This window comes from Paenibacillus ilasis, from assembly GCF_043195395.1.
Classification (GTDB): domain Bacteria; phylum Bacillota; class Bacilli; order Paenibacillales; family Paenibacillaceae; genus Paenibacillus_AQ; species Paenibacillus_AQ lautus.
The window spans coordinates 3,503,114-3,560,784 of the sequence record NZ_JBHDJG010000001.1 but is presented as its reverse complement, the minus strand read 5'-3'; the positions used below and the strand labels follow the sequence as shown (position 1 = coordinate 3,560,784).

50 protein-coding genes (2 of these 50 running past the window's edge) are annotated in these 57,671 nt (G+C 49.2%); 42 read left to right on the top strand and 8 right to left on the bottom strand.

All coding sequences use genetic code 11. From position 1 onward, the window contains the following. The 22 genes from metH to ACETK5_RS15850 all read left to right on the top strand — a co-directional run. Positions 1–1,520, top strand: the final stretch of a protein-coding gene (gene metH / locus ACETK5_RS15955; protein ID WP_394056700.1) for a methionine synthase. It extends 1,921 nt beyond the left edge of the window; the window shows 1,520 of its 3,441 coding nt (coding positions 1,922–3,441); its start codon lies beyond the left edge, outside the window; the stop codon is at positions 1,518–1,520. An 86-nt stretch (positions 1,521–1,606) separates the two neighbouring features. After that, positions 1,607–2,536 carry a ribonuclease Z gene (rnz, locus tag ACETK5_RS15950; protein ID WP_394056698.1) on the top strand — a complete coding sequence of 310 codons (930 nt, stop codon included), beginning with the start codon at positions 1,607–1,609 and terminating at the stop codon, positions 2,534–2,536. Positions 2,537–2,905: 369 nt separating this feature from the next. Then, positions 2,906–3,700: a TIGR01457 family HAD-type hydrolase gene (locus ACETK5_RS15945; RefSeq protein ID WP_394056696.1), complete on the top strand. Its 795-nt coding sequence runs from the start codon at positions 2,906–2,908 to the stop codon at positions 3,698–3,700. A 51-nt stretch (positions 3,701–3,751) separates the two neighbouring features. After that, positions 3,752–4,570 carry a DNA-formamidopyrimidine glycosylase gene (gene mutM / locus ACETK5_RS15940; protein ID WP_100536464.1) on the top strand — a complete coding sequence of 273 codons (819 nt, stop codon included), beginning with the start codon at positions 3,752–3,754 and terminating at the stop codon, positions 4,568–4,570. Next, the gene (locus ACETK5_RS15935) at positions 4,560–5,408 is read left to right on the top strand and encodes a deoxyribonuclease IV (RefSeq protein ID WP_100536465.1); all 849 of its coding nucleotides are present in this window, start codon (positions 4,560–4,562) and stop codon (positions 5,406–5,408) included. Before mutM ends, ACETK5_RS15935 begins: the two co-directional genes overlap by 11 nt. A 17-nt stretch (positions 5,409–5,425) precedes the next feature. Then, complete coding sequence (locus ACETK5_RS15930; RefSeq protein WP_100536466.1) at positions 5,426–5,764, top strand: cyclic-phosphate processing receiver domain-containing protein; 339 nt, start codon at positions 5,426–5,428, stop codon at positions 5,762–5,764. Then, positions 5,761–6,108, top strand: a complete 348-nt coding sequence (locus ACETK5_RS15925) for a thioredoxin family protein (RefSeq protein WP_394056693.1) — start codon at positions 5,761–5,763, stop codon at positions 6,106–6,108. Before ACETK5_RS15930 ends, ACETK5_RS15925 begins: the two co-directional genes overlap by 4 nt. Further along, positions 6,105–6,878 carry an ABC transporter ATP-binding protein gene (locus ACETK5_RS15920; RefSeq protein WP_326112816.1) on the top strand — a complete coding sequence of 258 codons (774 nt, stop codon included), beginning with the start codon at positions 6,105–6,107 and terminating at the stop codon, positions 6,876–6,878. Before ACETK5_RS15925 ends, ACETK5_RS15920 begins: the two co-directional genes overlap by 4 nt. A gap of 5 nt (positions 6,879–6,883) precedes the next feature. Then, a complete protein-coding gene (locus ACETK5_RS15915) occupies positions 6,884–7,960 on the top strand; it encodes an SAM-dependent methyltransferase (RefSeq protein ID WP_394056691.1) in 1,077 nt (358 codons plus the stop codon). Positions 7,961–8,119: 159 nt separating this feature from the next. Next, positions 8,120–9,586 carry a serine/threonine protein kinase gene (locus tag ACETK5_RS15910; protein ID WP_100536470.1) on the top strand — a complete coding sequence of 489 codons (1,467 nt, stop codon included), beginning with the start codon at positions 8,120–8,122 and terminating at the stop codon, positions 9,584–9,586. 28 nt (positions 9,587–9,614) lie between these two features. Continuing rightward, on the top strand, positions 9,615–10,739 hold the full coding sequence (locus ACETK5_RS15905) for an SAF domain-containing protein (protein ID WP_394056688.1): 1,125 nt from the start codon (positions 9,615–9,617) through the stop codon (positions 10,737–10,739). A gap of 54 nt (positions 10,740–10,793) precedes the next feature. Further along, the gene (locus ACETK5_RS15900; protein ID WP_394056686.1) at positions 10,794–11,501 is read left to right on the top strand and encodes a hypothetical protein; all 708 of its coding nucleotides are present in this window, start codon (positions 10,794–10,796) and stop codon (positions 11,499–11,501) included. After that, positions 11,498–12,367, top strand: coding sequence for a hypothetical protein (locus tag ACETK5_RS15895; RefSeq protein ID WP_394056684.1), 870 nt, complete (start codon positions 11,498–11,500; stop codon positions 12,365–12,367). The genes ACETK5_RS15900 and ACETK5_RS15895 overlap by 4 nt, the downstream gene beginning before the upstream one ends. After that, positions 12,354–14,264 (top strand): ATPase, T2SS/T4P/T4SS family, encoded by a 1,911-nt coding sequence (locus tag ACETK5_RS15890; RefSeq protein ID WP_394057449.1) that lies wholly within the window; start codon positions 12,354–12,356, stop codon positions 14,262–14,264. Before ACETK5_RS15895 ends, ACETK5_RS15890 begins: the two co-directional genes overlap by 14 nt. Further along, positions 14,254–16,326, top strand: coding sequence for a hypothetical protein (locus ACETK5_RS15885; protein WP_394056682.1), 2,073 nt, complete (start codon positions 14,254–14,256; stop codon positions 16,324–16,326). The genes ACETK5_RS15890 and ACETK5_RS15885 overlap by 11 nt, the downstream gene beginning before the upstream one ends. A gap of 73 nt (positions 16,327–16,399) precedes the next feature. Continuing rightward, entirely contained in the window at positions 16,400–16,858 is a 459-nt protein-coding gene (locus tag ACETK5_RS15880; protein ID WP_394056680.1) for an ABC transporter permease, read from the top strand. Between the two features lie 24 nt (positions 16,859–16,882). Next, complete coding sequence (locus ACETK5_RS15875) at positions 16,883–17,278, top strand: hypothetical protein (protein ID WP_394056678.1); 396 nt, start codon at positions 16,883–16,885, stop codon at positions 17,276–17,278. A gap of 5 nt (positions 17,279–17,283) precedes the next feature. Further along, the gene (locus ACETK5_RS15870) at positions 17,284–17,838 is read left to right on the top strand and encodes a hypothetical protein (RefSeq protein ID WP_394056676.1); all 555 of its coding nucleotides are present in this window, start codon (positions 17,284–17,286) and stop codon (positions 17,836–17,838) included. Next, positions 17,825–18,820 carry a hypothetical protein gene (locus ACETK5_RS15865; protein ID WP_394056674.1) on the top strand — a complete coding sequence of 332 codons (996 nt, stop codon included), beginning with the start codon at positions 17,825–17,827 and terminating at the stop codon, positions 18,818–18,820. The genes ACETK5_RS15870 and ACETK5_RS15865 overlap by 14 nt, the downstream gene beginning before the upstream one ends. 122 nt (positions 18,821–18,942) lie before the next feature. Then, on the top strand, positions 18,943–20,496 hold the full coding sequence (locus tag ACETK5_RS15860) for an ABC-F family ATP-binding cassette domain-containing protein (protein WP_100536479.1): 1,554 nt from the start codon (positions 18,943–18,945) through the stop codon (positions 20,494–20,496). Positions 20,497–20,791: 295 nt separating this feature from the next. Further along, on the top strand, positions 20,792–21,601 hold the full coding sequence (locus ACETK5_RS15855; protein WP_394056671.1) for an aminoglycoside phosphotransferase family protein: 810 nt from the start codon (positions 20,792–20,794) through the stop codon (positions 21,599–21,601). Between the two features lie 182 nt (positions 21,602–21,783). Beyond that, entirely contained in the window at positions 21,784–22,857 is a 1,074-nt protein-coding gene (locus ACETK5_RS15850; protein ID WP_326118165.1) for a ThiF family adenylyltransferase, read from the top strand. 90 nt (positions 22,858–22,947) lie between these two features. On the opposite strand, the gene ACETK5_RS15845 is transcribed toward ACETK5_RS15850, so the two are convergent. Then, positions 22,948–26,298 carry a discoidin domain-containing protein gene (locus tag ACETK5_RS15845; RefSeq protein ID WP_394056669.1) on the bottom strand — a complete coding sequence of 1,117 codons (3,351 nt, stop codon included), beginning with the start codon at positions 26,296–26,298 and terminating at the stop codon, positions 22,948–22,950. Positions 26,299–26,532: 234 nt separating this feature from the next. Between ACETK5_RS15845 and ACETK5_RS15840 the strand changes: the two genes are divergently transcribed. Further along, on the top strand, positions 26,533–27,255 hold the full coding sequence (locus ACETK5_RS15840; RefSeq protein ID WP_394056667.1) for a response regulator transcription factor: 723 nt from the start codon (positions 26,533–26,535) through the stop codon (positions 27,253–27,255). Positions 27,256–27,303: 48 nt separating this feature from the next. Here the strand turns inward: ACETK5_RS15840 and ACETK5_RS15835 are convergent, their stop codons facing one another. Both ACETK5_RS15835 and ACETK5_RS15830 read right to left on the bottom strand, forming a co-directional pair. After that, a complete protein-coding gene (locus ACETK5_RS15835) occupies positions 27,304–27,798 on the bottom strand; it encodes a C40 family peptidase (protein WP_100536484.1) in 495 nt (164 codons plus the stop codon). Positions 27,799–28,065: 267 nt separating this feature from the next. Further along, entirely contained in the window at positions 28,066–28,710 is a 645-nt protein-coding gene (locus tag ACETK5_RS15830) for a thiamine diphosphokinase (protein WP_326112802.1), read from the bottom strand. A gap of 136 nt (positions 28,711–28,846) precedes the next feature. Here ACETK5_RS15830 and ACETK5_RS15825 point away from each other — a divergent pair, with 136 nt between their 5' ends. Further along, complete coding sequence (locus ACETK5_RS15825) at positions 28,847–29,494, top strand: trimeric intracellular cation channel family protein (protein WP_100539321.1); 648 nt, start codon at positions 28,847–28,849, stop codon at positions 29,492–29,494. Positions 29,495–29,574: 80 nt separating this feature from the next. Next, positions 29,575–30,039 carry a low molecular weight protein-tyrosine-phosphatase gene (locus ACETK5_RS15820; RefSeq protein ID WP_100536486.1) on the top strand — a complete coding sequence of 155 codons (465 nt, stop codon included), beginning with the start codon at positions 29,575–29,577 and terminating at the stop codon, positions 30,037–30,039. A 301-nt stretch (positions 30,040–30,340) separates the two neighbouring features. Here ACETK5_RS15820 and ACETK5_RS15815 read toward each other — a convergent pair whose 3' ends face one another. Continuing rightward, positions 30,341–31,069 carry an alpha/beta hydrolase gene (locus ACETK5_RS15815; RefSeq protein WP_326096845.1) on the bottom strand — a complete coding sequence of 243 codons (729 nt, stop codon included), beginning with the start codon at positions 31,067–31,069 and terminating at the stop codon, positions 30,341–30,343. Between the two features lie 256 nt (positions 31,070–31,325). Between ACETK5_RS15815 and pdhA the strand changes: the two genes are divergently transcribed. The 8 genes from pdhA to ACETK5_RS15775 all read left to right on the top strand — a co-directional run bounded on the left by pdhA (position 31,326) and on the right by ACETK5_RS15775 (position 42,032). Continuing rightward, on the top strand, positions 31,326–32,393 hold the full coding sequence (pdhA, locus tag ACETK5_RS15810) for a pyruvate dehydrogenase (acetyl-transferring) E1 component subunit alpha (protein ID WP_100539322.1): 1,068 nt from the start codon (positions 31,326–31,328) through the stop codon (positions 32,391–32,393). Positions 32,394–32,558: 165 nt separating this feature from the next. Next, on the top strand, positions 32,559–33,536 hold the full coding sequence (locus ACETK5_RS15805; RefSeq protein WP_009589183.1) for an alpha-ketoacid dehydrogenase subunit beta: 978 nt from the start codon (positions 32,559–32,561) through the stop codon (positions 33,534–33,536). 29 nt (positions 33,537–33,565) lie between these two features. Further along, a complete protein-coding gene (locus ACETK5_RS15800) occupies positions 33,566–34,885 on the top strand; it encodes a dihydrolipoamide acetyltransferase family protein (RefSeq protein WP_326112797.1) in 1,320 nt (439 codons plus the stop codon). Positions 34,886–34,888: 3 nt separating this feature from the next. Then, entirely contained in the window at positions 34,889–36,304 is a 1,416-nt protein-coding gene (gene lpdA, locus ACETK5_RS15795; protein WP_009589200.1) for a dihydrolipoyl dehydrogenase, read from the top strand. A gap of 145 nt (positions 36,305–36,449) precedes the next feature. Beyond that, positions 36,450–37,244: a thymidylate synthase gene (thyA, locus tag ACETK5_RS15790; protein ID WP_100536490.1), complete on the top strand. Its 795-nt coding sequence runs from the start codon at positions 36,450–36,452 to the stop codon at positions 37,242–37,244. A gap of 61 nt (positions 37,245–37,305) precedes the next feature. Further along, positions 37,306–37,794, top strand: coding sequence for a dihydrofolate reductase (locus tag ACETK5_RS15785; protein WP_326112795.1), 489 nt, complete (start codon positions 37,306–37,308; stop codon positions 37,792–37,794). Between the two features lie 342 nt (positions 37,795–38,136). Next, positions 38,137–39,624, top strand: a complete 1,488-nt coding sequence (locus ACETK5_RS15780) for a glutamate synthase subunit beta (protein ID WP_394056662.1) — start codon at positions 38,137–38,139, stop codon at positions 39,622–39,624. A 116-nt stretch (positions 39,625–39,740) separates the two neighbouring features. Continuing rightward, complete coding sequence (locus tag ACETK5_RS15775) at positions 39,741–42,032, top strand: type IA DNA topoisomerase (RefSeq protein WP_394056660.1); 2,292 nt, start codon at positions 39,741–39,743, stop codon at positions 42,030–42,032. Between the two features lie 71 nt (positions 42,033–42,103). On the opposite strand, the gene ACETK5_RS15770 is transcribed toward ACETK5_RS15775, so the two are convergent. Together ACETK5_RS15770 and ACETK5_RS15765 are read right to left on the bottom strand one after the other, a co-directional pair. After that, complete coding sequence (locus tag ACETK5_RS15770) at positions 42,104–42,841, bottom strand: HAD family hydrolase (RefSeq protein WP_100536494.1); 738 nt, start codon at positions 42,839–42,841, stop codon at positions 42,104–42,106. 16 nt (positions 42,842–42,857) lie between these two features. Next, positions 42,858–43,775 carry an ArsR/SmtB family transcription factor gene (locus ACETK5_RS15765; protein WP_100536495.1) on the bottom strand — a complete coding sequence of 306 codons (918 nt, stop codon included), beginning with the start codon at positions 43,773–43,775 and terminating at the stop codon, positions 42,858–42,860. A 129-nt stretch (positions 43,776–43,904) separates the two neighbouring features. Between ACETK5_RS15765 and ACETK5_RS15760 the strand changes: the two genes are divergently transcribed. The 6 genes from ACETK5_RS15760 (at position 43,905) to ACETK5_RS15735 (ending at position 50,153) form a co-directional block, all read left to right on the top strand. Then, positions 43,905–45,086 (top strand): MFS transporter, encoded by a 1,182-nt coding sequence (locus tag ACETK5_RS15760; protein WP_100536496.1) that lies wholly within the window; start codon positions 43,905–43,907, stop codon positions 45,084–45,086. Between the two features lie 83 nt (positions 45,087–45,169). Next, positions 45,170–45,889, top strand: coding sequence for a phosphonate ABC transporter ATP-binding protein (locus ACETK5_RS15755; RefSeq protein ID WP_100536497.1), 720 nt, complete (start codon positions 45,170–45,172; stop codon positions 45,887–45,889). Between the two features lie 67 nt (positions 45,890–45,956). Then, a complete protein-coding gene (locus tag ACETK5_RS15750) occupies positions 45,957–47,276 on the top strand; it encodes an FG-GAP repeat domain-containing protein (protein ID WP_100539323.1) in 1,320 nt (439 codons plus the stop codon). A 3-nt stretch (positions 47,277–47,279) separates the two neighbouring features. Beyond that, positions 47,280–47,978 carry a response regulator transcription factor gene (locus tag ACETK5_RS15745; RefSeq protein WP_100536498.1) on the top strand — a complete coding sequence of 233 codons (699 nt, stop codon included), beginning with the start codon at positions 47,280–47,282 and terminating at the stop codon, positions 47,976–47,978. After that, positions 47,975–49,429, top strand: coding sequence for a sensor histidine kinase (locus tag ACETK5_RS15740; RefSeq protein WP_100536499.1), 1,455 nt, complete (start codon positions 47,975–47,977; stop codon positions 49,427–49,429). Before ACETK5_RS15745 ends, ACETK5_RS15740 begins: the two co-directional genes overlap by 4 nt. 193 nt (positions 49,430–49,622) lie before the next feature. Next, positions 49,623–50,153: a GNAT family N-acetyltransferase gene (locus ACETK5_RS15735; RefSeq protein WP_100536500.1), complete on the top strand. Its 531-nt coding sequence runs from the start codon at positions 49,623–49,625 to the stop codon at positions 50,151–50,153. Positions 50,154–50,305: 152 nt separating this feature from the next. On the opposite strand, the gene ACETK5_RS15730 is transcribed toward ACETK5_RS15735, so the two are convergent. Further along, positions 50,306–51,520, bottom strand: coding sequence for a glucose-1-phosphate adenylyltransferase (locus ACETK5_RS15730; protein ID WP_100536501.1), 1,215 nt, complete (start codon positions 51,518–51,520; stop codon positions 50,306–50,308). Between the two features lie 222 nt (positions 51,521–51,742). On the opposite strand from ACETK5_RS15730, the gene glgB reads away from it, so the two are divergent. Then, positions 51,743–53,719, top strand: a complete 1,977-nt coding sequence (gene glgB, locus ACETK5_RS15725) for a 1,4-alpha-glucan branching protein GlgB (protein ID WP_100536502.1) — start codon at positions 51,743–51,745, stop codon at positions 53,717–53,719. After that, entirely contained in the window at positions 53,716–55,155 is a 1,440-nt protein-coding gene (gene glgA, locus ACETK5_RS15720) for a glycogen synthase GlgA (RefSeq protein ID WP_100536503.1), read from the top strand. Before glgB ends, glgA begins: the two co-directional genes overlap by 4 nt. 158 nt (positions 55,156–55,313) lie before the next feature. Here glgA and ACETK5_RS15715 read toward each other — a convergent pair whose 3' ends face one another. Continuing rightward, positions 55,314–57,062, bottom strand: a complete 1,749-nt coding sequence (locus ACETK5_RS15715) for an alpha-glycosidase (protein WP_394056653.1) — start codon at positions 57,060–57,062, stop codon at positions 55,314–55,316. A 558-nt stretch (positions 57,063–57,620) separates the two neighbouring features. Between ACETK5_RS15715 and ACETK5_RS15710 the strand changes: the two genes are divergently transcribed. After that, on the top strand, positions 57,621–57,671 hold the beginning of the coding sequence (locus tag ACETK5_RS15710) for an ABC transporter substrate-binding protein/permease (protein ID WP_098743311.1). 1,392 nt of this gene lie beyond the right edge of the window; only the first 51 of its 1,443 coding nucleotides appear in the window; it begins with the start codon at positions 57,621–57,623; its stop codon lies beyond the right edge, outside the window.

Here is a 57,671-nt window from a genome sequence, read left to right as displayed (position 1 = left end):
TCATTCCGGACTTAGATGAAGCATTAACCAAATACGGCGCGCTGGAGATCATTAATGGCCCGCTGATGGCCGGGATGACCGAGGTTGGACGCTTGTTTAACAACAACGAACTCATTGTGGCTGAGGTGCTTCAAAGTGCCGAAGTGATGAAAGCCTCCGTGGCGTATCTGGAATCCTTTATGGAGAAAAACGAATCGTCGGTCAAAGGGAAAATCATGCTGGCCACTGTGAAAGGGGACGTGCATGATATCGGTAAAAACCTGGTGGAGATCATCCTGTCCAACAATGGTTATCAAATCATTAATTTGGGTATAAAAGTACCACCGGAGCAAATTATCGAGGCATACCGTCGTGAGCAGCCTGATGCGATCGGGTTGTCTGGTTTGTTGGTCAAATCAGCGCAGCAGATGGTATCCACCGCACAGGATTTGAAAAACGCGGGCATTAGCGTTCCCATTATGGTAGGCGGGGCCGCTCTGACGCGGAAATTCACGAAGACGCGCATTCGCCCCGAGTATGACGGGATGGTGCTCTACGCGAAGGACGCGATGGATGGGCTCGCATTGGCCAACCAGCTGAGCGATCCGGTGCTGCGGACCCAAATGGCGGAAGAGATTAAGGCGGAGCAAGAAGCGGATGCCGCGGCACCTCAGGTAGTAAAAGTAATGCCGAAGCTGTCTGAAGGACTGCGTTCCAAAATATCGACCGATGCTCCCGTCTATATACCGCCGGATATGGAGCGGCATGTGCTCCGGAATTACCCGATTTCGCATATCCTGCCTTATATCAACATGCAGATGCTGTTGGGACATCATTTAGGCCTGAAAGGTTCAGTGGAACAGCTGCTGAAAGCCAATGACCCGAAGGCGGTATCGCTTAAGGAAACCGTTGATGGTATTCTGGAAGAGGCCGTTCAATCGGGGATCATACAGGCGCATGCGATGTACCGTTTCTTCCCGGCACAGTCGAGAGGAAATGATGTTCTCATATACGATCCGAAAGATACAACAAAAGTATTGCATACCTTTACGTTTCCAAGACAGCAGGTTGAGCCGTACCTGTGCTTGGCGGATTTCCTGAAATCCGTAGACAGCGGGGTAATGGATTACGTTGGATTCCTTGTCGTTACTGCCGGACATGGCGTCGGAAAATTGTCCGGGGAATGGAAGGATAAGGGTGACTATTTGCGCTCCCATGCGCTTCAATCCGTCGCACTGGAAACGGCAGAAGGGCTGGCGGAGCGGATTCACCATATGATGCGGGATACGTGGGGATACCCCGATCCGGCTGACATGACGATGAAGCAGCGCTTGGGTGCGAGATACCAAGGCATTCGCGTATCCTTCGGGTATCCGGCCTGTCCGGATCTGGAGGATCAGGAACCGTTATTTAAATTGATGCAGCCAGAAGATATCGGCGTTCATCTTACCGAAGGTTTCATGATGGAACCGGAGGCATCAGTATCCGCCATGGTGTTCAGCCATCCGGAGGCTCATTATTTTAACGTGGATAAAGCTTAACATTTGAATACCGGTACAGCCGGTTTGAAATCCTCCGAATGTTTCGGGGGATTTCTCCGGTTTACAACCGAAAGGGGAGAAGAGGGATGGAACTCTATTTTTTAGGAACAAACGCGGGGGTTCCTACGCTGCAGCGTAACGTGACCTCGATTGCACTGCGTATGCTGGAAGAACGAAGAAGTCTGTGGCTGTTTGATTGTGGAGAAGGCACGCAGCATCAAATATTGAAGTCCCCGCTCAAGCTGTCCAAGCTTGAAAAGGTATTCATTACCCATATGCACGGTGATCATGTATTCGGTTTGCCAGGTTTGCTATCCAGCCGAGGTGCCCAAGGGGTAACTTCACCCCTGACGATATATGGTCCCCCAGGTATTAAGGTTTTCATTGAAACTACGCTGAGCATCAGCCAATCACGTGTCCCATATACGATGGAGGTTATTGAGCACACCGGTGGCATATTGTTTGAGGATGATAACTTCCTCGTGGAATCGGCAAAGCTGGATCACAGGGCCGAGAGTTATGGCTACCGTATCGTGGAGAAGGATCTCCCCGGCAGTCTGGACCTGAAACGGTTGGCGGATTATGGACTCAAGCCAGGGCCGCTTTATGGCAAGCTAAAAAGAGGGGAGAGCGTGGAACTCGGCGACGGGCGATGGATTCACGCCTCTGATGTGCTCCTGACACCGAAAAAAGGGAGAGTGGTCACGATTCTCGGGGATACAAGGCCATGCCCTGGAGTGGAGGCTCTGGCCAAAGGTGCCGATCTTCTGGTTCATGAAGCCACTTTTATGGAGGATCTGTCGGAACTAGCGCACGAATACTATCACAGTACGGCTAAACAGGCAGCGGAAGCAGCCAAACGGGCTGAAGTACGATCGCTGTTCCTGACCCACTTCAGCTCCCGGTATAAGGATATTGAACACTTGCAGCCGCTGCTCAAGGAAGCGCAGGAGATTTTTGAAAATACACGCCTGGCAGAGGATTTCGGATTGTACCCAATCCAGCGCAGATCATAAGTGGACAAAGCTGCTGTTTACAGGGAAATATCGAGTGATGGAGTGAATTATTTTCCGGGAAAGCGCAGGAAATGACAAACCGGTTTATAATCACTAACGCTTGGACAGTCTTCGATCTCTTTCGACTGATTTGCCGCCGGGCTGCGATACTCGCCATGAACCTTGCAACCGGAAGTAGCCTTCTTTACAATAATACTAACTGGGGTTTCAGCGTAAGCAAACTTCAGCGCAGTGTATGAACCATGGTTATACATATTTATACCGATATATGCGATGATTGACATCACGGCGATGCCGAGAAAGCTCATACTTTAGCCGATGAATCATTTATGGCGTGAAGGAAAGAAATAAAGAAGGTGCTATCAACTTATGGAAAAACCAAAACCCAAAGGATTACTAATTGATCTGGATGGAACGTTGTATCATGGCCGGCATCGAATTGAGGGGGCAGACCTTCTCATCGAGCGGCTGAAGGAATTGCAGATTCCGTTTCTGTATGTAACGAATAATTCATCAAGGACACCCGAACAGGTTGCGGCGCATCTGATGGAGATGGGGATCCCTGCCTTACCGGATGAAGTATGCACCTCCTCCCTGGCTGCAGCTAAATATATCGCTGAGAAGTCGCCGGGTGCCAAAGTGGCGATGCTCGGAGAAGAGGGGCTCCGTGAAGCGCTTTTGTCTGCAGGTCTGAACATCGTGGAGCAGTCCCCTGACTATGTGATTCAAGGAATCGACCGCTCGTTCCATTACGAGAAGTTAACACGTGCCGTTCGCTGGATTCAGGAGGGAGCCGTGTCGATATTGACCAATCCGGATTTGCAGCTTCCATCGGATACCGGCTTGATGCCCGGTGCAGGTTCGCTGGGTGCTGCGATCGAAGCCGCATCCGGAGTGAAACCGACGGTCATCGGAAAGCCGTCCTCGATTTTAATGAAGTTTGCTTCGGATCGCCTCGGTCTGGCCCCGGAGGAAACTTATGTAATCGGAGATAATATACGTACGGACATCGCGGCTGGCGCGCATGCAGGCTGTAAGACGGTGCTCGTTATGACCGGAATCACGACCGATCACAATATGGAGGCGCATATGGAAGCCACGGGGGTTACACCGGACTTTATCTGCCGGGATTTGAGCGAAGTGAAAAATCTGCTGTGTTCATAATGATCGAGAGTGTACATAAACTTTTGTGATTGACGAAAGGGAAGATGAATCATGCCGGAACTGCCGGAAATGGAAAATTACCGAAGATTGTTATCACAGAGCATTTTGAATGTGCCAATCACGAATGTCGTCGTGAACCGTGAAAAATCACTAAATGTGACGGTTGAAGACTTTACTTCCGTGCTAAAGGGAAGCAAGGTCATTTTTGTGGAACGTCGAGGCAAGCATCTCATATTCCATCTGCATAACGGAGGCAGATTGCTGCTTCACCTCATGCTGGGCGGCATTTTGTATTTAGGGCATAGGGATGAGGAGCGTCCCTCAAGGTCGACCCAGGTCGAGATCACATTTGGTGATCAGGTGCTGTATTTTATCGGTCTGCGTCTGGGTTACTTGCACTTCCTAACGGCCCGAGAAACGGAAAATGCGCTTAAAGAGCTTGGACCTGAACTTCTGGATCGGCGAATGACCAAAGCGCGCTTTGTCGAACTGATCGGAAAACGGCGGGGCGCTTTAAAAACAACGCTGGTCAATCAGCAGGTTGTCGCCGGAATCGGCAACTGTTACGCGGATGAGATTGCCTTCGATGCCCAAATCCACCCGCTGTCCAAAATTCAGGATCTATCGGAGCAGTCTTTAGAGCAGTTATACGAGAGTACCGTTAAAGTGATGCACGAGGCAACGGATGGCGGCGGATATATGGAAATGCCGTTTCAGGAAGGGGACACCCTGACGGGGGCTTATAACGACGAGTGCAAAGTTTATGATCGCGAAGGAGAGCCCTGTGTTCGCTGCGGCACGCCGATCGTGAAGGCGGAGCATACCTCGCGCAAAGTGTTCTTTTGTCCGAACTGTCAGCATGAAGTCTAAAGTCCGGATTGGAAGCCATGTCAGCACACGCGGCGGATTTCTCGCAGCAGCTCAGCATGCAGCCGGCATCGGTTCACTCGCGTATCAGTATTTCCCGAAAAATCCACGCAGTCTTCACTTGAAGACGCCGGACGTCCGCAATGCCGCCGCATGCTCAACGTTTTGTCAGGAACAAGGACTCGTTTCGATCGCGCACACACCGTATCCGACGAATATGGCGGTTGGCTTAACCCGGGGAGAAGCGTTTTACCAATTGACCGTAGATTCCCTAAAGAACGATCTCATGATTGCGGAGGCTTGCGGATCGCTGGGTATCGTGGTTCATTTTGGGCATCTCAAGAGTCAGAATGTTCTTGAAGGATATCAGAATATTATTCGCTGCATGAATGATGTGTTGTCTTCTTGGACGGGCAGGGCCAAGCTGCTGATCGAGAATCAGGCGGGCGACCATGGGTCCATGGGGATGACGCTAGAAGAGAGCGTGAAGGTTAGACAGCTTGCCGATTATCCGGAAAAAATAGGCTTTTGCCTGGATACCTGCCACTTGTTTGCCGCCGGAGGATGGGACATTTCGAATACGGATGAGCTCCTTGCCAGGGGCAAGTCGCTAGCTTATTGGGAATCTACCGTTGCCGTTCATTTGAACGATTCGAAATATGGGGCCGGCTCAAGAAAAGATCGCCACGCCCGCATCGGACAAGGTATGATAGGCACAGAAGCTCTGAAGCGTCTGGTTCTGGCACCGGAACTTGCGGGCAAAGCATTTGTCCTGGAAAGTGAAAAAGGGGCTGACGGCACGCATCGGGAAGACATCGCCAAGGTGCTGTCCTGGTCCTGATTAAGGGAGAGAGGAATATGATTCATCTGTATTTAGACGACTGGCGTCCCAATCCGAAGGGATTTGCGCTGGCTCGAAACGGGGAAGAGTGTTTGCTGATGCTCCGTGAATGCGAAGTGGACGTTCTGTCGCTTGACTTTGAACTGGGGCATGGCCAAATGAACGGCGGAGACGTGGTTACAGCCATGATCGCCGAAAACCTGCAGGCTAAGGAAATATATTTGCATACCTCAAGTCCGTCAGGCCGAAGAAAAATGTATGAGCTGCTCTATGAGCACATGCCGAAAAGCGTCAAGGTCCACAATGGACCGATGCCCGAATCCGTGCTGCGGGAAGTTGCCCAGGGTGCAAGATGATTGAGGTTACGCAGCGTGAATTGACGGAGAGGCTTGAATGGCACGAGCGTCTGACGAAACGGGATGCGAATGCGGATCCTGTCATCGTATTTTTACATACGCCATTATGCGGCACTTGTTCCGCTGCGCGTAAGATGATCAACATCGTGGAACATGTGGTGCCGGATGTACAGCTGCTCGAAGCCGATGTGAACTTTCTTCCGGGCATTGTGGAACGGTATCAAATCCGCAGCGTACCTGCATTGTTGGCCATCCAGTCCAGCCCCCTCGCTGAGCCGGAGGTGCTGTACCGGATGGGTTCCGTGCAGGATATCGTAAGTTTTATTAGGAGCGTGAAGCCGTGATTTCGCTACAGCACGTGTCGCTCGTCAGAGGGAATCGTCATATTCTGCATGATGTTAGTATTGAGATGAAGCCGGGACAGAACTGGGCTATCTTGGGCAGGAACGGATCAGGCAAAACGACGCTGCTGGAAATGATGACAGGCTATATGTTTCCTTCCAGCGGGCGCGTTGAGGTTCTTGGCCATGTATACGGTCAATGTGACGTTCGGGAGGTCCGCAAATCGATCGGTTATATTAGCCAGTCGTTATTGGAGAAATTGACGCTGAGCGACCCGGTCTGGGAGGTTGTGGCAACAGGGGCTTACGCCTTTCTGCGCTTCTACCAGGACATACCGGAAGAGGCCAGAAACCTAGCTTATACCCTGCTGAACGAAATGAATTTCGGCCATTTGGCGGAGCAGCCTCTCGGGATATTGTCCCAGGGTGAACGGAAAAAGGTGATGCTGGCACGATCCCTCATGGCCGATCCAAAGATTCTGATTATGGATGAACCGTGCGCCGGTCTGGATTTGTATGAAAGGGAGAAGATGCTGCATGAGATTGACCGGCTGAGGCAGCGTAATATTACGGTCGTGTACGTCACGCATCATATCGAGGAGATTGTCCCTTTATTTACTCATGTGGCGCTTATTAAAGACGGACGGTTGACGGCCGCGGGACGCAAAGAAGAAGTTTTGAACCATGAACTTATCAAACAAACTTATGATATCGACGCTCAGCTGGAATGGGATGGCGGACGTCCCTGGATCAAAGTTATTTCTGGAGGTTAATCCGTTTGGACGAATTAAAAGATATGCAAGAGCATGAGGAACAGAATGAAAATCGCGGAGATTTCCACAGCAAGTGGGTATGTACGGCAAACCATGGTTTTGCTCCTTACGCCCAAGAAGAGCTGCGGCGGATGTTTGGCAGTGTAAAGAGCACGATGTTGATGCCGGGCGAGGTGTTTTTGGCGACACTCGGCAGTTCCGAAGATGAGGCTAGGCGGCTAATCGCGTCTTCCCCGCCTATATTTCTGCGGCATCTGTTTCCAGTACATCTGGAAATAACAGCTGATACCGCTGTCGAAGCATTGCATGGGGTCGTTGAGCATGTCATGAAGCGGGAGGAGATCGGTCGGAGCCGCGTGTCCATCCAAATCCGCAAGACCGAGAACAGCTCGTGGAAGGATAACCCGGCTGCGCTTCGGGATGAATTACAGCATCGCTTGGCTGCAATGGAACTTGAATACACGGTCCAGGCACCGGAATGGATTATTTCACTATTCGCTGCTGACGGCGTCTGGTACGTTGGCGTGTCGCGGCCGGAGGACAACCTGTCGGATTGGAACGGAGGCGCCGTCCGCTTTCAACGGGAAGAGGGACAAATCTCAAGAGCCAAATTCAAGCTCCTTGAGGCGGAGAAGCAGTTCGGGATTCCGTTTGATTCCTTCCGCAAGGCTGTCGATATCGGAGCAGCGCCTGGCGGATGGACATCCTTTCTATTAGAGCGCGGCCTGCAAGTTACGGCAGTTGATCCGGCTAAAATGCATCCATCACTGGATGGGCATAAGAACCTTCGTGTCGTCCATAAGAATGCGGCGGACGTGTCGTTTAGAGAGCATGAATTCGATCTGCTGGTATGCGACATGAGCTGGAGCCCCAAACTGATGGCCAGAATGGTGACCGGGCTTCTGTACAGTCTTCAGACGGGCGGCACGGCTGTCATCACGGTAAAGCTGCTGACTAAGAAACCGATGGCGCTGGTGAAAGAAATCATGTCGGTGTTTGAAGCGTCCAGAATGCAGATTCAGGGAGCGAAGCAGCTGTTCCATAATCGGGACGAGATTACGCTATATATGATTAAGTATTAAAAAAGTCTTTACAAGTGAATGTATCATGTTCTATAATGATTCCAAAATTAACCAACGACAACAACAGGGAAAGCATCCCGCTCTTCATCACGATTCAGTGATGTGGCGGAGTGCTTTCCTTTTTTGTTGTGCTTGTAAGTCAGAGGAGAGGGCGTTGACATGAATCAGCCTTGCAGATTGGTACATGGGGAAGTGTTGGGTGAGCGTTACGTGATTGACCGCGTGATTGGTGAAGGGGGGATGAGCTGTGTCTATCTAGCCGAGGATCTGAAGCTGCCCGGGAAGAAATGGGCAGTGAAAGAGAGTTTGTCTGAACCCGGGATGCAGCGCGCTGTTCAGGACGAGGCACAGCTTCTGATTAAACTCAGTCACCCGCGACTGCCGCGCATTGTCGATTTTTTTCATGCTCAGGCTACCGGATACACCTATTTAGTTATGGATTATATTCAGGGCATGACATTGGAGAAGTACTTCCGGGGATATCGGGGAAATGTAAATCCGGACTTCATTATGGAACTGACCGAGCAATTGCTGGATGTTCTGGAGTATCTCCATAACCACGAACCCCAGGTTATATTCCGAGATTTAAAGCCATCGAATATTATGCTGACCGATCAGCTGGAGGTTAGACTCATCGATTTTGGAATCGCGAGAAGTTATAAACAGGAGAGCGGCGAGGATACGGTCAAGCTAGGCACGGTTGGATTTGCAGCGCCGGAGCAGTATGGAGGTAGGCAAAGTGATGCAAGATCGGACCTGTATGGGCTTGGAGCGCTTCTGCTTTATCTCTCAACCGGCGGCAAATTCAGTGAATGGATAACGGGCGTGGAGCGGCATATTCGTGGCGATTTACCTAGAGAGCTTGTGCCCGTTATCCGAAAGCTGCTGCAGTATGCTCCGGAGCACCGATATCAATCCGCCTTGGACGTTCGTTCAGCGCTTAGCAGGCAGCAGCCGATAACGGCAAATTTATCGGGTGTTCAGTCCAACACGCTGGCCGGGACGCTTGTGGCGGCCGTATTGGGGGCATCGTCCGGTGTAGGAACAACGCACAGCTGCATCGCATTTGGGCATTACTTGGCTTCAAGGTACGGGAAGGTAGCGATCGTAGAGATGAGCGCAAAATCCACCGCTTTTACCCGGATTCAGGAGATTGCCGAGGGCGGGAAGCTGGGGTCTATCCGAAAGTTCGAAATTAACGGGATTCACTTTTGGCGGCAAACAGCCAGAACGGAAGTGATCTCGCTGCTCGGGGGCAGTTACGATGCGGTTGTGTTGGATTTGGGAGCATACCGGGACAGCGAACGGCTTGAGGAGTTCCTTCGGGCCGATCTTCCTATCGTTATCGGATCAGGAGCGGAGTGGCGACAGCATGATGTGGTGACGCTGGCCCGGATGCTGTCAAGACATCCACAGCCGGCCAGGATCTATGCACTGCCTCTTGCAGGCGAAGAAACGGTTCAAGAGATGAGAAGAACGCTAGGGACGAATAAAGTTCATTCATTGCCCCTGCAATTGGACCCTTTTGAAGTGCCGGACAGCAGCCGTGAGGCTTTTGCACAGTTATTTCAGGACTACTTGCCGCCGGCAGAAAGGAAGCGAAGATTCAGGTTTCTAAAGAATTAACTGCATATGAACTGAAGGAGATGAAGCAATGCCGATTATCAGGAGGCGTAGCCGCAAACAGATATTTGCCGGACTTGCCGGCGCAGCTGTGACAGGTGCCGTATGTGCCGGCGCAATGATGTATTATGTGCACGGCTATAAAGAGCAGCAGAGTATGGAGCGTACTAAATACGAGCAGCGAATCACGGAGCTTGAAGAGACGCAGCTTCAGCAGCTCAATTCAATGAAGGTTGCATGGGTTCCGTTAAAAGATATTCCGCCCGGTCATTTCATAGATGCAAAGGATATCAAGGAAGTGCGTTTGCCTGATGATGGTTCTGCCGGGAATCTGTTCTCGGTCAAGGAAGAGATTGCAGGGAAGGGAGCCAAGATCGAGCTGCTGCAGGGAACACCGATAACTCGCTCCATGCTCTTTGAAGAAGAGCCGACTCCGTCCGATCTTCGTCATCGGGAGATGAAGTCCGTATATCTGCCAAGCAATTTACGCCAAGGGGACGTTATCGATGTGAGGGTCCAGTTTCCTACCGGACAGGATTACATCATTTTATCCAAGAAGAAGATCGACAGGCTTCAGCATCCAGCGTTCTGGACAACGTTAAGCGAACAGGAGATTTTATTGCTTTCCAGCGCTTTGGTGGATGCTTATCTGCATGATGCAACGCTCTATGCACTTACCTATGTAGAGCCGGAGCTGCAAGAGAGAGCGATTCCTAACTATCCTCCGAACGCTGAAGTAACGAAGCTGATTGCAAGCAACCCGAATATTGTGAAGAAAGCCGAGAAGTTTTTGGAGGTCACTCTGCGAAGCACGCTGGAAGAGGATTTAAGCAAGCTTCAGCCGAATCAGCAGCCGAATCAGCAGGCCCAGGTATCCGACATGCATCATAACTCTTTCTTTGCTGGCGGTGCAAGGAGTCCGGATTCATGGAGCCTGGCATCCCATATAAGCTCCCAAGCGAATTCTTCAAATAATACGAATTGGAATACCGCTGACATCCGTCAAGAGGATGAGGCAAGTTCAGAGACTCCTCCGCTCCGCGAAGAGCAGGATTCAGAAGCGGAGCAGATTTTGGGGTCAACCGGTCCGGCAGATTCCGAGGCGAGCAGTGATAAGGAATCACAAGAAGCGGATTTGATATTCTCAAGTCCTTAGTAAATACAAGGCAAAGCCCGAAGAACAGATGGTAAGTGAAGGAGTGAAATCAAAATGAAGACGTGGATATTTACAGGCATCTGTGATAAGAGCGACATGCTCCTCTACATGTGCAAAATATTAGCTAATGGAGACAACCGGGTACTGCTTGTGGATGGTGCGATGGATGCGAAGTACAAACATTGCATAGGCGTGATACATCCGCAGCTGCCGGTTATGGAGTTTGCCGGATTCGACGTGGCAACCGGATTTGAGAACTATACGTCGCTGATGGACTATCTGGAAGAAACAGAGGAGAAGAAGTATGACTATATCATCATGGACGTGGAGAAGTCGGAATTTCTGGACAAGATGCAGTGGGATACAGCAGATGCCCATGTTTGGGTTAGCGGATTCGAGGTAACAGGACTGCGTAAGAGCACGGCCTTGCTTGATGAACTGAGAGCCGCAAGAACTGATGATCCGCTGCCGCCTTTCCATCGGGTATATGTTCAGGTCATTGAAGATTTGATGGATGAAACCTACATTGAAGGCTATCTGGAAGACAACCGGATTCAGTGGCTGGGTCCGCCCGTAAAAATGCCATGGGATGAATTGTTTTTCGCTTTGAAAATAAAAAATGAACATGCGGGAAGACTGGGCATCAAGCCATTGTCCAGACAGTATAAACGATCGCTTACCGAACTTCTCCGCAGGTTAACGGAAATGGAGCAACGGCATATTCGCCGGGCACTTCGGCAAGCAGGAAGGAGGCATGCATGAGTCTGATTGCTGTATGGAGTCCCTTGAAGAGCGGCAGCGGCAGTACGATGTTAGCCTCGAGTTTACCTATCGTATTGGCGTTCGAATATCAGGTCAAAGTGCTGCTCGCCCATGGTGGACATGCTGGGGAACGAGTAGAACAAGCCTTTACCTATAAGCAGGAATCATTAGATTATATGACGGCTTTTCAAGATACCGGAATGGATGCCATGGAACGGCTTAGTACAAGCGGGAGACTGAACCCGGAGAATGTACGTAATTATACCTTGCCGCTCCTGTCTGATCGGCTCGATCTTTTATGTGGACCGAAACGCATGTCCGCCGATGATATACATGCCGCAAGAAGTGGGGGGGACGGGAAACAGGCTGAACTTATGACCAGAGTTATGGAGTCCTCCAAGCGAAGTTACGACGTCACGATAGCCGATGCAGGCAATGGAGCCCCTGGAGCGGCAGATTGTGCGATACTTCGAGCGGCAGACTTAATCGTGGTTGGATTGAATCAGAATATGCATGTCCTGGAGAGTGAGCTTAACCAGGTGAAGCTGCCCCCTGAAGTGAAGGACAAGGAATGCTTGTACATCGTCGGCAAATATGACTGGGAGAGCCATTGTACACTGCAAAATATCAAGCGCCGATTTGGCATCAAAGCGATGGTACTTGGTGTCCCGTATTGTTCCGGTATGACGGATGCATGGAATATGCGCTCAGTTATGCCCTACATGCAGCGAAGTCGAGGAGGCGCTGACCTCAAACGCATGAGCCCACTATATGATGCTGTTCGTAATCTGGCGGATGCCGCGGCTGAACACCTTGGTCTTCCTTCCGGCGGTTCGAAAGCGGGAGGCCTGCATGCTCTTGGGTAATTCCTTGAATACGATATGGATCATCGTCATGATTTTGTTTGGATTGCTGTTTGTATATCTGCGTTATTTGGATACCCGAAAGCCGGCGGCTACGATTTCACGGAGATCCGACCCATATTCGCTAGAAGCAATGACTGCGTTTGTTAAAGATAGTCTTCATCAGCTGACGCACAGCCAGTTATCTGATTTAGGGCTACACGAGGAGGAGTATCGCCGAAGGCTGAACAAGCGAAGTGAATTGCGAAGTGCTCTCAAGGGCTGCGTATCCGGAGATGTGCTGGATAAAGCCTATGTAAAGGACTTTTTAAAACAGCTGCTGGTCCGAGATCTGGGTTTGAACGAGTCCAACATTCATGCAGCCATTCCGTTCGAAAACCTGACCGAGTTAACAGCCCAGGATCAATTCGAGATCATATTATACCTGTATAAGCAGAGGCATGGGGAGGATGCTTTATCCGTACTTCTTGAAACCTACGATCTTGCAGGTCCGCGCGTGATACCTGGTTACGGAGAGGGCAGCGTGTATGCGGTTACCGCGGAGGACATCGCATATATCTATGAGTCAGAGCAGCGTCCGCTCTTGTTTCAGGAGAAGCTTGACATCGTCGTCCAGCGCATTTATCAGCAGTACAAAGGCTTTTCCGTTGTGGATGAAATCAGGGATCAACGGATCGACGGGATCAGTGGCGGGGTTAGTGGCATTCCTGTCAACAGTGACAGCAGACAGGATATCTTTCACACCCAGGATGTGTTCTTGGGGCTAAGTTTTTCGCATCCCGAATCGCCAGCGACAGGCTGTGAGAGTGTATGGATTTTTTATCGAGGGGTGTCGCTGCATCTAGCTTTTTTATCGTTTGGTTCGATGCTGGAATTGAAGAGGGTATGTCAAAACATATACAAGTACAATCATCCCGGGCAGCTTTCAGAAGCTAGCGGTTATAAAGTGAATGAGATGAAGGATGGCTCCAGGGTCGTTGTGGTCCGGCCACCATTTGCCGAGTCCTGGGCGTTCTTTGTTCGCAAGTTTGATCTGCCCAAGGCTTCGCTTGATCAGTTAATTACGGGAAACGGCTCGGAATTGGTAATCGGTTTGTTGAGGTATTTAATGAAAGGCAGCCGGATTACGGCAATCACCGGTGCTCAGGGTTCCGGAAAAACAACCCTGCTCATGGCGATGGTTGGTCATATTTATGCGTCTTATACCCTTCGGGTTCAGGAGATGGCCTTTGAGCTGCATTTAAGGAAAATCTATAGCCGCAGGAACATTCTCAGCTTCAGGGAAACCGAGCATATTAGTGGGCAGGCCGGTCTGGATCTGCAGAAGAAGACGGACGGTACAGTTAATATTCTTGGTGAGGTTGCCAGCGACGAGGTAGCGTCATGGATGATACAGATGTCTCAAGTGGCAAGTTTGTTTACCGTGTTTACCCATCATGCCAAGACATTCAAAGACCTTGTACAATCCTTGCGCAACTCCCTGCTCAAGAGCGGCGTTTTCAGGCAAGAGCATATTGCTGAGCAGCAGGTGGTCAGCGTGATCAACTTTGATATACATCTAAGAAGAGACGCTTACGGTAACCGTTACATAGAGCGTATTACGGAGTGCATCCCGGTTGAGAAGGGATCCCTGCCACCATTCGAGGGAACTTCAGAAAACAGCTGGAAGAGCAGCATGGAGCAGTATTTTCAGTTAAGTGCAGAACATATGCGGAGATTGAACGAGGTAAGTTATTTCGAATCCCGTAATGTGATTGAATATCGGGACGGGACCTATATCGCTGCCGCCAAGTTATCCGAATGCAGTGTTCGCGAAATGACGGAGCAGATGCATCCGGAAGATGCCGAAGAATTCAGAATGTTTCTGGCTTCAGGGTGGGGGAATCAAAGTGACCTCTAAAGATGTGTTGATACTGATTTTAATCATATCCCTGGCGCTGTTTTCCATCACGTTCGGTATCGTGTCGTGCATGAGCAGAAGACGAGGGTATCGTGAGGAAACGGCCGTAAAGGTGGGCGCGGGCGAGGTAAGATCACTGCGCGGGATGTACCGGCAATGGTTTCAATTGGCCTATATGTATGGGATGAAGCTCCCGATAATCCAGGCCTATCTTAAACGGATCAGACAGCGAATCACGATCTTGCATCCCTACGACGAAATATCACTCCGGTTTGAAACAGTGAGATTAGCCTTCGCGATTACCGGCACGATCGGTTTTACCGCCATGCTCCTTATATGGAGTCATCCGGACCCGGGGTTTATTGTCATTGTTATTCTCGCAGCAGTGGTTATTAACAATATGCTCGTTGAGATGTTCATTAACCGACTGGAACGAAGAATCCTTATCCAATCGGTAGAATTGTTCTCCTCGGTCCGCCATCACTATCAGCAGCATGGAATGGTAGAGGAAGCTTTGTACGAAGGGGCTGAGACTTCAGGACATGAAATCTCTATGCATGCTCATCGGATCTACAATGCCTTGGTATCAAACGATCCTGATGACGAGCTGGAGAGGTATTATGAGGTAGCGCCGAACCGATATCTTAAAGCGTTTGCGGGCATTTCACATCTTGTCATGGAGTTTGGCGATCATGCGAGAAAACAGGGCTCCATCTATCTGCATGGACTAAGCGGATTGACCAAGGAGATCCAATTGGAAATATTGCGCAGAGACAAGCTGGATTATTTAATGAAGGGCTTGAATGTGATTGCGTTGGCTCCGGTCTTTTTCACCAAACCGATTGAACGCTGGGCCAGAAGCAGTTTTCCGTCGATGGACGAGTTTTATATGAGCAAGCTCGGTTTTATGACCAAGATATCGATTTATGTTATTATTCTCATTTCTTACATCCTGCTTCAGAAGCTTCAGCAAAATCGGGAAACGGACTACCGCGCAGAGGTTCAGAAGATGACCTTGGAAGAAAGGATGTACCGGATTCCTATGATACGCTGGCTTGTGAAGGTGATGGCTCCAACACCTGGTACGGTGAAATATGACAGGCAGGTGCGGTTACTAAAGGAAAGCAACGCGCGAATCAAGTTCGAATGGCTCTATATCAGAAGAATGACGTTCTTTTTCCTGGCTTTGTTCCTGTCGTTATCGCTGGCAATAGGCCTGCATGTGCAGGCTAAACATCATCTGCTGTATGCCCCCGTTTCCTTGAACCCTTCTCTGTTCGGCCAGATGAATGAGATCGAGCGTCAGCAGGCAGAGGAAACGGTTGAGCGCGATCGGCTGCTTATGGAACAATTGCATATGTCGCCGGATGTAACCGATGATCAGGTCAAGCAGATGATTAATGAGACAGAACCTACTCCATTGACCAAGGAACAAGTTGAGATCACAACTGATCGAATTATGACCAAACTGCAGCGCTATGATAGCGAGTATTTGAAATGGTGGGAGTTGCTCCTATCCTTTCTGGCAGGTGTGACTGCATATGCGGCGCCATTATGGCTGCTGCATTTTCACCGGAAAGTACGCAATATGGAAATGCGGCATGAAATTTATCAGTTTCAGACAGTCATATCCATACTGCGCGGAATGGAGCGTATCTCGGTTGAGGCCATCTTAGAATGGTTAAATCGGTTTGCAGTTATTTTTAAGATTCCCATTCAAAAAAGCTTGCTTCATTACGAACATGGCGCACAGTTGGCATTGCTGGAGCTGAAGGAAGACGTCTGGTTTCCTGAATTTCAGCGGCTGGTGGACAAGCTGCTGCTTGCGGTAGATAAAGTACCGATCAAGGATGTTTTTGATGACCTCGATGGAGAAATGGTATTCAGTTTCGAGCAGCGCAAGCAGGAGTATGAAGCGATGATCGACACGAAGGCCGCATGGGGGCGAATGATCGGTTTTACTCCGATGTATGCGCTGATCTTTATGTATCTTGTCATCCCGCTAATCGGCATGAGTTTCTCCCAAATGGAAACGTACTATGAGCACATTCAACGGTTATAACGATACAAGGATTGTCAACGCGGAATTATATCCATAGGTTCAAATAATAAATGAGAGAATGAGGGGGATTTCAATGAATAATGCATCATCCGCTTTAAAGGTTGCGGCAGGTATATTTCTGACCATTGCTTTGATTACCATTGTTGTTATTTTGTTCATTTCGGCGCAGGAGGCAACCAAAACTGCTCAGAACAATTTTTCGGATATTCAGACAGAGCTGTCCCAGGCAGCATTTACCGTGTATGACGGAACAACAATCAGCGGTTCTCAGGTGACGAACGCACTGCGCAAATACAAGGACAAGGATCAATTCGGCGTTTTCATAGCAACAGGGAGAAACAAAGCAGGGCAATGGTACGGCAATGTATTGGAGAAGGACGGTTCGATTCTCAATCCGGATTCAAGACAAGGGAATATCGATTTCGTTATGGATGAGAAAAGCCCAGAATACGTCAATCCAAGCGGAAAATTTAAGGCCACCATCGTAAAGGATGATTCCAACGTGATCAGAGGCATCAAATTCGATCAATAGTTCTGAACAGAAAGGTGACTTGCCTTGCGTGAACAAACCATAAGCGCACTTGAATTGGCAGCAGGGGTGGCATTATTTCTTGGCGCTGTCCTGTATGCATTCCATATTCAGACGATGGTGGATGGCGGTATATCAGCCGCAGGCAGAATGACTCAGGAGCAGCATGCCGGTGTGATCACCGTAGAGATGGCAAACGAGCTCAGGAAGCTGACTTATAAGGGAAGCGAAGTATTATTCACGCTGCGAGAGGTTCAAGCTGGCGGCTTCGATATGTATGTGGATGGTGTAAGATTCCGATCCGGAAGTAATCCGGAGGAGCTGGATCTTTCGATCATTGATACGAACGCCCGTTATGATGCGGAGTACGTTCGGAGAATCGATGGATTCGTGGAGAGCATCCGGTTTGTTAAAGTGAGGTAACAACAATGTCAAACTCGGTTTCGAAATGGTTTGCTGCCTTTCTGGCGCTTCTTTTGCTGTATTTGGTTCCCGCAGGCGAGATGGCCAGAAGACAGGATGATCTGTCACGGCTCGTTGTTTATCAATCCGTCACCAAATTCGTGGACAGTGTTCGTACGAAGGGGTATATTACCCCGATCATGTACAATGACTTCCTGCAAGAGCTGGCAGCTACCGGGAACATTTACAATGTGGAGATGGAGCATCATCACAAGAAGTACCACCCCGAATATGCCGATCCTTCAGATCCTGGAACATTCCTGAACCGCTACTCCGTCGTATATGATGCTTATTATCAGGAAGATGTTATGGACTATCTGTTCCCGGAGTCGAATGTTGATAAAAACGATGACAGTCGCCGATACCGTCTAACGGCCGGTGATCACTTCCAGGTAAATGTCAGTACGTTGAATCGAACGCCCGGACTGATCATGTTCGATGCGCTGACGGGATCAAATTCAGGTGGAAAATCAGCAATCGCATTCCCTTACGGAGGCTTGGTTCTGAATGAAGATTACTGATCTTGCCATCGTATTTACCGCCGTGTTTTTCCCCATGTTTCTCATCCTGGGCATGCGTGCTGAGAGTCTGGAGGATGTTCGGTACGTAGAGATGAAATACTCGGCTGCTCTGCGCACTGCCGTCCAAGACGGCGGGATGATGCTGAACGAGAATGAGACCCAGGACAAAGAGTCGGCATATGATTCTTTAAAGTTTATGCGTGCGGACAAAGAGCGGGCGCTGGAGTCCTATTCCCGGACGTTGTACATCAATATGGGGATCGCGGATGATCCGGCTGCGCAGAATGCCCTGTGGTGGTACATACCTGCCATCGTGGTTCTGGATTATGACGGGTATTATATGTATGTTTCGCAAGCCTTCACCAACGCGTATGGGGAGGAGCTCATAGAACACAGATGGACACCCAAAATTCCTTATGCCTGGAATGATGGCAGGGGCAACAGCCTCCAGTTTACATTGGATTCCTTCGTACAGGTACATGAATCAGGTGGAGGATCCTCCCTCTGGCACTCTGGCTTTCGGGAGGATCTGGCCGGCAGGACGGGTGTAGCTTTGCTGGAAGATAAGGATATGTTCGAACAAGTCAGGCGAATCACGATTGTGAATGCCGTTCAAGATCATCTTGCTTATTACATACAGCGGCACAACCAAATGGCGCTCCGGAACGGAATATCCTATACGTTCGCGCTTCCGTTGATATCCCAGGAAGAGTGGGTGAATACGATTGATGATATCGGCATGATGGCGTTTATTCAAGGCATCCCCATGGGCGATCAGTATTATAATAACTATGCCCTTGGAGGCGGCAGACTCGTTAAAGCCCCGGTCTATTTCGGAGGGGTGGACAGCAGGGGACTCAAATATTATTATCGTGATGTCTGCCAATACAACTATCGCGTGGAAGAAGTGTTTCCGAGTGCCAAGGAGGCAGCGGCCGCCGGTTATCAGGAGAAAAGCTGTTCCAATCCCGGTGTCCCCTAATCCCTGAAAGTTATGGTTTCTGCCGGACTCCATGATGTGATACAATAAACTCTTGACTGTGTATATTTCGCTAAATTAACATGAAATAAGTTCATTTTATACAGACAGGAGTTACTATAGCCATGAGTTTATTGACTGTAGAGAACGTATCGCATAATTTCGGGGAACGTACTCTATTTAAGAATGTATCCTTTCGTTTGTTGGCAGGCGAACACGTTGGTTTGGTTGGAGCAAACGGCGTAGGCAAATCAACACTAATGAATATTTTGACCGGGCAGCTGTTGAAAGACAGCGGCAAGGTGGAGTGGACACCGAAAATCCGGTACGGATACCTGGATCAGCATACCAAGCTGACACCCGGCAAAACGGTTCGCGATGTACTGAAGGATGCCTTCCTGCCCCTGCTGGAGCTGGAAAAGGAAATGTTGGAGATCACCAATAAGATGAGTGATGCTTCTCCTGAAGAGTTGGAGCTGCTGCTCGAGCAAATGGGTGAAATTCAGGAGCAGCTGGATATTGGGGATTTCTACATGTTGGACGTAAAGGTTGAAGAGATGGCGAATGGTCTTGGGTTATCCGTCATTGGCCTGGATCGCGATGTTGCGACGTTAAGCGGGGGACAGCGTACCAAAGTATTGCTTGCGAAGCTTCTTCTGGAGAAGCCGAACGTACTGTTATTGGACGAGCCCACCAACTATCTGGATGTTGAGCATATTGAATGGCTCACTCAATATTTGAAGCAATACCCATATGCTTTCATTTTGATATCCCATGATACGGAATTTATGAACCAGGTGGTGGATGTGATCTATCATTTGGAATTTGCGAAGTTAACTCGCTATACAGCAAACTACGAGAAGTTCCTGGAAATGGCCGATATCAATAAGAACCAGCATATCGATGCTTACGAGAAGCAGCAGGAGTTCATCAAGAAACAGGAAGACTTCATTCAGCGGAACAAGGCCCGTTATTCCACCTCTGGCCGAGCGAAGAGCCGGGAGAAGCAGCTCGATCGTATGGAGCGGATTGACCGCCCGGAGGAAGCGGCTAAACCTGTGTTTAACTTCAAGGAATCCCGTGCCAGCGGTAAAACGGTATTCGAGGGAATAGACTTTGAGATCGGATACGATCGACCATTGCTCCCCAAAATGAATATCCTCATCGAGCGAGGAGAGAAAATTGCCATTGTAGGCTGTAATGGCGTAGGTAAATCAACGCTGCTGAAGACCATATTAGGCAAAATCCCGGCGCTCTCCGGGAAGACGTATCAAGGGGATTTCCTAGTGCCTGCTTATTTTGAGCAGGAAGTACGTCCAGGGAATATTACGCCGATTGATGATGTGTGGAACGAATTTTCACATTTGAACCAGCACGAGGTTCGTGCAGCGCTTGCACGCTGCGGACTCAAAAACGAGCATATTACCCGTCCAATGAAGGCACTGAGTGGCGGGGAGCAAGCCAAGGTCCGTCTGTGTAAACTTCTGATGCGCGAAAGCAACTGGATTCTGTTTGACGAACCGACCAATCACCTTGATGTTGTGGCTAAGGAGGAACTAAGACGTGCTTTGAAAGAATATAAAGGCACGATCCTGCTGGTTTCCCACGAACCTGAGTTTTACGAGGATTGGGTGACCAAGATCTGGAACGTCGAAGATTGGTCCAATCAGAATTCCTGATTATCAGAATCATAATCCTGCTCTCTGCCAGGATATATCAAATCTTAATAAGAATGAGTTTATTAGTATCATAAGGAGGATGGGCAAATTGCTGCCTGTCCTCCTTTGGTATATCCGGCAAATGGGGCGTACGGAAATGGTTTATGGAGGAAGCGCATTTGTGATATGCTAGAAATAACCTGAAACGAATGGATGGAAGACATGGACTTATCCATCGGGGCATTATTATATGAAGGGGATTCGCATCCTTAGCCCCATGACCTGTGTAATTCCCTTCTGAAGGGAGTCGTATTAAATGAATTCGGAAAACAACTCAAATCAGGGAGAAGACGTCATACTCTCTCGCGAGAAGTCAGTTGTACGGCGGGGCCAGATTGTGTACCGACCATCCGGAGCCTGGACTCCGGCTGTACACTCTTTGTTGAGACACCTGAGGCAATCAGGGTTTACCTCGATACCGGAAATTATAGGCTCAGGATGTAATGAGAAAGACCAAGAGATGTTAAGTTATATCGAAGGCGAATTTGTTCATCCCGGACCATGGAGCGACGAAGGTATCATCGAGGTAGGACAATTGTTGCGTCGGCTTCATGACGCTTCGGCTACATTTAATCCGCAACCCGGGATGGTCTGGAAACCGTGGTTCCTGCGGGAACTGGGTAATACCCGGGTGGTATACAGCCATGGTGATATGGCTCCTTGGAACATGGTTACCCGTGATGGGATGCCGATTGCACTAATTGACTGGGAATACGCCGGACCTGTACATCCACATGTTGAACTAGCCCGCGTATGTTGGCTCTTTCCTCAGCTGCATGATGATGATGTAGCTGAACGGGTTGGTTTGCCAAACGCAGAGGTTCGTGCAAGGCAGCTCCGTCTATTGGTTGACGCATATGGCGTCGATCCAGCTAGTAGGGCTGCCCTCTTTGATTTGATCGTGGAGGTGGTCGTTCGGGAAACGGCAGAGGAAGCGATTGAGCTGCAGGTCACGCCGGAAACGGAAGGCGTTCTGTGGGGATTGGCCTGGAGGGCGCGGAGTGCGGCCTGGATTCTGCGTCATCGCGCTATACTGGAGAAGGCGTTGAATACTAGGTTGTATTAGGTTGAAATAGTTAAACAGCCCATCCTCTTCGTGGGATGGTTTTTTTTAAATCATGGGTCATCGTCTAAAAACTTCATGAAGTCTTCTTTTATTTAGAAGATTTGCAGATATTGATCGGAGGAAAATTCATGTCTGGTTTAAGCGATAACAGGGAGGAAGTAAATCGTACGTTGCCTCTCTTCATGGCCGCCTCGGAGTCCACGGACCGTGGTGTAACAGTTCATATGGAACGAGAGGATCGGTATTCTAGGCAAGAGCGGTTTACGCCATTTGGAAAAGAAGGCCAGCTTCGCCTCCGGGACAGTCACGTGCTCGTTCTTGGAGCTGGTGCGCTGGGAAGCGCCGTAGCGGAAACTTTGGTTCGCGCAGGTGTCGGGCATGTAACTATCGTGGATCGGGATTACGTGGAATGGAGCAATCTGCAGCGTCAGCAGCTGTTTACCGAACAGGACGCGATCGATCGATTGCCGAAGGCCGTAGCAGCGGCCAAGCGGTTATCCGAAATTAATTCAGACGGTATCGTGGATGGTATCGTTATGGATGTACGGGCGCAGGAACTGGCGGTACTCTGTCAAGGCGTTGATTTAATGATGGACGCTACCGATAATTTCGGAACCCGGCTGATCCTGAACGATATCGGATATAAGCATGGAATCCCGTGGATATACGGAGGCTGCGTCGGAAGCTCAGGAATGAGTTACACATTCTTGCCGGGAGAGACGCCATGCTTGAACTGTTTGCTAGGAACGATTCCCTTGGGCGGTGACACCTGCGACATTAACGGAATTCTTCCTCAAGCGGTACAGATGGTCGCTGCTCATCAAACGATGGAAGCGATGAAGCTTTTATCGGGACACCGACAAGTTCTTAGAAAAAAGATGCTGTCATTCGACTTATGGCGTAATGAACGGGTGGAGTTTGGCGTAGACCGAGCGAAGCAATCAGACTGCCCCACATGCGGTGAGCATCCGAAATATCCTTATTTGACGGCTGAACTTGCTGATAAAAGCGAAGTGTTGTGCGGTAGGGATACGGTACAGATCAGGCCTGCCAGCCCCATGCAGCTTCAGCTGGATGAAATGGCCGATCGATTGAACAGGCTTCATCAGGGAAAAGCAACCGTAACGCCGTATATGATCATCTATCAGGTGACTCCGCATCGTCTGGTTATATTCCGGGACGGGAGAACCCTGGTACATGGCACATCGGATATCGCTAAGGCCAGGTCGCTGTATAATCAATACGTTGGTGGTTAATCTGCGACAACTTGCGTTACTAATCTATATATCCGTCAGTTACAAAAGGAGGAGTCGCAAAAGACTCCTCCTTTTGATGTATAAGCCGGATTATTGCACGATCAATTGAAAACCGTTCTGAATGAAAAACCGATCCGGATGAGCGATATTTTGCGTTGTCAGATTGTTAAATGTTGCCGACCCATTGCCCGTATAGGTGTAAATCGCCGCACCAGGATGAGGATTCGAGAATCTTGAGGATGTAATCCCGTCAAGCCCTGTACCGTCAATATGGATGTTGTTAAATACGATGTTCTGAAAGCCGCCACCATAACCAAGCTGAACGGCACTGCGCTGGGTGTTCAAGATATCGATGTTGGTAAACGTGACATTGCGAATCGCATCATTCGATGCTTCCAGATCGATCGCGCCGCGCTCGCCATCGTACAGGTCTTTACTGGTTCCACTCCCCATGATCGTTGTATCGGAGAACAGAATGCCGGTATTGTTTTGGAAATGGTACCCCGGGAACACGGTATTCATTCGAATACCAGATCCGCCTACGGTGTCAACAATCAGGTTGTGAGTAGCCTTATGACCACTTCCCCCAAAGAATGCAATGGCTGCCGCACGCCAATTATTTTCGATGGTATTATACGAGAAGGTGTTGTTAACGCCCGCAGGTGCGCCATTGACGTTACTCGTCCATACGGCGAGACCATCGTCTCCGTTATTTCGAATGCTGCTGTTACGAACAGTTGAATGGCTGGTTCCTTGGGCAAAATTGACCCCATCCGCCAGATTATTGCGGATCCGGCTGTTTTCAATGATTAGACCCTCCGCGATAATGGCTGGGGTATGCGCATAATCGCCTACCCAGAAGCCGCACTCAAAATGCTCGACCCACACATTGTGTATTTTGGAGTTGGTGCCGAAATTATCCATAAATCCCTTGTAGATTGCATTTTGATTATAACGTGACCGCAGATTTGAGTTGAGGTAGATATGGCTGAAGTCAAGCTGGCCCGTGATCCGAAGTGAAATCCCGCCAGAAGCGGCGTTCGGGTTGGTAAATTGAATGTTTGTATGCCAGATGCCTGCGCCCATAATCTTGATGTCATCCATCATATTCCCAACCGAACCGATCTTCCACATGTTGCCCAGATGGAATGTCCCTTCAGGAATGTATAAGGTTTTGCCGGTTGAAGCGGCAGCCTGCACAGCAGCTTCAAACGCCGGTAGGTCATCTTGGCCATCGTTTGGCGCTGCACCGAAATCCGTTACGGATACCGAGTTGGCCGGGCGGGCGATAGCCGTCGGTACCGGCTCGATTTCGATAAAATCAACGCCATATTCCAGGTTATCGGCATTGGACTTTTGAATCCGAATTTTGTCTCCCGGCTGGAGCGGCGTATCCATCTTCCAGTGTACTTCATCGAACCGGAAGAGAGGGCGTCCTCCCCCAGGCTCATCTGCAGGATGATCGCTGGAGAAATACTGCCAGCTGTAGTAGGAAGTCAATGGAACGGTTTTTTTCTTTGTGCCATTTACATACACGTCGAGTGAGCCGGTCAATCCCATGCCGTCGGGTGAGTCCGGCATCGTATAACGCATGGTTACGCCGGCCCCGCCTTCACCTGGCCGAACCGTCCATTCCAGATTGGACCCGTTGGAAGGAAGTGCTACATAACGTTGGCCGGATGCTTCCGATGCTGTGAGCGCTTGATCGAAAGTCGGTGCCGTCTTCAGCAGAGCCCCGCCGCTGCGTAATGCATCATCCGTATCGTATCGGGTATATGGCATGCTGGCGCCACGGGAGGAATATACCGTGAGATTGGCCTGGCTGACGTTGTTCTCCCGTTTGACGGGTACTTCGTTTGCATCGGGTGCCACGGTGGTTGTTAACGTGTAGCTGCCATTTTCCGCTGTCCATGTGCCCGGAATATGGACAGCGGCGGAGGAACCTGCAGCAAGCGCGCCATCATAACCACCGGTGAAGGTTTGAATCGTTGAACCGGCCGGATTTTTCAGAGCGACGGAAATCGCGTGGGATCCGCTTGCCGTAGCTTTGTTGCCCTGGTTCTTAAGATTAACGGTAAAGGCTACTGCATTCCCTGCGACAGGAGTGGCGGGTGACCATTGCACGGTTCCTATCAAATCAGAGCTTTCAACGCTACCAATAACCAGAGGGGATGTATGCGAATAGCTGTTGTTTTCGTTATTCTGTTCCATGATTTCATTATCCTCATCGACCTTCGCACTGACGGAATAGGATCCAGCCGCTTTGGTTCCGGCTTGTAATGTTACCGTGGTGGATGCTCCTGCCGCAAGCGGACCTACCGGGGAGGAGCCTGCTTTAGCGCCATTCAGGTAAAAATTGACCGTCGTAGCCCCAGCTTCCACGTTCCCAATGTTTTTAACTGTAGTACTCAGTGTAATGTCATCGTTTTCAATCGGAGAAGAAGGAGTCCAGGACATATCCGTAATGGTCAGGTCCGGATTCTCGCCGGCTGTGCCGTACACTTCGAATTCCGCAATCTGCCCGGCCGGTGCGCCGGAATTGGACGTTATGTTCAATTGTAGGCGTTTAACGGTTGCCGTTACGGGAATCGTCACAAAGTTGCCGGACGCGGGATTGAACGCATATGACTGTGGCGATACCAAATTACTGAAATTCGTTGTGCTCTGGTCATGCCCGAGCACTTGTATGGTTTGGGTGCGCGAACTCCACGCCTGAGACGGATTGAGCTTCAGTACGATGGTAGTGATATCGTGATCGGTTCCCAAGTCGAGCGTCAGGGTGCTTGGATTGCTTCCGCCTTCCCAGTAGGTTTGGATGTCGTTGTCGTTAGCATGGGTTGCTGCATACGTGAAGGTGCTTGAGGAGGCGGTAATCGGTTTGCCGCTCGCGATGTTGTTACCCGTCGGAGGTGTTGGCGGGGAGACCGATGGTCCATAAATTTCAAACTCCGACAGCTGTGCTGCCGGCCAAGTCGTATTGCTGGTTACGGTCAGGCGAACATATCGCGTGCTTGCTTCGTCAAAATGGATAGTCACCGAGTTTCCTGCTGTAGACGGGTTGAATTCATAGTCGGCCGAGTCCACCATATTTGAGAATGTGGAACCGTTCGAGCTGCCCTGCACAGTTAGCGTTTGTGTCCGTGACTCCCAGGTGGCAGGAAGTTTAAGGACGATCCGGTTGATGCTGGTGTCAGCACTGAGATCGACTTGAATCCACTGCGGGAATGCATGATTCGTGCTTTCCCAGTATGAGCCCTGATTGCCATCGTTAACGTTAGCCGGCCCATAGGTTTGGGATTGACCACTTGCTGTTACAGCTTTGCCAAGCGAGAGGTTGGTTTCGCCTGCGGCTGAAACCGGTGCGGGCGGCCCTGCAGCCGTGCATACGATAGAAATCAGCATAGCCATGACAAGAGGCCATACCACGAGTTTGTTGCGCATGTTATTTTCCTCCTCCAAAGTGTGTTCACACCATACTTTCCTTTCCGATTGAACAAGCGGAATTTTGAAGATATCCCCCTTTCCTAATCCTTTATCCCATTATAAAAATAGCGTCGCATCGGAGATAAGATGTAATTCTACGGAAATCGTATGTGATCCCAGCATCTTTTCGAGTGAAAACAGGATGAATCAGACATACTTACATTATTAAGCGTTGAAAGCGGGGGGGAACCCGTGGAGAAAGTAATTTTGATCGCGGCAGACAATCAAGATCGGGTCCAGACCGTTATGGAGCTTTTAGAACAAGCGGGTTATAAGGTTAAACATGCCATGAATTATTCGGAGGTAGTCGCCGTTTTGCAGCGCTCAGGCCCAGACCTGCTGCTTATCGACAGCAGATTGCCGGGCATGAGCGAATTCAATCTCGTGGAGCGGTTGACAGGCAAAAGGGAACAGGTCCCGATCATCGTCATCGGAAATGACGGTTCTGATGAAGCCATTCAGGCATTGGAGGCAGGTGCCCATGACTATATCCCTAATGACAGAGATACAAGGGAGCTTTTGGCGCGTATTGCCAATTTTCTGAAACTATTTCAGACGGGTCGCATGGAACAGGAGGAAGTCATCCGAATCGGAGATCTGGTGATTGATCCTCTGAGCCGGAATGTATCCCGAGCAGAGGAAGCGATCGAGCTGACTCATCGCGAATATGATCTGCTGCTGTTTTTGGCTAGAAGGCAGGGCCAGGTATGCACGCGTGAGGATATATTAAAACAGGTATGGGATTACGATTTTCATACGGGCACCAACGTGGTAGATGTCTATATTCTTCATTTGAGAGAGAAAATCGATAGAGGGCGCAAACAAAAGCTGCTGCGTACGATTCGGGGGACCGGATATAAACTGCTATCGCAGGAAGAAATCAATGCTGCAAGCAAAAAAGACCGCCTTCCGTGAGGAAGACGGTCTTTGATAGAATTCCATAGTAACAATGGAGTGATTAAACTACAGTACGCGACGAGCTTTCAGGTAAGTTTTGCTCCAGTTGCCGGATAGGCTGGAGATTGTTACGCCAGGCTTGCCGTAAGTGTGCAAAATTTTGTTGTTACCCATATATACGGCAACGTGAGTCACGTTTCGACCATTGGCACGGCTTCCGCTCGAGAAGAATACCAAATCGCCGGCTTTCAGGTTCGATTTCGATACCGCTTTACCCACTTTGGATTGTGCAGCAGATGTACGAGGCAGATTCACACCGTATTTTTTGAAGATATGCTTCATAAAGGAAGAGCAATCAAATACTCTTGTAGTGGATGTGGATGCTCCGAATTTATAAGGTGTTCCCATATATTGTTTACCGAAGTTAACGACTCGAGTTCCTGTGCTTACCGATGCTGCTTCTACAGGAGCCGGTGGTGCAACAGTAAGAACTGCTCCTACACCCAAAGTTGCGCTCAAGCTGATTACTACGGCCTTCTTAATCCAATGCTGTCGATTCATGTTGTTATTACCTCCAAGCAGTTTTGTTTTTTGCGATGAACCGAGTATATCAGATTTGAAACCGACTATATTTTGGTTAATCGGCGCAAACCCTTGGGCCGCATGAAATGAAAGCGGATTATTAAAATATGATTAAAAGTTACAAAATATTAAGAAATGGGTACAGACGATGAGTTGAAAACGAGAAAAAACCCTTGTACACAAGGGTTTTTAACGATGAATTTGATTGTTAACATGACCGTATCAAAGATGACAAAATAGTAACGATTAGTGATCCTTGCTTTGAATAATGAGCAGTAGACCGCCTTCGATCCGGACCGTCCCTTTATCCTCGGCCAGCTTATTGCTAACTCCAAGAGACTGCCCCAATCGCAAAGTGGCATCGTGGAGCGGGTACTCGAATCCTTCGAGATGGATCCCGGTAACTTCCGTAGTCAACGGCAGGAGGGAGACATATGTAAACCCTTTGTTCTCGACAATGCAGCTGGAGCCTGTCAGGGTAATAAAATTGTTCTCATCTAATATAGAACACGGGATATGATGCTGGAGCCCACGAATCAGCATGTGGATATTAGCCAGCGTGTGATCCAGGCGCGTGCCCGTAGCTCCCAGAATCATGATGGATTCGGGGGAATGCTCCAGTGCCAGTTCGAAGGCAAGCTCGGTGTCGGTTAAATTTTTATCGATGGGATCACAGTCAATCACCTTGCCGCTCATGGATCGTACTCGATCCATTTGGCCTGGCGAAATGGAGTCGAAATCTCCAACGGACAGGTCCGGTTCGATTCCATGTTCAATCAGGTAGAGGGCTCCGCGATCAGCCCCAATAATGAAGTCTCCGTTTTGAACCTCATCCAGGAATCGTGGTGACAACTCCCCACCTGTAAAGATCAGGACGCGAGTATGGTTCATATAAATTCCTCCTTTTTCGAGAGAATTGTCATTGTATTCTAGTATAGAGCAGTTTTCATGCTTGCACAATTTTAATAGGCACGGCTACAATGTAGTATGTAAATTGACGGGGGAGCGGGGGAACTGAATTTTGGACATGCATGTGTTTGACGTATTCAGTATCATTGGCACCATTGCGTTTGCCATGTCCGGAGCTTTTGTAGCTATGGAAGAGGAATACGATATTTTGGGGGTTGTGGTTCTGGGTCTAGTCACAGCCTTCGGCGGGGGTATTATAAGAAACGTACTCATCGGCGTGCCGGTTACCACCCTGTGGGGACAGGGCGATTTAATCATGCTCGCGATGATTTCGGTATTTGTAGCGTTTGTGCTGCCGCTCGGTTTGATCCAGCACTGGAAGAAAACGGAGGCTCTGTTCGATGCGATCGGATTATCTGCCTTTGCAATTCAAGGGGCTTTATATGCTACGCAAATGAATCACCCCATGAGCGCGGTGATTGTGGCTGCCGTGCTTACCGGAAGCGGCGGGGGGATGGTCCGTGATTTATTGGCTGGACGGAAACCGCTGGTGCTGCGTGATGAGATCTATGCGGTTTGGGCCATGATAGCAGGAGTCGCCATCGGCCTTGGTGTAGCCACCAAGACATGGGAACTGCTTACTTTGTTTGTTGTGGTGATCGTGTTCCGGATGCTGTCCGTGCTTTATAAATGGAGGTTGCCTAGAAGGTCGCTGCACGAGGGCCATCCTGCGGCAGCCAATGGAAAAAAAGTCAGTTCGGGATAATGGAAGGTAGGCAACGTCATTCATGAGTATGAAATTTTTCGTGAAATGACGATTAAGAATAACGTGAAGGAGAGAGGACCATGGTATCCGTTTTGTTTGTATGTTTGGGCAATATTTGCCGATCGCCGATGGCGGAAGCGGTGCTGCGACATAAAATTGTACAGCGTGGACTGCAGGATAAGATAAGCGTGGATTCAGCCGGCACAGGAGATTGGCATATCGGAAACGTTCCCCATGAAGGAACCCGGAAGCTGCTGGACAGCTGGCAAATCAGCTACGAAGGTATGGTCGCTCGCAAAGTGGAAAGCCAGGACCTCGTCAAGTTCGATTACGTCATCGGCATGGATGATTCGAATGTGGCGAATTTGCGCAAGCTAGCGGGAGGCGACCATGCCGCGATTCTGAAGTTTATGGATTTGCTGCCGGATGAAAAGCTGCGCGAGGTGCCGGATCCGTATTTCACTGGAAATTTTGATGAAGTGTACCGTCTTATTGATGCGGGGTGTGACATCTTACTGGACAAAATCATGAAAGAAAAGCTATAATCGATTCGAACAAGCGGTGAGTCAACCGCTTTTTTGACGAAAATAATTGAAAGCGATACCAAGAAGAACGGGCTGCTGAACATAAAAGATGAACAATGCACATTCCATAAAAAATGCGCGGTTGTTCATCTTTTTTTGAAGTGAAGCAAAGGGCGTATAGCTTGCGCTTACTTTGCTTCACGGGTATTCTTTTTTTGCCAACTGCTTTCAAGCGTAACGCGTAAGGTCCCGGGTGGGACAGGCAAAGAATTTTGATGTAACAGGTCATTTATATAGCCAATGGATTTTGCCAATCAATCGATTAGCCCAGGAAGTACATAAGAGCAGCAGGGAGCTCTTTTTGCCAGAAGCCCCAAAGGTGGCGGCCGTCTTTTTCAAGATAAGATATTGTGGCACCCCGTTCTTCCAGCAATGCCTTTGTTGAACGATTCAATTCAACGAAGTTATAGACACCTGTATCGGTTGCATAGTTGTCTTCTTGCAAGCCTACAATCATATAGATGTCGAGCCAGGACAAATCCGGTTCTTCCCTGATCATATGCTGGGACTTCTCATAGAAGGCGCCGGACAAGCTGATGATTCGGGTGAAGAGATGCGGGTAACGCAAGGCCAGATGCACGGAGACACTTCCGCCAAGGGAGTCGCCGGCGAGTACTCTTTCGGCAGGCTCTTTGCGCACAGGATATTTTTGTTCTACGAAGGGAATAATCTCTTCGGCGAAGCAGGACAGATAAGCGTCGAAACGGTTGCCGAATGGCGCGTATTCCTCGGTGCGAACTTTGGTGTTCACTTCCACGCCTACAATGATAAACGGCTCCACACCTTCTTCGAGAATGAGCTGATTGGCCCAAGTCGCAATGCGGCCAAAATTGAAAAATTCCTCTCCATCCTGACAGTAAACAACGGGATAGCTGAGAATTTCATTGTATCCGGGAGGAAGGTAAATGCGCAGCGTTCGATTCTCCTGCAGAAACTGGCTTTCAATTACTTCTTTTACGATGGTTCGCTTCAATAAACGTTCATTCGTCATCATTCGTCACCTTTTTCGGGTTAGTTTTTGAAATGCGGTAAACAATAAGTTAAAATTACCCTGACATGTTGAAGTTGGCTGCTGTTCTATGATGTTTGTCATACTGTTATAGTATTGTTCATTAACTGTTATACATACAAACGTTAAGAAATATGAAATTTTATCTGCTATTTCTTTGACGAATGGAGTAAAACAGGTGTATAATAATTCTATAACAGCGGAACTTGATATTCAAATATTTATTGAGGTGAAAAAAATGACCAAGGTTCCTTATGAAGTATATACCGAGGAAGTCGATACTCTATCTGTACTTTCCCCGGATGGCAAAATCGTAAACAAAGATCTTCTGCCTGAATTGTCAGACGATCAACTGAAAGAAATTATGTACCGTATGGTATTTACCCGCACTTGGGACGACCGTGCCGTAAATCTCGGCCGCCAAGGACGTCTCGGTTTCTATGCTCCTGTATCCGGTCAAGAAGCAACGATGGTAGGTAGCGAATTCGCGCTTGAAAAAGACGACTTTGTCTGCCCGGGCTACCGTGATATGCCGCAAATCGTATGGCATGGACTTCCGCTTTATCAAGCATTCCTCTATTCCCGCGGACATCAGCATGGCGGACAAATTCCGGAGGGTGTTAACGTATTGATGCCTCAGATTATCATTGGCGCGCAAATCCTGCATGCCATGGGTATCGCTATGGGTTACAAATTGAAGAAGCAAAAACAAGTGGTTATTACGTATACCGGTGACGGCGGCTCTTCCGAAGGCGACTTCTACGAAGGCTTGAACTATGCAGGCGTGTACAAACTGCCGGTCATCTTCTTCGTACAAAACAACGGCTATGCAATCACAACTCCATTCTCCAAGCAGACTGCAGCATTGTCTATCGCACATAAAGCTGTAGCAGCCGGTATCAAGGGCGTTAAAGTTGACGGCATGGACGTTCTCGCGGTAATCAAAGCGGTTCGTGATGCTGCAGAACGCGGCCGCAACGGCGAAGGCGCAACGCTTATCGAAGCCGTGACATATCGTTTCCGTCCGCATTCCTTGTCTGACGACGCTACGAAATATCGTACGAAGGAAGAAGAGGGCGAGTGGAACGAGAAGGATCCGATCGCACGTCTTGCGAAGTACTTGGAAGCAAAAGGCCTCTGGACAGAGGAAGATACAGCTCGCGTGAAAGAAGAAGCGAAAGCGAAAGTCAACGAGCAAATTAAAAAAGCAGAGCAAACGGAAAAAATGACGGTACCTGGTTTGATCGACAGCATGTTCGAGCAAACGCCGAAGCATCTGGAAGAGCAGAAAGCTGATTTCCAATAAAAATGACGGGCCGATGATTGTCAAAGGTTGATCCTGGATAATCATCCGGTTTTGTCATGGCTGCAACAGGTCTGTTTTTGAATAACGTTTTGACATCGATATATAGCCGCAAGGCATAACACTGGAATTTTAGTGAACTGTATTTCTTAAGGAGGAAATGAAGCAATGGCACAAATGAACATGAAAGAAGCGATTCGCGACGCCATGCGCGTTGAATTGAGCCGTGACCCTAACGTTGTCATCTTCGGTGAAGACGTGGGTAATGTCGGCGGTGTTTTCCGGGTAACGGAAGGCCTTCAAAAAGAATTCGGGGAAGAGCGCGTATTCGATACGCCGCTGGCTGAGTCCGCTATCGGCGGTTTGGCAGTAGGTCTCGGTATTCAAGGCTTCCGTCCAATCGCTGAAATTCAATTCGTTGGATTTATCTTTGAAGCTCTTGACCAAATCGTTGTTCAAGCAGCGCGTATGCGTTACCGTTCCGGTGGACGTTACAACTCCCCAATCGTATTCCGTACGCCATTCGGCGGCGGGGTTAAAGCGGCTGAGCTGCATACCGATGCACTCGAAGGTTTGATCACGCAAACCCCGGGTATTAAAGTTGTAGTACCTTCCAATCCTTATGATGCAAAAGGACTCATGATCGCAGCGATTCGCGATAATGATCCTGTGTTCTTTATGGAGCACTTGAACCTGTATCATGCGTTCCGCGCTGAAGTTCCTGAAGGTGATTACACCGTTGAGCTTGGCAAAGCTAACGTGGTTCGCGAAGGAACCGACGTTACGATTATCGCTTACGGCCTGATGGTTCATACCGCAACGAAAGCGGCGGACGAACTTGAGAAGAACGGAATCAAAGCGGAAATCATCGACTTGCGCACCATTTCTCCAATCGACATCGATACCGTGCTTGCTTCGGTTAAGAAAACCAACCGTGCTATCGTGGTTCAAGAAGCGCAAAAATCTGCCGGCGTAGCTGCAGAAGTTATCGCTCAAATTAATGAGAAAGCGATTCTGCACTTGGAAGCTCCAGTGCTTCGCGTGACTCCACCGGACACTGTGTATCCATTCGCGCAAATCGAGGACACTTGGTTGCCTACTCCGGCACGTATCGTGGATGCCGTCAATAAAGTATTGAATTTCTAATAGCAGCAATTTCTAGGGAGGTTTTTCAGTTGGCAAAATTTGAATATCGTTTTCCAGAGCTGGGTGAAGGTCTGCATGAAGGTGAAATCATCAAAATGCATATCAAGCCGGGCGACAAAGTAACAGACGACGACATCATCATGGAAGTACAGAACGACAAGGCAGTCGTAGAAGTTCCTTGTCCCGTGAACGGTACGGTTCAAGAAGTTTTTGCCAAGGATGGTCAAGTGTGCCGTGTCGGTGAAGTGGTTGCTATCATCGATGCTGAAGGCGACATTCCTGAGCAGGAAGCTCCTGCTGAAGAGCAATCGGCGCAAGAAGCTGACGCAGCGAAAGGCAGCGCGGATACAACTTCTTCCCCGGCTCAAGATGCTCCGGCTGACGCTAAACAAGGCGGAAACGGTGGAGCAGCTGCACCAGCAGCACCTAACCGTGAAGTTCTGGCTACGCCAAGCGTTCGTAAATTCGCTCGCGAGCAAGGAGTAGACATTGCACAAGTGCAGGGCTCCGGCAACAACGGTAAAGTGACTCGCGAAGATGTTGAAGCCTTCAAAAACGGTGGAGGCCAAGCGACAGCAGCTCCAGCGCAAGAAGCAGCTTCCGAAGCAAAAGCAGCTCCTGCAGCATCCGCAGCGGTGGATACTCGTGCAGAAGAAGAGCGCGTACCATTCAAAGGCATCCGTAAAGCGATCTCGAACGCCATGGTTAAATCGGCTTACACAGCTCCTCACGTTACGATCATGGACGAAGTTGACGTAACCGAGCTGGTAGCGTTCCGTACCCGCATGAAACCGATCGCGGAGAAAAAAGGCACGAAAGTTACGTATCTGCCGTTCATCGTTAAAGCACTCGTTGCGGCTAGCCGTCAATTCCCTGCTTTGAATGCTATGATCGACGAAGAAGCGAACGAAATCGTGTACAAAAAATACTACAACATCGGTATCGCTACAGATACAGATAACGGTCTGATCGTACCGGTTATCAAAGATGCGGATCGTAAGAGCATCTGGATGATCGCTGACAGCATCCGTGACCTGGCTGCTCGCGGCCGTGAAGGCAAACTGTCCCCTAACGAAATGAAGGGCAGTACGATTTCCATCACGAACATCGGATCCGCAGGCGGTATGTTCTTTACGCCAATCATCAACTTCCCAGAGGTTGCTATTCTCGGTACCGGCCGCATCAGCGAAAAAGCGGTTGTGAAGAACGGCGAGATTGTAGCAGCACCTGTTATGGCATTGTCCTTGAGCTTTGACCACCGTATCATCGACGGCGCAACGGCTCAAAACTTTATGAACTATATTAAACAACTGCTCGCTAACCCTGAGCTGCTTGTTATGGAGGTGTAACTAATGGTAGTTGGAGATGCTTCTTTAGATATTGATACTCTAGTCATTGGTGCTGGTCCTGGTGGATATGTGGCGGCGATTCGTGCCGCCCAACTGGGTCAAAAGGTTCTGATCGTTGATAAATCGGAACTCGGCGGTGTTTGCTTGAACCGTGGTTGTATTCCTTCCAAAGCTTTGATCGCTGCAGCTCATCAGTTTGAATCCGCTAAGCATGCCGATGCCTTCGGTATTTCCGTGGAGAACGTAACCGTTGATTTTGCAAAAACGCAGGAATTCAAAAACGGCGTTGTCAAAAAAATGACTGGCGGCGTTGCCGGTTTGCTGAAAGGCAACAAAGTGGAAGTTTTCAACGGCGAGTGCATGTTCATCAACGAAAACGAAGCGCGTGTATTCAATGATCATGAATCTCCGCGTTACCGCTTCAAGAACTGCATCATTGCTACAGGTTCCCGCCCAATCGAACTGAAGCCATTCCCGTTTGGCGGACGCATCTTGTCTTCTACCGAAGCATTGAACCTGCCTGAGGTACCGAAAAGCATGATCGTAATCGGTGGCGGCTACATCGGTGCCGAGCTTGGTCAAATGTACTCCAAATTCGGTTCCAAAGTAACGATCATCGAAGGTCTGGACAGCGTTCTGGCTGGCTTTGACAAAGACATGACAAGCCTCGTTACGAAAAACATGAAGAAAACCGGTATCGAAATTATCACAGGTGCTAAAGCTGAAAGTGCTGAGCAAAACGATAAAGAAGTTACCGTGAAATACTCCGTGAATGGCGAAACCAAAGAAGTAACAGCAGATTACCTGCTGGTTACAGTTGGCCGTCGTCCCAACACGGACGGAGAGCTCGGTCTGGACCTGATCGGCCTCGATATGGATGAGCGCGGATTCGTGAAAGTTGACCATCAAGGACGCACAAGCATTCCTCATATCTTCGCAATCGGGGATATCGTGTCCGGTCTGGCGCTTGCACACAAAGCTTCCTATGAAGGTAAAGTGGCAGCTGAGGCCATTTCCGGAATGCCTTCCGTTGTGGATTACAAATGTATTCCAGCGGTTGTGTTTACAGATCCAGAATGCTCCAGCGTAGGTTACACCGAAGCTCAAGCGAAGGAAAAAGGCCATAAAGTGAAAGCTGGCAAATTCCCTTACGCTGGTAACGGACGTTCCGTATCCTTGAACCATCCGGAAGGCTTCGTGAAGATCGTGGCTGAAGAAGGAACAGGACTTATTCTTGGAGCGCAAATCGTAGGTCTGGAAGCTTCCAACCTGATTGCAGAGCTCGGTCTTGCGATTGAGATGGGCGCTACGCTTGAAGATGTAGCCTTGACCATCCATGCGCATCCGACGCTTGGTGAAATCGTAATGGAAGCTGCGGAATTGGTTATGGGTCATCCGATCCACATCATTGCCCGTTAATCCAAGACGTATTTTTCGAGTCATTATATATTCGGCCAGGAGGCAGAGAACGCGCAGGCGGTTTCTGCCTCCTGTTTTTTTGCATCCCAAACATTCCACGAACATGATAGACTGTTGATATGAGATTCTAGTGAGGTGACTATACATGAAACAATATTTGGAGCTGCTGCAAGACATACTTGATCATGGAGTAGAGAAAGGGGACCGCACGGGAACGGGAACGTTATCCGTATTTGGAAGACAACTGCGTTTTGACCTTGCCAAAGGTTTCCCTCTGATGACAACCAAGCGGATTCACCTGAAATCGGTAATACATGAGCTTCTGTGGTTCTTAAGCGGGGAAACAAACATCCGGTATCTAAAAGAAAACGGCGTGCGGATATGGGACGAATGGGCGGATGAGAACGGTGATTTGGGGCCGGTTTACGGCTCGCAGTGGCGAGCCTGGGAAACGCCGGATGGACGCCATATCGACCAGATTGCCAATGTCATCGATTCGATTAAAAACAATCCGGACTCCCGGCGGCATATCGTCAGTGCCTGGAACGTGGCAGAGATCGATAACATGAAGCTGCCTCCATGCCATTTTGTATTCCAGTTCTACGTGGCGGGCGGGAAACTCTCCTGTATGCTTACTATGCGCTCTGTGGACAGTTTCCTCGGACTGCCGTTCAACATCGCGAGTTATGCGCTGCTTACCCATATGGTTGCCCAGCAGTGCGGCCTGGAGCCGGGTGAATTCATCTGGTCCGGGGGCGATGTGCATATCTATTCCAATCATATGGAACAGGTCAAAACGCAGCTTGAACGCGAGCCTTATGAGCTGCCGAAGCTGGTCATCAAGCGCAAGCCGGAGAGCATCTTTGATTATACATTCGAAGACTTTGAATTCGAGGGTTACCAGTATCATCCAACCATTAAAGCGACCGTAGCTGTGTAAATAAAAAGTTGTGAGTCATATTCGGTAAAATCCATTCGTACAAGGAAGGAGTGAGTGTGCAATGATATCCATGATATGGGCAATGGGCAAGGATCAAGTAATTGGGCTGAACGGTACGATGCCTTGGCGTTTGCCGCGGGATATGGCCTTCTTCAGGGAGAAAACCCTGCATAAAACCATTCTGATGGGGCGCAAGACTTGGGATTCCTTTGGCAGCAAACCGCTGCCTCACCGAAAGAACATCGTGCTCACGAGAGACAAAAGTTTCGCGCTGTCGGACGATCAGGGCATGGTGATCCATGATATGGATGAAGCCCTTCCCTATGCGGAGAACGAAGAGCTGATGGTCATTGGCGGATCGCAGATTTATGATTTGATGCTTCCGAAAGCGGATCGACTGTACTGTACGTTTATTGATGAGACTTTTGAAGGGGATACGTTCTTCCCCGAAGTGAACTGGGATGAATGGGAAATTATCGAAGAAATTCCCGGCATAACGGACGAGAAAAATCCGTATGCCTACCGGTTTGTTACGTTTGAACGAAAATAAAGAGCTTGATGGTGAGCTTACAAGGGATAGGCATACCCTAATCCATTCATGTTGGCAACGCTTTGATAGTAGGATAATACAAATGATCATGCATATAGTCCATTTAACAGGTGAAAAGCGAAATGCTACTATATTTTTAATGTTTATACAAATCGCTGCTTAAATAGCCGCTAATCGTGGGGGTTCAAGCTCTGATAAAAAATTTTTTAGCATAAATAGAAAAAATAAATCAGACTGAAACCTGTTTCTTGGGTCATCTGAAGATCGATGTCGGATGATTTATGATATGATAAATTGTACATGGTAACCAGCATGGATAGAACGGATGGGGGTAAAAGCAGTATGTCTACACCAACAGGATTTATGGAATATCAGCGCCAGCTTCCGGCAGACCGGAGCCCGGCAGAACGAGTTAAAGACTGGGAAGAGTTTCATAAACATTTAGAAGAAGAAGAGCTCCAGACCCAGGGAGCACGCTGCATGGACTGCGGTACGCCATACTGCCATACAGGAATCGATATGCTCGGCGGCACTTCGGGCTGCCCGGTTCACAATCTGATTCCGGAATGGAACAATCTTGTATATCGGGGCTTATGGAGAGAAGCTTTGGAGCGTCTCCACAAAACAAACAACTTCCCTGAGTTTACCGGACGCGTATGTCCTGCCCCTTGTGAGGGTTCTTGTACCGTCGGTTTGATCGGGGAGCCGGTTACGATTAAATCCATCGAGCAAGCGATCATCGACAAGGGCTTTGAAGAAGGCTGGGTTGTTCCCGAGCCGCCTGAGAAGCGCACGGGACGTCGCGTAGCCGTTGTCGGTTCCGGTCCGGCAGGGCTGGCTGCAGCTGCTCAACTGAACAAAGCAGGCCATTCCGTAACCGTCTATGAACGTGCCGACCGGATCGGCGGCCTGTTGACTTACGGGATTCCATCCATGAAGCTGGACAAGGGTATTGTTCAGCGCCGTGTAGATCTGCTCGCGGCTGAAGGCGTCGAATTCGTTGTCAGCACCGAGATCGGCAAGGACATTCCCGCCAAGCAGCTGATGGAAGACTATGATGCCGTTGTCCTGTGCGGCGGTGCTACAAAGCCGCGTGAATTCAATATTGAGGGCAGTGACCTCAAGGGCATTCACTATGCAATGGATTATTTGAACGGAACCATCAAGAGTCTGCTGGATTCCGGTCTTGAAGACGGCAACTACTTGTCGGCAAAAGACAAAGACGTCATTGTCATCGGCGGCGGCGACACCGGCTCCGACTGCGTCGCTACAGCGCTCCGTCACGGCTGCAGCAGCGTCACCCAGTTCGGTACGCATAAACAGGCTCCGCTGCAGCGTGACCCCATTGCAAACCCTTGGCCGCAGTTCCCGAATGTGTACACGCTCGATTACGCACATGAGGAAGCGAAAGCACTGTTTGGCAACGATCCACGCGAATTCTCCATTATGACGACGAAATTTGTCGGGGATGAAGAGGGCAATCTGAAAGAGCTTCATACCGTTCAAATCGAGCGTATTGTAGATGAAACCGGCCGTAAAGTGTATCAACCGATTCCGGGTACGGAAAAAGTATTTCCTGCTCAAATGGCGTTCATCGCTATCGGTTTTGATGGACCGGAGCATACGCTGGTCGAGCAGCTTGGACTTGAAACGGATCGCCGTTCCAATGTAAAAGCGCCGTACGGCAAATATACGACCAATGTGGATAAAGTATTTGCCGCCGGAGATATGCGCCGCGGACAAAGCCTCGTGGTATGGGCCATCAACGAAGGCCGTGAGGTGGCGCGCGAGGTAGACAAATATTTAATGGGTGCGACCGTACTGGTTTAATCCTTCTCCTAAATATGCTATCATACTAATAGTAGTTAAAAGGACTTCGCGAGAGCGAAGTCCTTTTTGGAGTTAGCCACCGCGACATGGTTACTCATCGGGGAGGAGAATGTCATTTGAAAACGTTGGTCATTGCCGAAAAGCCGGATATGGGACGGAACATCGCTGCGGTCATCGAGCCGCGGGCCAAGAATAACCGTACATATCTTGAAGGTGAGCAATATATCATAACTTGGGCTATCGGACATCTGGTTGGGCTAGCGGAGCCGGATGCATATGATCCGAAGTACAAACGCTGGAATTTACGGGACCTGCCCATCATTCCGGAGCAATTCAAAATCATCCCGAATCCGAAAACCAAGGATCAGCTGAAGGTCATTGGAGAGGTCGCCAAGCGCTGCAGCCATATCGTAAACGCATGTGATGCGGGGCGAGAAGGACAATATATTTTCGCTCTGATCCAACAGCAATTAAAATTGAAACAGCCTGTAAAAAGACTATGGATTTCGGATTTAACGGCGGAAAGCATCGCCCGTGGCTTCGCGGAGCTGAAGGATGGGGTTGAATTCGAGAATTTAACGCAAGCTGCGCGCGCACGCAGTGAAGCCGATTGGTTGATCGGCATGAATGCGTCGCGTGCCTTTACAACCCGTCATCAGACATTACTATCGGTTGGGCGGGTCCAGACGCCGGTTCTGGCTCTAATCTATGATCGACAGAAGGAAATCGAAGCCTTCGAATCGCAAACGTTTTACGATGTGAAGGCCGTGTTTAAACAAGAGCAGCTGGAGTATAACGGAACATGGCAGGGAGAGCGGCTGACATCACAGGAGAAAGCAGAGGCGATTGCATCTAAGGTTCATGGGAAGAATGGGGTTATCACCAAATATGAGGTCAAAGAAACGAAAGAATATCCGTTCAAATTGTATGATTTGACCCTTCTTCAACGTGAAGCCAATGCCAAATACGGATACTCTGCCAAAAAAACGCTGGATCTTGCGCAAGCGTTGTATGAGCGTCATAAGGTGATCTCATATCCGCGTACCAACTCCAATTATGTGAATGAACAGAATATCGAAGGCATGCACAAGGCACTTCATATGTTGAAATCAACCTCCTATGCTTCGATGGCTGAAGGAGCAGATCCTAGCCGGGTGCACATTAACAATAAAGCGGTATGTAATCCACAGCGGGTGGAGGATCACCATGCCATCTTGCCGACGTTGAAGCGTCCGGGCACACTCAGCAAGGAAGAGCAGCATATTTACGATCTGGTCATCATCCGGTTCTTGTCGCATTTCTACCCGCCGGCGATGTATAAGCAGCATACGGTGCTCACCGAGGTAGAGGGGGAAACGTTCAAGACGGGAATCAAGGAACTGCTATCGCTTGGCTGGAAGGTGCTGATTGTCCAGGACAAAGAGCAGAAGAAAGCCAAATCTTCCAAGAAGGGGAAAGAGGACGAGGAAGAGGAGACCCAGGAATGGAACGACCGTTCCTTTGATCTGTTTCCCGATAAGCCGGTACATTGCAAAAAATCCGAAGTGAAAGAAAAGGCAACCCAACCGCCCAAGAGTTATACGGAAGGAACCTTGCTGAAGGCGATGGAGAGTGCCGGAAAATCCATTGAGGATGAAGCGCTTCGGGATGCGATGAAAGACAGCGGGCTGGGAACGCCGGCAACCCGGGCAGCGACCATCGAGCGCTTGAAGAAGGTCGGATATATTACGATGCAGGGCAAAAGAATCACCGTTACCCAAAAAGGAAGGACGGCGGTGGAGTTGATCCGGCATGCAGGCGTAGAATTACTCGCTTCGCCTGAGATGACGGGTCAATGGGAACGTCGCCTTCACCAAATATCCAAGGGCGAGGCTTCCGCAGACGTGTTCATGCAAAACGTGCAGAAGTTTACCATTTCGATCATCAATAAGGTATCCTCGCAGCGACCGGCGCCTTCGTCATTATTCGGCGGGGATGAGGACAAGTCCAAAGGCAGAGGGAAGCGAAGTGCGGGAAAAGCTGCCGCAACCTCGCGTGACAAGGAAGAGGGGGCGGCTAAGCGGACTCCGAAATCAGATGCCTCTACTTCAAGCGAAGCGTCGTCCGTACGCTCTTCGTTAGGCCGATGCCCTAGACCCGGATGTGAAGGGCATATTATTGAAGGTCGCAAAGGTTATGGCTGCGCCAGTTTCAAAACCGGCTGCAGTTATGTCATCTGGAAGGAATTTGCCGGTAAACAAGTTTCGCATGCGATGCTGAAATCCTTGCTGCTTCAAGGCAAGACCCAGGTATTATCCTTTAAAAACGAGGACGGCAGCACGTATAAAGGCAGGATTGTCCTAGCTGCTGAAGGGAACGGAAAGCTTGCTGTTCAGGCAGAGGACTCGAGTGAAGCCGTGAAATCGTGAGACGGCACAGTTAAATAAAAAACCGAGCCCATCAGGGAGTTGCTCCTTGATTTCGGCTCGGTTTATTTTGATTAATCCAAATGCTCTTCAATAACCTCGGGCACTTCGGTCAGCGCCGAAACGGTATATAACACATTATGCGGCTCTTGCTTCAGCTCGACCAGGTTATACTGCCATTCGCGCTGTTGTTTGATATAGATGCTGTTGATGCCAGCCGTCAGCGCCGGAATGACATCCGTGCGAAGCGAGTTGCCGATCATCCACGTATCGGAACGGGAGAATGTCCCCATCGTGAGGATTTCTTCCAATGCCGAAATGTTTTTATGCTGGCGAATGTAGATACGGTCTTTGAAGTAATCGGCCAGCTTCATCTGTTCGATTTTACGTTTCTGAATTCTGGTCTCGCCCCCTGTATAGAGGTGGAGGCAATGTCCATCCTCCTGAAGCTTCTCGAGCGTCTCGACCATGCCGGGGTAGGCTTCGATTTCCTGCTCATACACACTGAGTCCTAACTCGTAGAGAAGCTTCTCTTCCTTGCGCGAGCTTTCTCTTCCGTGAATGCGGCCGAAATAATGATACGTATCGATAAGGGACTGGGGAAAGTTCGCACTTGCAAATCCCAGCTTATCGATGCCGGCTACGTCGATCTCCATTTGCTTGGTCCGGACTTCTTCAGTAGTCAAGCCAACATGTTGAAACCATTCGGTCATCCACTCGAAATAATCACCGAGGATCAGATTGAAATATTTGTTGCAATGTACTAATGTGTCATCCATGTCGAAGATAATATGCTGCGATGTTTTACTCATGGTTCACTCCTTCTTGCTATGAAAGTCGAATGTAAGTCTCCAGGAACATCTGAAGCTCGGCAGCCCCATCCGGCCGCAGGCTGAATCTTTCGTTATTCTCGGACTTCAGATGGGAGCGCAGCAAGCCTGCCGCCCTCAATATCATCAAGTGGTGCATCAATTCCTCATAAGGCTGACCCAACTCGGACGCCATTTCGGACACGGCCTTCGGCTCATCTGCAATATATCGCAGGAGACGCAGGCGTTCAGGGTCCGCGAGAGCCTCGGTCATGCGGAGGAGAACGACGGGCGGCTCATCTTCCTCTTCTTCCGGGATATCGATAGGATACTGCAGCAGGAGTACGTTCTCATAGAAGCAATAGGTATTGATCGGCCGGAAATGCGTGCCCGGGAATAAGACTACGTTCTCCTGAGGCACGTCATCCAGTATAACCCCGCTTGAGGCATATTCGATCAAGTTTTCGTCGTCCATTTTCGGAAGGAGCATTCGTTTCTCTTCGGCATCTTCTTCCAGAAGCTGGTACAGGTCAGGCTCCACTTCCGAGAAGTAGTGCTCGTGCCAAAGCTTCATCAGCGGTGTATAGTTTTCTCGAATTCTAGATGTTTCATCCAGTGAGAGAGACGGCAAGTGAGGCTGAAGCAGGTCATGCAGCTCTTCCACGGCGGAAGATTCGATCCAGTTCAGAAAATCCGGGATTTCAAGGTGTTCTCCCCGAAGCATGATCAAAGCGTATAACACATCATAATCTCCGAGTGGCCATGAACGGGCTCGACTGAACTGGACACGAACAGGCTGAGGTAAACGCTCGTCCATCTCCGTTATCAGCTGTTTTCCGATATCCAGATTATCGGTCCATTTCCTTGTTGCATATATCATGAAGCTGCCTAGCAGCTCGTACACCATAGAGACATCGATACTAACTTTATATTTCATTAACGGATACCCTCCCAATTGATGGCATTGTTATTATTATGGCTTGTATGGATTGGGCTTGTCCACTATAATGTTCATTTGGCTGTTTAAATTCATCGTTTTTTCACATTAGAGGAGGACTATATTTCAGTGACAGAAGCTGTAACCCCCCGTCAGGGGAGAACTCATTATTTCATTTTAATTGCCGTCGTGGTTGCGGCAGGTTTAAGTCAGGGACTGTTATTACCGGTTCTGGCTATTTTTTTGGAACGGATGGGTATCTCATCCTCCATGAACGGATTGAACGCGGCGGCGCTATATGTAGGCTCGTTTGCCATGACGCTCGTTGCGGAAAGACTTCTCGGATGGGTCGGTTTCAAAAAACTGATCATTTCGGGACTTGTGATGGTAATGCTGTCGCTGGTCGCTTTTCCGTTGATTCCGAGCGTGGCCGTCTGGTTTCTACTGCGCGTGCTCGTGGGTATTGGCGATAGCGCACTTCATTATGCGGCACAGCTATGGGTGCTGATGATGTCAACGGTTAAGAACCGGGGGCGAAGCATATCCTTTTACGGCATGTCCTACGGTTTGGGATTCAGTATAGGGCCGCTGGGCATTCCGCTGCTAAAGTATGGCGAGGCGGTACCGTTTATCATTCTGGCCGTGCTGTTCTTGTTCATTCTGTTGATCGTGCTCTTTAAACTTCCGAACTTGAAGCCGGAAAAAAACGAGAATGGGGAGCAGCAGCCGGCTGGACGCTATCTCAAAAGCTACCGCCTGGCCTGGTTTGCCTTGATTCCCGCGTTCCTCTACGGATATATGGAAGCAGGCATTAACAGCAACTTCCCGGTCTACGGGCTAAGAAGCGGGTTTACATTGGGCGAAATTTCGGCACTGCTTCCTTTTGTCGGCATCGGCGGTCTGGTGCTGCAGCTTCCCCTCGGCATTTGGAGTGATAAATTCGGACGCAAACGGGTGCTGACAATCGCCGGTATTGTGGGCGGGTGCTGTTTCTTGCTCATTCCTGCAGCAGGAACGAATTTCTGGGCAACCTTACTATTACTAACGCTGGCCGGCGGCCTGGTTGGATCCTTCTTCTCCCTCGGGTTGGCTTATGCGGCGGATATCCTTCCCAGAGTGCTGCTGCCGGCGGCCAACGTCGTGGCTTCCTTCCATTTTAATGCGGGCAGCATAGCAGGTCCGAATGCGGGGGGCGCTATCATGGAAACGGGGTGGAACGGAGGGATCTTCGTTCTGCTTGGTGGATTGTATATTCTGTTTGCGTGTACGGGATTATGGTTTAAAGTCACAACAGCATCAACACAAAAATAGGAATGTGTGTTCTCATGGCAATTGCTTTCGCTTTCTTCTAAACTAGAGAGTAGGAATATGCACTTGACGGGAGAGACGATAACATGATTAAAGTGGATCGGCTGAAGAAAACGATGGGTCCTGAACGCACACCGGTGTTAAAGGATATCACTTTTCAGATGGAGCACGGGGAAATGATCGGTCTGATCGGTGCGAGCGGAAGCGGGAAAAGCTTGTTGATGAGCTGTCTATCCATGCAGCAAAAATGGGACGGCGGCAAATTAACGATTGATGGCGAAGATATGATGAATCCTGCGGGAAAACGGAGAATTCGCCGGGAATGGGCTTATCTTGAGCAGAACCCGTCCTTGAATGTGAATCGAACGGCGCTTAAGAATGTATTGATCGGACAATCCAGCCAAACACCGCTGTGGCGGATGGTAACCGGAATGGTCCGGTCTGATGATTATATGGGAGCTATGGATACGATTGAGCACCTGGGCTTGTTGGACAAGGCCAAACGAAAGGCCGGCGAGTTAAGCGGCGGCGAGAAGCAGCGGATTGCGATTGCCCGCGCGCTCGTTCATGGTGCCAAGGTGATTTTGGCGGACGAGCCGGTCACGGGACTTGATCCGGCTTCGGCCGAGCATGTATTGAAGACACTTAAAACCTTGTGCGAGGAAGAACGTTTAACTGTATTTACCGTGATTCCCTTGGAGCTGGCCGAGAAGTATTGCACCCGGATCATGGGTCTATCCGGCGGAGAACTGGCCGTGGATGTGACCGGAAGACGTTTAACCCATGGCGAGAAGTCAAGACTGTAATTATCGATCACCAAAGACGCCAGGTGAATGTATAGAAATGAGTTGATACTTATTGAAATATAGAGTGATGCAAGCCCTCTTGGCAGGCTTGTTACTATTTATCCTAAGCGGCTGCACGTTTATTCAGGACCCGGTGTCTTTAATGAAGCGACCGGATTTACCGACGGATAAAGCGACACTGAATGGCGCTATTCAATCTGCGCTTCTGAAGAAAAAGCTGAATGCCGGTGCCATTATCCGGCCGCGAAGTGACGTGGATAGCAGTTCCATCCGTATTCATGACCTGGACAACGACGGGATCATGGAAGCGGTCGTCTTCTATCAGACGCCGGACGATGAAGTGAAGATCCATGGCATGATCATGCAGCAGCAAGGCGATACATGGGTGAAGAAGCTTGATTTCGATGGAGAAGGGACGGTATTGGAGTCGTTTGATTTCGTCGATTTTACGAATGACGGCAAGGTCGACATCGTAGCCGGATTCTCCCGCGGCGAAGAGAATCTTCAGAACCTGCTTGCTGTGTATTCATTCTCCGGGGATTCGCTCGAAAAAATACCGGCTTTGCCATATACACACTTTAATATCGGAGACATGAACGGGGATAAGATCAACGATATTACGGTTGTCTATCTTCAGCAGAAAGAGCTCTCGTATATCAGCACCTATCAATATGACAAATTCGAGGACGCCTTTGTCGAGCTGAACAAGCTGGAACTGGGACCGAATATCGAAAGTTATTACAATGTTGTCGCAGGTAAAGTGGCCAAGGACAAAGAAGGTATCATCTTGGACGCTTCGGTTGTATCCAGCTCTTCTTATTCCAAGCTCATTATTATGGAGGAAAACCAGTTTATTGACGTCCTCCAGGATGAACTGCTTACCTACAAGGAGCTGCCTGTCGAGAGCGAAGATGTGAATGATGACGGTATTTTGGAGTTTGGTGTTCTTATGAGGCCAAGCGGCTGGGAAGATCGGCTTATCCTGGATGAGATCCCGTTCTTCACCACGTACTTCCAGTGGGACGGAGAGGTACGGGAGAGCAATGAAAAAGAAGGGCTTCAATTCGTACTCCAAAGGTACTACGATATGAACAATCACTTCTATCTGGACTTTCCGCCAGACATGTACAATAAGATTACCATCACGCCGGAATCCAACAAAAATGCTTATTTAAACTTTGTCATGACCGATACGGGAGAGTCCGTTGCAGAGATTAAATTCTTTTCGACGGCCCAGTGGGAGAAAGCCGAATCTGATTGGGAGATTTTGGTGAAGGAGAAAAACCGCGTGATTGCTTACCGAAGTCATGGCGATCTGAAACTGAGTAAAAAAGATAAAAAGCCAAACAGCAATAATGTGGCTCCTATCGAAAGAAAGGGGAACTAGACCTTGAGTAAAGTGCTCATATTAGAAGATGAAGAATCTATCCGCAGTTTTATCGTAATTAATCTGAAACGAAACGGCTTTGAAGTTCTGGAGACTGGGGACGGCAACGAAGCCCTTCGTATGCTGCAAACGACGCCAGATATCGATATTGCTTTGCTTGATGTCATGGTACCGGGGATTGACGGATTTGAAGTATGCCGCAGAATTCGGGAAACGAACGAGCGGATCGGCATTATTTTTCTGACGGCAAAAGTTCAGGAGCAGGATAAAGTGTATGCCCTCTCCGTCGGAGCCGACGACCATGTAAGCAAACCGTTTAGTCCGACGGAGTTAATCGCCAGGCTGCAATCTCTGCTGCGGAGGGTGAATGTCCAGCGTGCGGGAGCCGCCAAGGTATCATTTCAATCAGGTCCCTTTACGCTGGATTTGATCTCCAAGCAGTTTAAGAAGAACGGGCAGCCGGTGGAGCTGACGCCTACTGAATTTTCGCTGGTGCAGTTTTTCCTGGAGAAAGAAAACACGCCGCTTAGTCGTGATGTGCTGCTCGATCACGTATGGGGCAAAGAATATATGGGTGACCCCAAAATCGTGGACGTGAACATTCGGAGACTGCGCCAAAAAATCGAAGGCAATCCTTCCGAGCCGGAATACCTCCAGACGGTATGGGGACACGGCTATAAATGGAAGGGTCAGGGACAATGATCATCAAAAAAGGCATTCGGCGGCAAATCGTGCTGCACTACTTCCTGGTAGTGTTCATCGCCTTGCTGCTGATTGAGGTTATATTTCTAATCGCTTTACGATCGTATTATTACGATACGGTATACAATCATATTGTGAATCATATTAATACCGCCAACGATTTCTATCAGCCCTTTCGACTGACTTCGTCGGACAACGTCAACCAGCTGAGCGAGATGGTTCGCCATTTTGAATTGTATACAACGGAGCTTCAAATTCTGAATCCGGCGGGTCAAGTGCTCTCAACCTCTACCGGCTTCGAAATAGAACAGACCATCAATACCAGTGATGTCACCCAAGCGCTTGCAGGCAATACGAGCCGTTGGATTGGCAAGCAGCAAGGTACGGGGCAGATCGTTATGGCTGTATCCCAAACCGTTTCGAACGGTTTTGAGAAAACCTACATTCTTCGCTATGTGACTTCGCTTGAGTTCATTAACGACAAACTGATGAAAATCACACTGTTTGCCGTCAGCATCGGAGGGGCCGTGTTAGCGCTAGTGCTTGCCTTCAGCATTGGGCTGGCCAACTCCATCGTAAAGCCGCTCAACAACATTACGACGGTATCCGCCCAGATGGCCAAGGGCAAGTTTAACGTCAGAATCAAAGGCGACTATAAATATGAGCTTGGCGAGTTATCGTCAACCCTGAACTACATGGCGCAGGAGATTGTTCGAAGCAACCAGGTGAAGGATGATTTTGTTTCATCCATTTCGCATGAGCTGCGGACTCCGCTCACAAGCATAAAGGGCTGGAGTGAAACACTCGACTCCGGCGGCTATGATCCGGAAGAAACGAAGATCGGGATGCAGATTATTACGAAGGAAACCGATCGCTTGATCGGTCTTGTTGAAGAGCTGCTCGACTTCTCCAAGCTCCAGCAGAATGAGATGAAACTTGTGAAGGGTATCGTGAATTTACGGGAACTTCTGCAAGAGATTATGCTCAATCTGTGGACCAAGGCTGAGAAGAAGGGCATCCAGATCAAACTGGAGACCGACGAAAAACCGATTATCTATGGGGATGCCAACCGGTTGAAGCAGGTGTTTCTGAATATTGTGGACAATGCGATTAAATTCTCGCATGAGAACGGCATAATCAACCTGTCCTTCGCTATGGAAGACAAGTTTGTTGTCGTAACCGTGGAGGATCACGGAATTGGCATATCGGACGAACACCTGCGGCGGGTAAAGGATCGGTTCTTCCAGGTTAATCCGCTGAACGGGGGAACGGGACTGGGTCTCGCGATTACACAGCAGCTCATTGAGCTTCATGGAGGCACGATGGAGATGGAAAGCGAGCTCGGGCACGGAACATCCGTTATCGTCAAGCTGCCGCTGCCTGAAGGGAAAATACCGATGGCCGGCGGATTAGAGAACGGTGAGGATGACGAAGCCGGACCGACAGTATAAGCTTTGCCGGGTTACCGGCAAAGCTTTTTTCTAAAGATTAACAGAATTCAAAAGTTTCTAGCGAAGCGTGAGCAATTCTGAAGCATAGGCTCCACTTTGTGGGGTATTGTATTGGGGCCCCGGCAAAGTATTTGGAATAAGTTTCGAAGCATAGACTCCACTTTGTGGGGCTGTTAAAAGGGGGAGAGCGAAAGTGGGGGACACAGAAGCAACATTTTCTACTGAGCAAGGTCTGTTTGAATTAAAACGGGCTGAAGCAGAACAGGCAGGGGAGATGCTGTCGCTTCTCAAGGAAGCGGCGGAGGTGATGGAACAGCAAGGGCGCAAGCAGTGGAGTCCATCGCTCTTTTCCTTGGACTTGATGGAGCAGTATCTGGCGGAGCGTGAAGTGTTTATTCTGTGGCATGAAGACATGGCCATCGGCATGTTCACGCTGCAGTATGGAGACCCAGCCTATTGGGGAGAGCGGGACGATCCGGCCTATGGTTATCTTCATCGGCTGACCGTACGCGCCTTCTATCGGGGACTGGAGCTTGGAACGAAGATGATTTCTTTTGCAGAATCGTATTTGTTATCCAAGGGTAAACAGGGTTTCAGGCTGGATTGCGTATCCCATCTGCCGACGCTGAACCAATTTTATCAGCGCCAAGGATTTCAGTTCGTGGCTGAGCAGGATATGGGTGGTCGCTTCGTGAATTTATATGAGAAGCGTTTTATTTCATAATTTTACGTGTTACAAAACCTAAGTCGCATGCGCTTGAGATACAGTCAGCAGGGCACGATACATGAGAAAAAGCGATCCGTCACGGATCGCTTTTTTGTATAAAAGTCTGAAGGGATTTATCTCAGAGCTAATATTCTGTTGAAGAAACTCGTTTAAGATGAAGAGACATTAGCCCGCAAGCGTCCTTTTTCGTATACATCCTGAAGCAGTCGGGACGGCTGGGTACGAATGGTTGGTTTCGGAAGCACGGCCTCGTAAGGTCCAACAACTACAACGTTGCCGGGAGCCCCTTTTACAATCGCTCCATCCTTGATGATCGCTCCCTCACCGATGATGGCATGCTCGATATGGACGCCCTTGCCGATTTTGGCATTCGGCATGACCACACTGTCCTTGACGATGGAGTATTTGCCGATCTCCGCACCGCAGAATATAACGGAGCTCTTGGCTTTTCCTTCGAAGGTGCATTGGTCATGAATCAAGCAGTCTGTGTGTTCCGTATTGCGGTTCCGCGCCGCCGCCAGTTTGGTCTTCCATGCTCGGGTATACATAGGCCAATCGGATCTCTCCAGGACTAGCTCGTTTTGGCTAAGCACATCCATATGGGCTTCCCAGAGGCTTTCAACAGTGCCCACATCGCGCCAGTAGCCCTGAAAGCGAAACGCAAGCAGTGATTCTTCTCCGACCAGCATCTTAGGGATGACATCCTTCCCGAAATCATGGCTGGAGTTTGGATCAGCCGCATCTTCAATGAGGTGCTGCTTCAGATAGTCCCAACGGAACAAATAAATGCCCATCGAGGCGAGGTTGCTTTGTGGTTCTGCCGGCTTTTCGGCAAATTCAATGATATTGAGATTGTCATCAACGCTCATGACGCCAAACCGGCTGGCGTCTTCCCAAGGTACTTCCATCACGGAGATCGTGGCAGGTGCCGCTTGTTTCATGTGGGCATCAAGCATTTCGCGGTAATCCATCTGGTAAATATGGTCCCCGGATAGAATAAGGACATGTTCGGGATTTTGATCGTCGATGTATGGAATGTTTTTATAAATGGCGTCTGCTGTACCCAAGTATCCGTCTTGGTGTGTGCTGTTGGATGGAAGCAGAGCAATGCCTTCACGTCCTGTATGTGTTAGTCCCCAGGGTTCGCCTTCACCGATATGTTCGTGTAATGATTCTGCCTCATATTGTGTAAGCACTCCAACCGTATCGATTCCGGAGTTCACACAATTGCTGAGAGGAAAATCGATTATACGGTAATGTCCGCCAAAAGGAACGGCGGGTTTTGCCAGCTTAGACGTAAGGGGAGCTAATCGTTTACCTTCTCCACCGGCCAGAAGCATAGCAATACAGTCTTTTCTCTTCATCACGTTTCCCTCCCAATGTATTTTCACGTTGTACATTACATAAACGACATTCCCGGGGTTTGAAACGATTATATTGAAAAAGTAAATTGAAAATTACAAAATTATTTTTCAGGGACATTTTTTATTTTCAACATGGTTAGAATGGGGTAATAGCACTAATAATATGGATTTTTAAGAAAAAGCGGGTGACGATGATTGAACCAAGCAGTTAGGGAAGGAAACATGACTCCGGAACAATTGTATTTATTTCATGAAGGAACCTGGTATCACAGTTACCAATGCATGGGCGCACACCGTGTTACTGAAGATGGACAAGAAGGCGTGCGTTTTACGGTGTGGGCTCCGAATGCAAGGCAGGTGGGTCTTGCCGGAGACTGGAACGGCTGGGACGGTTCCCAAGACACGTTATATAGGATGCCCGATTCGGGAATTTGGAGTCGGTTTTTCCCTGGGATGGAGACTGGAACTTTTTACAAATATCATATCACCGGACCGTATGGAGAAACGTTCTTGAAGGCGGATCCGTACGCGTTTCATGCCGAAATTCGGCCTGCAACGGCATCGGTCGTGACCGATCTCTCTGGTTATCATTGGAATGATGCTGCTTGGAAAAGAAAGAACAAATCCCCCTACACCAAGCCGATGAACATATATGAAATGCACTTTGGAACCTGGCGGCAAAAGGAGAACGGCTCGTTCTATACATACCGCGAGCTGGCGGACCAGCTGATCCCCTACTTGCTGGAGATGAGTTATACCCACGTGGAATTCATGCCCTTGGCTGAGCATCCGTACGACCTTTCGTGGGGGTATCAGGGAACCGGATTCTATGCGCTGACGAGCAGATACGGAAGTCCCCATGATTTCATGTACCTTGTGGATCAGCTGCATCAAGCTGGTATTGGCGTGCTCCTCGACTGGGTGCCCGCACATTTTGCCAAGGATGCCCACGGGCTTCGACTATTTGACGGGGCGGCTCTTTACGAGTACGCAGACCCGCAAAAAGCAGAGAAACCGGGCTGGGGAACACTGTCTTTCGATTATGCCAAGCCAGAGGTGATTTCATTCCTCATCTCCAATGCCTTATTTTGGATGGATATGTATCATATTGATGGTCTTCGTGTTGACGCTGTGACAAGTATGATCCGGTTGGATTTTGAGAAGCGCGAAGGTCAATACAGCCCTAATGAACATGGTGGCTTGGAAAATCTCGAAGCGATATCCTTTCTGCAGGAATTGAATAAAGCCGTGTTTCGCTATTACCCGAATGCCTTGATGATGGCCGAGGAGTCCAGCGCATGGCCAGGGGTTACGGCACCCGTGCACGAAGGAGGCCTCGGCTTTAATTACAAATGGAACATGGGCTGGATGAATGACACGCTGTCCTATGTGGAGAAAGAATTCGATCAGCGGCCTACCCATCATAATTTACTAACATTTCCCATTTGTTATGCCTATTCAGAGAATTTTACATTACCGCTGTCACACGATGAAGTCGTCCACGGGAAGAAATCACTGCTTAATAAAATGCCGGGAAGTTATGAGCAGAAGTTTGCGGGACTCCGAATTTTGCTCGGATATCAGGTTACCCAGCCCGGCAAGAAGCTGCTGTTTATGGGGGGAGAGTTCGGTCAGTTCATTGAATGGAAGGATCAGGAGCAGCTGGATTGGCTGCTGCTGGACTACGAAAGCCACCGGAAACAGCTGGCTTATACGGCAGCGTTAAACCGCATGTATGTGGAGGAGAAGGCGCTATGGGAGCAGGATCACCGATGGGAAGGCTTCGAGTGGCTCAGCGCCGATGATCATGAGCAGAGTGTACTATCGTACATGAGAATGGGCACAAAACCTGGCGATACACTGATTGTCGTCATTAATTTTCAGCCCCGGGCATATGACCAATATCGGATCGGCTTACCGAGAGCGGGACAGTACGTGGAAATATTGAATTCCGATCACACCGATTATGGCGGCTCCGGACTGGTCAACAACGAAGATATGAAAGCCGAGAAGAAGGCCTGGCATGGCCAAACCCACAGCCTGGAGATCAAGCTGCCTCCGTTAGGCATGGTCGTGTTAAAGAAAAAGCCGCGTTCCAGAAAATCGCAGGCTCGACAGGACGCTTCACTCAAGGAGGCAGCAGTAACAGAGAAGACGGCACGGAGAACCAAGCGAAATCAAAGGGGGAAGCAGGATTGAAATTGTTATTTGCAGCTTCAGAATGTGGACCGTACATCAAGACAGGCGGATTGGCGGATGTGATCGCTGCTTTGCCTAAATCCCTTCGTGGCATGGGCGAGGATATTCGGGTGGTTCTTCCCAAATATCGAGGAATTCCTGAGGAATACCGGGAGCGTATGACTCATGTAGGGGAAACCCGGGTGCGGGTAGGCTGGCGCGAGCAGTATTGCGGCATCGAATCCCTGGTAGAGGACGGGGTCACGATCTATTTCATAGATAATGAATATTATTTTGGCCGCGACGGCATTTATGGGTACATGGACGATGGCGAGCGCTTTTCGTTCTTCAACCGCGCCGTCCTCGAGATATTGCCGGTTATCGGCTTTCAGCCGGACGTGCTTCACTGCCACGATTGGCATACGGCCATGATTCCGCTGCTTCTTGAAGATGTCTACCGCCATGATCCTTACTATGCGGAGATTGGAACCGTATTTACCATCCACAATTTGTTGTATCAAGGCGTATATCCATACGAGGTGCTGGTTGATCTGCTTGGAATCCACAGCCGCCATTTCACAGCGGACGGCGTGGAATATTACGGAAACGTGAATTTCATGAAAGCGGGAATCGTCTATGCAGATCATGTAACGACGGTTAGCCCGACATATGCCTCGGAGATCCAGACCGGTTATTACGGATACGGACTCGACGGGCTTTTGTCAGCCCAAGGTTCGAGATTGAGCGGCATCGTGAATGGCATTGATACCAAGAGTTACAACCCGGCGACCGATCCGCACATCGCGATGAAGTTCCGGAGCGGCCTGAATAAGAAAACGCAGAATAAAATTGCCCTGCAGGAAGAGTTGAATCTTCCGGTGGCCCCGCATATTCCGTTGATGTCGATGGTGACGCGGCTGGTCGATTCGAAGGGACTCGATCTGGTCATCCGGATTCTGGATGAGCTGCTGTACTATGATGAGATTCAATTTGTCGTTCTGGGAACGGGAGACCCTTCATATGAACATTGGTTCCGGGAAGCGGCCAATCGGTATCCCAATAAAATGTCGGCCCAGCTTCGGTTCAATGAACCGTTGTCCCGGCGCTTCTACGCTGGCAGCGACCTGTTCTTGATGCCTTCCAAATTCGAACCGTGCGGTATCAGCCAACTCATCGCCATGCGTTACGGCAGTGTTCCGATTGTCCGCGAAACAGGCGGACTGAACGATACGGTTCATGCATATAACGAGTATACGGGGGAAGGGAACGGATTCTCTTTCAAGGATTACAACGCGCATGATATGATGAACACGATCCGGCGCGCAACCTCTATTTACCGCATGCCTGAGCACTGGCGTAAAGTGAGCAAGAACGCCTTGGGCGGGGATTACAGCTGGAACGTTTCAGCGAAGGAATATCAGGAGATATACCATCAAATCACCAAATCACACGCTTGAACCATAACAAGAAGACAGGGGTGCAAGGATAGCCGAATAACGCTGCTATCCCTGCACCCCTGTGTGCTTGTTGAAGCTCGGTATGGATGCTATGGTGCCAGTTGGTCTGAGGCTTCATATCCCTGATCTAGGAGTGTGTATCACATAAGTGGAGTTTATTAATGTTTCAATTGCCGACATAAAATTCGATATGCATAAGGTTCTAAATCGATATGCATCGTACCGTTTACCGGTTTTACAGGCTCCTCGGTCTGGGCATCAATCCAATCGGTCGTGACGATAGGATGCGATATGGTGCGTTTGGAGTCGCTGTTGTTCATCCAGACGATAAAATGCATGGTTTCGTCCGCACGCTCGTACACGATGCAAGGATCATGGAGATTCGCTTGCAGGAAACGGAAGCGCCCTTGTCTCAGCGCCTTATGTTTTTTTCGAAGCGCGATCATCCCTTGATAAAACTTATACAGCTCTTGGTTTCGTTTCTTGGGATCCCATTCCATGCATTTCCGGCAATCGGGATCTCCGTCCCCGGTCAATCCGATTTCGTCGCCATAAAAGATGCACGGCGTTCCCATGAATGTAAACAGAAATACAACGGTGAGTTTCATACGCCGGATATCTTCTCCCACACGGGTAAGCAGCCTCGGCGTATCGTGGCTGCACAGCAGATTAAAGACCACTTCGTTGGTCTGCTGCGGATATCGCATCAGGATCGAGCCGATCCGGTTGGCGAAAGTGAGCCCGTCCATGTTGCCGTTAAAGAACTCCAACACCTTATCGGCAAAAGGGTAATTCATGACGGAATCAAACTGGTCACCTTGCAGCCAGATTAAGGAGTCCGACCAGACTTCGCCCACGATATAAGCCTCAGGGTTGGCCTTCTTGACGACTTGTCTGAAATCCCGCCAGAAATGATGGTCAATTTCATTGGCAACGTCCAGACGCCAGCCGTCGAGATTGATCTCCTTGATCCAGTACTCGGCTACACCCAGCAAATACGCCTTAACTTCGGGATTGGCCGTATTGAATTTCGGCATATTTCCGAAAAAGCCGAAGGTATCGTAGCTGGGAATGCCATCCTTGACCTCGCAAGGAAACTGGTTCACATGAAACCATTCGGCATATCTGGATTTCTCGCCGTGCTTCAGCACGTCCTGAAAGTGAGGGAACTCTTCGCTGCAGTGATTGAAAACCGCATCGAGAATCACTCGAATGCCTTTAGCGTGACAAGTATCTACTACTTTTTTCAACAATTCATTATCGCCAAAGTGCGGATCCACCTGTTTATAATCAACCGTGTCATATTTATGATTGGAGGGGGAGAGGAAGAGCGGAGTAAAATAAATGGCGTTAATGCCCAGGTCAACGAGATCATCCAGATGATTCAGTACGCCCTGCAGGTCACCGCCGAAGAAATTATCCACCTCCGGCTTGCCGCCCCAGGCCTCGGTTTCTTCAGGATTGGTGGCAGGGTTTCCGTTAGCAAAGCGCTCCGTCATAATTTGATAAAACACGGCTTCTTTAGCCCATTCCGGTACTTTGAATACATCGACTTCATGTATGTACGGGAATTCAAAGTAACCTGCAGGCGGATAAGGATAGTCCCATCCGATTCCGCTGTCCACCATATAAACCGTCTCATCTCCGGCATGAATCCGAAAGCCGTAGGACAGTCTTTTGTATTTCGGCCTGACTCCGCATTCCCAGTAATCAAACATGTCATCCGAGGCGGCCTTTTCCATGGTGATCTCGAAGTACGTACGGTCCCAATCATATTTGTCGCCGGTCATGGCCACAACAGAATCAATATCGTTTTTCTTGGTTCGGATCCGAAGATGAATGGTTTTTGTATCATATGCATAAGCCCATTTATCTCTTGGAACATGATACAGTGCTTCTAACAGCATGGTTACACCTCCTATATGAGTAAAGCTATAGCTAATTAATAACCAACTGCTGGCTTGCATGAATCATGGAGTGAAAGAGACAGCCCGGCTGGCCTTCATTTATCAAGTGCCGGGATTTTATGCGCTATTATAAGATGGGAAAGGAACGGATAGTTTATGCATCGTCGGAAAAGCGTTCACTACAGATCCTCTTCTCACTTCATGCGTGATTCTAAAGTCCTGTATGTACATTTATATGTAGGAAAAAACGAACGGCCCGTAATGCTAAAAATGACCGACTGATTTCCACAATATAGAATTTAAAAAGATTCAGCGCTCTAATTTATTTGACCAAATGGTTAAAAGAATCATGAGTAACATAATCCTAGGGGTATGATGAATTGACCATTGTATTAAAATAGTGAAATAGGCGCCATGTGCAAGTTAAAAAGCATTTGTGCTCAAATTGAAAATCCATGAATTTTAATTGCATATTCATGCATCCTGTTTTATAATGACTCAGTTGCATTTTTTCTATGATTGAATCTATTTGTAATAGTTAGGGGAGAAACGAGACATATGAAACGTAAATTTACAGCGTGGATGACCCTATTCATGGTGGTCGTGCTA

Bases quoted from the DNA above. Each gene is read 5' to 3' on its own strand.
- ACETK5_RS15750 (WP_100539323.1), top strand. From the start codon at position 45,957: ATGCAAGCCCTCTTGGCAGGCTTGTTACTATTTATCCTAAGCGGCTGC.
- ACETK5_RS15755 (WP_100536497.1), top strand. From the start codon at position 45,170: ATGATTAAAGTGGATCGGCTGAAGAAAACGATGGGTCCTGAACGCACA.
- ACETK5_RS15830 (WP_326112802.1), bottom strand. From the start codon at position 28,710: ATGAACCATACTCGCGTCCTGATCTTTACAGGTGGGGAGTTGTCACCA.
- ACETK5_RS15765 (WP_100536495.1), bottom strand. From the start codon at position 43,775: ATGAAATATAAAGTTAGTATCGATGTCTCTATGGTGTACGAGCTGCTA.
- ACETK5_RS15870 (WP_394056676.1), top strand. From the start codon at position 17,284: ATGTCAAACTCGGTTTCGAAATGGTTTGCTGCCTTTCTGGCGCTTCTT.
- ACETK5_RS15780 (WP_394056662.1), top strand. From the start codon at position 38,137: ATGTCTACACCAACAGGATTTATGGAATATCAGCGCCAGCTTCCGGCA.
- ACETK5_RS15770 (WP_100536494.1), bottom strand. From the start codon at position 42,841: ATGAGTAAAACATCGCAGCATATTATCTTCGACATGGATGACACATTA.
- ACETK5_RS15845 (WP_394056669.1), bottom strand. From the start codon at position 26,298: ATGCGCAACAAACTCGTGGTATGGCCTCTTGTCATGGCTATGCTGATT.
- ACETK5_RS15850 (WP_326118165.1), top strand. From the start codon at position 21,784: ATGGCCGCCTCGGAGTCCACGGACCGTGGTGTAACAGTTCATATGGAA.
- ACETK5_RS15910 (WP_100536470.1), top strand. From the start codon at position 8,120: ATGAATCAGCCTTGCAGATTGGTACATGGGGAAGTGTTGGGTGAGCGT.
- ACETK5_RS15860 (WP_100536479.1), top strand. From the start codon at position 18,943: ATGAGTTTATTGACTGTAGAGAACGTATCGCATAATTTCGGGGAACGT.
- ACETK5_RS15865 (WP_394056674.1), top strand. From the start codon at position 17,825: ATGAAGATTACTGATCTTGCCATCGTATTTACCGCCGTGTTTTTCCCC.
- ACETK5_RS15945 (WP_394056696.1), top strand. From the start codon at position 2,906: ATGGAAAAACCAAAACCCAAAGGATTACTAATTGATCTGGATGGAACG.
- mutM (WP_100536464.1), top strand. From the start codon at position 3,752: ATGCCGGAACTGCCGGAAATGGAAAATTACCGAAGATTGTTATCACAG.
- pdhA (WP_100539322.1), top strand. From the start codon at position 31,326: ATGACCAAGGTTCCTTATGAAGTATATACCGAGGAAGTCGATACTCTA.
- rnz (WP_394056698.1), top strand. From the start codon at position 1,607: ATGGAACTCTATTTTTTAGGAACAAACGCGGGGGTTCCTACGCTGCAG.
- ACETK5_RS15740 (WP_100536499.1), top strand. From the start codon at position 47,975: ATGATCATCAAAAAAGGCATTCGGCGGCAAATCGTGCTGCACTACTTC.
- lpdA (WP_009589200.1), top strand. From the start codon at position 34,889: ATGGTAGTTGGAGATGCTTCTTTAGATATTGATACTCTAGTCATTGGT.
- ACETK5_RS15825 (WP_100539321.1), top strand. From the start codon at position 28,847: ATGCATGTGTTTGACGTATTCAGTATCATTGGCACCATTGCGTTTGCC.
- ACETK5_RS15900 (WP_394056686.1), top strand. From the start codon at position 10,794: ATGAAGACGTGGATATTTACAGGCATCTGTGATAAGAGCGACATGCTC.
- ACETK5_RS15925 (WP_394056693.1), top strand. From the start codon at position 5,761: ATGATTGAGGTTACGCAGCGTGAATTGACGGAGAGGCTTGAATGGCAC.
- ACETK5_RS15905 (WP_394056688.1), top strand. From the start codon at position 9,615: ATGCCGATTATCAGGAGGCGTAGCCGCAAACAGATATTTGCCGGACTT.
- ACETK5_RS15820 (WP_100536486.1), top strand. From the start codon at position 29,575: ATGGTATCCGTTTTGTTTGTATGTTTGGGCAATATTTGCCGATCGCCG.
- ACETK5_RS15730 (WP_100536501.1), bottom strand. From the start codon at position 51,520: ATGAAGAGAAAAGACTGTATTGCTATGCTTCTGGCCGGTGGAGAAGGT.
- ACETK5_RS15935 (WP_100536465.1), top strand. From the start codon at position 4,560: ATGAAGTCTAAAGTCCGGATTGGAAGCCATGTCAGCACACGCGGCGGA.
- glgB (WP_100536502.1), top strand. From the start codon at position 51,743: ATGACTCCGGAACAATTGTATTTATTTCATGAAGGAACCTGGTATCAC.
- ACETK5_RS15805 (WP_009589183.1), top strand. From the start codon at position 32,559: ATGGCACAAATGAACATGAAAGAAGCGATTCGCGACGCCATGCGCGTT.
- ACETK5_RS15785 (WP_326112795.1), top strand. From the start codon at position 37,306: ATGATATCCATGATATGGGCAATGGGCAAGGATCAAGTAATTGGGCTG.
- ACETK5_RS15855 (WP_394056671.1), top strand. From the start codon at position 20,792: ATGAATTCGGAAAACAACTCAAATCAGGGAGAAGACGTCATACTCTCT.
- thyA (WP_100536490.1), top strand. From the start codon at position 36,450: ATGAAACAATATTTGGAGCTGCTGCAAGACATACTTGATCATGGAGTA.
- ACETK5_RS15895 (WP_394056684.1), top strand. From the start codon at position 11,498: ATGAGTCTGATTGCTGTATGGAGTCCCTTGAAGAGCGGCAGCGGCAGT.
- ACETK5_RS15880 (WP_394056680.1), top strand. From the start codon at position 16,400: ATGAATAATGCATCATCCGCTTTAAAGGTTGCGGCAGGTATATTTCTG.
- ACETK5_RS15930 (WP_100536466.1), top strand. From the start codon at position 5,426: ATGATTCATCTGTATTTAGACGACTGGCGTCCCAATCCGAAGGGATTT.
- ACETK5_RS15715 (WP_394056653.1), bottom strand. From the start codon at position 57,062: ATGCTGTTAGAAGCACTGTATCATGTTCCAAGAGATAAATGGGCTTAT.
- ACETK5_RS15835 (WP_100536484.1), bottom strand. From the start codon at position 27,798: ATGAATCGACAGCATTGGATTAAGAAGGCCGTAGTAATCAGCTTGAGC.
- ACETK5_RS15815 (WP_326096845.1), bottom strand. From the start codon at position 31,069: ATGACGAATGAACGTTTATTGAAGCGAACCATCGTAAAAGAAGTAATT.
- ACETK5_RS15890 (WP_394057449.1), top strand. From the start codon at position 12,354: ATGCTCTTGGGTAATTCCTTGAATACGATATGGATCATCGTCATGATT.